This is a genomic window from Nonomuraea corallina (assembly GCF_027620315.1).
GTDB classification, from domain to species: Bacteria; Actinomycetota; Actinomycetes; order Streptosporangiales; family Streptosporangiaceae; genus Nonomuraea; species Nonomuraea corallina.
The window spans coordinates 1-42,352 of the sequence record NZ_JAPNNL010000044.1 but is presented as its reverse complement, the minus strand read 5'-3'; the positions used below and the strand labels follow the sequence as shown (position 1 = coordinate 42,352).

The 42,352-nt window shown below is 71.9% G+C and carries 38 protein-coding genes and 1 pseudogene; 26 read left to right on the top strand and 13 right to left on the bottom strand.

Annotated features, from left to right (window positions below; all coding sequences use genetic code 11):
* Nucleotides 1-150: Tm-1-like ATP-binding domain-containing protein (locus OUY22_RS37005; RefSeq protein WP_270155341.1), on the bottom strand; the 150-nt coding region annotated here is incomplete at its 3' end.
* A gap of 36 nt (nucleotides 151-186) precedes the next feature.
* Between OUY22_RS37005 and OUY22_RS13955 the strand changes: the two genes are divergently transcribed.
* From OUY22_RS13955 to OUY22_RS13935, 5 genes are all read left to right on the top strand, one after another.
* Nucleotides 187-1,473: an NAD(P)/FAD-dependent oxidoreductase gene (locus OUY22_RS13955; protein ID WP_270155340.1), complete on the top strand. Its 1,287-nt coding sequence runs from the start codon at nucleotides 187-189 to the stop codon at nucleotides 1,471-1,473.
* An 87-nt stretch (nucleotides 1,474-1,560) separates the two neighbouring features.
* Nucleotides 1,561-2,349 (top strand): DUF3152 domain-containing protein, encoded by a 789-nt coding sequence (locus OUY22_RS13950; RefSeq protein WP_270155339.1) that lies wholly within the window; start codon nucleotides 1,561-1,563, stop codon nucleotides 2,347-2,349.
* 10 nt (nucleotides 2,350-2,359) lie between these two features.
* A complete protein-coding gene (locus OUY22_RS13945; protein ID WP_270155338.1) occupies nucleotides 2,360-3,793 on the top strand; it encodes a carboxylesterase/lipase family protein in 1,434 nt (477 codons plus the stop codon).
* Between the two features lie 84 nt (nucleotides 3,794-3,877).
* Nucleotides 3,878-5,020 (top strand): MBL fold metallo-hydrolase, encoded by a 1,143-nt coding sequence (locus tag OUY22_RS13940; protein ID WP_270155337.1) that lies wholly within the window; start codon nucleotides 3,878-3,880, stop codon nucleotides 5,018-5,020.
* Complete coding sequence (locus tag OUY22_RS13935) at nucleotides 5,017-5,934, top strand: pirin family protein (protein ID WP_270155336.1); 918 nt, start codon at nucleotides 5,017-5,019, stop codon at nucleotides 5,932-5,934. Before OUY22_RS13940 ends, OUY22_RS13935 begins: the two co-directional genes overlap by 4 nt.
* Nucleotides 5,935-6,030: 96 nt before the next feature.
* On the opposite strand, the gene OUY22_RS13930 is transcribed toward OUY22_RS13935, so the two are convergent.
* A complete protein-coding gene (locus tag OUY22_RS13930) occupies nucleotides 6,031-7,041 on the bottom strand; it encodes a coiled-coil domain-containing protein (RefSeq protein WP_270155334.1) in 1,011 nt (336 codons plus the stop codon).
* A 200-nt stretch (nucleotides 7,042-7,241) separates the two neighbouring features.
* On the opposite strand from OUY22_RS13930, the gene OUY22_RS13925 reads away from it, so the two are divergent.
* The 6 genes from OUY22_RS13925 to OUY22_RS13900 all read left to right on the top strand — a co-directional run bounded on the left by OUY22_RS13925 (nucleotide 7,242) and on the right by OUY22_RS13900 (nucleotide 12,527).
* On the top strand, nucleotides 7,242-8,063 hold the full coding sequence (locus OUY22_RS13925; RefSeq protein ID WP_270155333.1) for a class I SAM-dependent methyltransferase: 822 nt from the start codon (nucleotides 7,242-7,244) through the stop codon (nucleotides 8,061-8,063).
* Entirely contained in the window at nucleotides 8,060-8,713 is a 654-nt protein-coding gene (locus OUY22_RS13920) for a TetR/AcrR family transcriptional regulator (protein WP_270155332.1), read from the top strand. Before OUY22_RS13925 ends, OUY22_RS13920 begins: the two co-directional genes overlap by 4 nt.
* Before the next feature lie 70 nt (nucleotides 8,714-8,783).
* The gene (locus tag OUY22_RS13915) at nucleotides 8,784-8,972 is read left to right on the top strand and encodes a hypothetical protein (RefSeq protein WP_270155330.1); all 189 of its coding nucleotides are present in this window, start codon (nucleotides 8,784-8,786) and stop codon (nucleotides 8,970-8,972) included.
* Between the two features lie 32 nt (nucleotides 8,973-9,004).
* Nucleotides 9,005-9,823 (top strand): MBL fold metallo-hydrolase, encoded by an 819-nt coding sequence (locus tag OUY22_RS13910; RefSeq protein ID WP_270155329.1) that lies wholly within the window; start codon nucleotides 9,005-9,007, stop codon nucleotides 9,821-9,823.
* Between the two features lie 620 nt (nucleotides 9,824-10,443).
* A complete protein-coding gene (locus tag OUY22_RS13905; RefSeq protein WP_270155328.1) occupies nucleotides 10,444-12,219 on the top strand; it encodes a hypothetical protein in 1,776 nt (591 codons plus the stop codon).
* A gap of 32 nt (nucleotides 12,220-12,251) precedes the next feature.
* Nucleotides 12,252-12,527: a hypothetical protein gene (locus tag OUY22_RS13900; RefSeq protein ID WP_270155327.1), complete on the top strand. Its 276-nt coding sequence runs from the start codon at nucleotides 12,252-12,254 to the stop codon at nucleotides 12,525-12,527.
* Between the two features lie 8 nt (nucleotides 12,528-12,535).
* On the opposite strand, the gene OUY22_RS13895 is transcribed toward OUY22_RS13900, so the two are convergent.
* Nucleotides 12,536-13,024 (bottom strand): hypothetical protein, encoded by a 489-nt coding sequence (locus tag OUY22_RS13895; RefSeq protein WP_270155326.1) that lies wholly within the window; start codon nucleotides 13,022-13,024, stop codon nucleotides 12,536-12,538.
* A gap of 150 nt (nucleotides 13,025-13,174) precedes the next feature.
* Here OUY22_RS13895 and OUY22_RS13890 point away from each other — a divergent pair, with 150 nt between their 5' ends.
* Both OUY22_RS13890 and OUY22_RS13885 read left to right on the top strand, forming a co-directional pair.
* Nucleotides 13,175-13,624 (top strand): hypothetical protein, encoded by a 450-nt coding sequence (locus tag OUY22_RS13890; protein ID WP_270155325.1) that lies wholly within the window; start codon nucleotides 13,175-13,177, stop codon nucleotides 13,622-13,624.
* 952 nt (nucleotides 13,625-14,576) lie between these two features.
* Nucleotides 14,577-14,663 (top strand): annotated as a pseudogene (locus OUY22_RS13885) (transposase); the annotation flags it as partial.
* Between the two features lie 30 nt (nucleotides 14,664-14,693).
* On the opposite strand, the gene OUY22_RS13880 reads toward OUY22_RS13885, so the two are convergent.
* Both OUY22_RS13880 and OUY22_RS13875 read right to left on the bottom strand, forming a co-directional pair.
* A complete protein-coding gene (locus tag OUY22_RS13880; protein WP_270155324.1) occupies nucleotides 14,694-15,596 on the bottom strand; it encodes a hypothetical protein in 903 nt (300 codons plus the stop codon).
* A 1-nt stretch (nucleotide 15,597) separates the two neighbouring features.
* Nucleotides 15,598-16,365, bottom strand: coding sequence for a bestrophin-like domain (locus OUY22_RS13875; protein ID WP_270155323.1), 768 nt, complete (start codon nucleotides 16,363-16,365; stop codon nucleotides 15,598-15,600).
* A 171-nt stretch (nucleotides 16,366-16,536) separates the two neighbouring features.
* On the opposite strand from OUY22_RS13875, the gene OUY22_RS13870 reads away from it, so the two are divergent.
* Nucleotides 16,537-16,875 carry a hypothetical protein gene (locus tag OUY22_RS13870; protein ID WP_270155322.1) on the top strand — a complete coding sequence of 113 codons (339 nt, stop codon included), beginning with the start codon at nucleotides 16,537-16,539 and terminating at the stop codon, nucleotides 16,873-16,875.
* Between the two features lie 4 nt (nucleotides 16,876-16,879).
* Here OUY22_RS13870 and OUY22_RS13865 read toward each other — a convergent pair whose 3' ends face one another.
* Nucleotides 16,880-17,488, bottom strand: a complete 609-nt coding sequence (locus tag OUY22_RS13865) for an Lrp/AsnC family transcriptional regulator (protein WP_270155321.1) — start codon at nucleotides 17,486-17,488, stop codon at nucleotides 16,880-16,882.
* Nucleotides 17,489-17,624: 136 nt separating this feature from the next.
* Here OUY22_RS13865 and OUY22_RS13860 point away from each other — a divergent pair, with 136 nt between their 5' ends.
* The 6 genes from OUY22_RS13860 to OUY22_RS13835 are packed head-to-tail and all read left to right on the top strand — an operon-like array spanning nucleotide 17,625 to nucleotide 23,856.
* Entirely contained in the window at nucleotides 17,625-19,199 is a 1,575-nt protein-coding gene (locus OUY22_RS13860; RefSeq protein ID WP_270155320.1) for an ABC transporter substrate-binding protein, read from the top strand.
* A gap of 2 nt (nucleotides 19,200-19,201) precedes the next feature.
* Entirely contained in the window at nucleotides 19,202-20,287 is a 1,086-nt protein-coding gene (locus OUY22_RS13855) for an ABC transporter permease (RefSeq protein ID WP_270155319.1), read from the top strand.
* The gene (locus OUY22_RS13850) at nucleotides 20,284-21,159 is read left to right on the top strand and encodes an ABC transporter permease (protein WP_270155318.1); all 876 of its coding nucleotides are present in this window, start codon (nucleotides 20,284-20,286) and stop codon (nucleotides 21,157-21,159) included. Before OUY22_RS13855 ends, OUY22_RS13850 begins: the two co-directional genes overlap by 4 nt.
* Complete coding sequence (locus tag OUY22_RS13845) at nucleotides 21,156-21,929, top strand: ABC transporter ATP-binding protein (protein WP_270155317.1); 774 nt, start codon at nucleotides 21,156-21,158, stop codon at nucleotides 21,927-21,929. Before OUY22_RS13850 ends, OUY22_RS13845 begins: the two co-directional genes overlap by 4 nt.
* Nucleotides 21,926-22,837 (top strand): ABC transporter ATP-binding protein, encoded by a 912-nt coding sequence (locus OUY22_RS13840; protein ID WP_270155316.1) that lies wholly within the window; start codon nucleotides 21,926-21,928, stop codon nucleotides 22,835-22,837. Before OUY22_RS13845 ends, OUY22_RS13840 begins: the two co-directional genes overlap by 4 nt.
* A complete protein-coding gene (locus OUY22_RS13835; RefSeq protein WP_270155315.1) occupies nucleotides 22,834-23,856 on the top strand; it encodes a M24 family metallopeptidase in 1,023 nt (340 codons plus the stop codon). Before OUY22_RS13840 ends, OUY22_RS13835 begins: the two co-directional genes overlap by 4 nt.
* An 84-nt stretch (nucleotides 23,857-23,940) precedes the next feature.
* Here OUY22_RS13835 and OUY22_RS13830 read toward each other — a convergent pair whose 3' ends face one another.
* Nucleotides 23,941-25,794 carry an extracellular catalytic domain type 1 short-chain-length polyhydroxyalkanoate depolymerase gene (locus tag OUY22_RS13830; protein ID WP_270155314.1) on the bottom strand — a complete coding sequence of 618 codons (1,854 nt, stop codon included), beginning with the start codon at nucleotides 25,792-25,794 and terminating at the stop codon, nucleotides 23,941-23,943.
* 150 nt (nucleotides 25,795-25,944) lie between these two features.
* On the opposite strand from OUY22_RS13830, the gene OUY22_RS13825 reads away from it, so the two are divergent.
* From OUY22_RS13825 to tuf, 4 genes are all read left to right on the top strand, one after another.
* Nucleotides 25,945-26,502 carry a MarR family winged helix-turn-helix transcriptional regulator gene (locus OUY22_RS13825; protein WP_270155313.1) on the top strand — a complete coding sequence of 186 codons (558 nt, stop codon included), beginning with the start codon at nucleotides 25,945-25,947 and terminating at the stop codon, nucleotides 26,500-26,502.
* A gap of 66 nt (nucleotides 26,503-26,568) precedes the next feature.
* Nucleotides 26,569-27,669 carry an o-succinylbenzoate synthase gene (gene menC / locus OUY22_RS13820; protein WP_270155312.1) on the top strand — a complete coding sequence of 367 codons (1,101 nt, stop codon included), beginning with the start codon at nucleotides 26,569-26,571 and terminating at the stop codon, nucleotides 27,667-27,669.
* Between the two features lie 479 nt (nucleotides 27,670-28,148).
* Nucleotides 28,149-28,805, top strand: a complete 657-nt coding sequence (locus OUY22_RS13815) for a hypothetical protein (protein ID WP_270155311.1) — start codon at nucleotides 28,149-28,151, stop codon at nucleotides 28,803-28,805.
* Nucleotides 28,806-29,206: 401 nt separating this feature from the next.
* Nucleotides 29,207-30,373 carry an elongation factor Tu gene (gene tuf, locus OUY22_RS13810; RefSeq protein WP_270155310.1) on the top strand — a complete coding sequence of 389 codons (1,167 nt, stop codon included), beginning with the start codon at nucleotides 29,207-29,209 and terminating at the stop codon, nucleotides 30,371-30,373.
* Between the two features lie 52 nt (nucleotides 30,374-30,425).
* On the opposite strand, the gene OUY22_RS13805 is transcribed toward tuf, so the two are convergent.
* Complete coding sequence (locus OUY22_RS13805; protein WP_270155309.1) at nucleotides 30,426-31,439, bottom strand: helix-turn-helix domain-containing protein; 1,014 nt, start codon at nucleotides 31,437-31,439, stop codon at nucleotides 30,426-30,428.
* 281 nt (nucleotides 31,440-31,720) lie between these two features.
* On the opposite strand from OUY22_RS13805, the gene OUY22_RS13800 reads away from it, so the two are divergent.
* The gene (locus OUY22_RS13800; RefSeq protein WP_270155308.1) at nucleotides 31,721-32,068 is read left to right on the top strand and encodes a hypothetical protein; all 348 of its coding nucleotides are present in this window, start codon (nucleotides 31,721-31,723) and stop codon (nucleotides 32,066-32,068) included.
* 94 nt (nucleotides 32,069-32,162) lie between these two features.
* Here the strand turns inward: OUY22_RS13800 and OUY22_RS13795 are convergent, their stop codons facing one another.
* On the bottom strand, nucleotides 32,163-35,012 hold the full coding sequence (locus tag OUY22_RS13795; RefSeq protein WP_270155307.1) for a glycoside hydrolase family 2 TIM barrel-domain containing protein: 2,850 nt from the start codon (nucleotides 35,010-35,012) through the stop codon (nucleotides 32,163-32,165).
* A 75-nt stretch (nucleotides 35,013-35,087) separates the two neighbouring features.
* On the opposite strand from OUY22_RS13795, the gene OUY22_RS13790 reads away from it, so the two are divergent.
* Entirely contained in the window at nucleotides 35,088-35,636 is a 549-nt protein-coding gene (locus OUY22_RS13790) for a dihydrofolate reductase family protein (protein ID WP_270155306.1), read from the top strand.
* Here the strand turns inward: OUY22_RS13790 and OUY22_RS13785 are convergent.
* The 4 genes from OUY22_RS13785 to OUY22_RS13770 form a co-directional block, all read right to left on the bottom strand.
* Nucleotides 35,620-36,948, bottom strand: coding sequence for a M20 metallopeptidase family protein (locus tag OUY22_RS13785; RefSeq protein ID WP_270155305.1), 1,329 nt, complete (start codon nucleotides 36,946-36,948; stop codon nucleotides 35,620-35,622). The two genes, OUY22_RS13790 and OUY22_RS13785, sit on opposite strands and share 17 nt — an antisense overlap.
* A complete protein-coding gene (locus tag OUY22_RS13780; protein WP_270155303.1) occupies nucleotides 36,945-37,127 on the bottom strand; it encodes a hypothetical protein in 183 nt (60 codons plus the stop codon). The genes OUY22_RS13785 and OUY22_RS13780 overlap by 4 nt, the downstream gene beginning before the upstream one ends.
* Nucleotides 37,128-37,281: 154 nt before the next feature.
* A complete protein-coding gene (locus OUY22_RS13775) occupies nucleotides 37,282-40,668 on the bottom strand; it encodes a phosphodiester glycosidase family protein (RefSeq protein WP_270155302.1) in 3,387 nt (1,128 codons plus the stop codon).
* 62 nt (nucleotides 40,669-40,730) lie between these two features.
* Nucleotides 40,731-42,352: hypothetical protein (locus tag OUY22_RS13770; protein WP_270155301.1), on the bottom strand; the 1,622-nt coding region annotated here is incomplete at its 5' end.

The window sequence follows — 42,352 nt, the reverse complement described above, 5'->3', positions numbered from 1 at the left end:
GTTGGGGTGGTCGACGGGGTACGACACGCCCGGGGCGGCGACGCCCGCGTCGATCATCAGGACGTCCTGGCCGAGCTCGATCAGCCGGTCACGCAGCCATCCGTATTCCTCGCCCTTGGTGTCGAGCGTGCCGACGAGTACGACTGTCATGCCCCCGACAGTAACGCGGCTGGGATCATGGGGGGCATGCGTGTTGCGGTCATCGGGAGCGGCATCGTCGGGGCCGCCGCGGCTCACTGGCTGAGTGGGCGCGGCGTGTCCGTGACGGTGGTGGACGGGGAGTACGCGGGGCAGGCGACCCAGGCGGGCGCCGGGATCGTGTGCCCGTGGGTCGACCATCCCGACGACGACGCCTGGTACCGGCTGACCCGCGAGGGCACCCGCTACTACCCGGAGCTGGTGTCGGCGCTGGGCGAGAGCATGGGGTACACGCGGGTGGGCGCGCTGCTCGTGGCCGAGGACCCGGCCGACCTGGAGCCGGTGCGCGCCCTGCTGGCGCGGCGGTACGCCGAGGCGCCGGACATGGGGGAGGTCGTGGACGTGGCCGCGCCGTCCACGCTGTTCCCGCCGCTGGCCGAGGACCTGAGCGCGCTGCTGGTGCCGGGCGCGGCGCGGGTGGACGGGCTGGCGGTGCGCTCCGCGCTCCTGCGCGCGGCGGTCCGGCACGGCGCCGAGCTCCGTACGGGGACGGCGACGCTCACCGGGGACGGCGGCGTGCTGCTCCGCGCCGCCCGCGCGTCGGACGCGCGCGGCCGGGCCCCGGCGGCGCCGGAGGTCCCGTACGACCGGAACTCCTGGCGGCAGGGCGCCCCCGCCGGTTCGGCGTACCGGGCGGACGGCGAGGTCCTGGCGGAGACCGGTTCGGCGGACGGTTCGGCGGACGTGGCGGAGGCGGCGGTGGCCGGCGGCGAGGCCGGGCAGGAGCAGCAGGTCGGGGGCGACGACGGGGTGCCGCTCCACGCGGACGCGGTGATCGTGGCCGCGGGGGCATGGACCGGGGAGGTGTGCCGGGGGCTCGGCGTCGAGCTGCCGGTGTTCCCCCGGCGCGGTCAGATCGTGCACGCCACGCTGGACGGCGTGGACACCTCGCGCTGGCCGATGGTGCTGCCGCACGTCGGTCCCTACCTGCTCGGGTTCCCGGGTTCGCGGGTGGTGGTGGGGGCGACGATCGAGGACGTGGGGTTCGCGCCGTGGGTCACCATGGGCGGGCTGGACGAGGTGCTGCAGGCGGGCCTGCGGGTGGCGCCCGGCCTGTTCGGGGCGACGGTGACCGAGACGCGGGTGGGGCTGCGGCCGGTGTACGCGCAGGGCTCGCCGCTGATCGGGACGCTGACCGACCGGGTGGTCGTGGCGACGGGGCTGGGCGCGTACGGCCTGACGGCGGGGCCGTTCGCCGGGCGGGTGGCGGCCGGGCTGGCGCTGGGCGAGGAGCCGCCGATCGACGTCGACGCCTACCGCCCGCCGCCGCGCTGACCGTCTCCGGGGTCGCGACCCGGTACAGCGGTGACGAAATGGGTACGTTCTGTGACCTCCCCGCCATGAGTTCGCGGGGAGGCGTCGGTGCGCGCGTCGGTGATGGTGCCGGTTCTGCTCGTCCTGGTGACGGCGTGCTCCGGGTCGGTCCCGGCCGGCCCGTCGCCGGCTCCCCCGGCGACGAGCCGCCCCCTCCCAGGCGTGCCGCCGGACCCGGGCCTGCCCACGGACCCCGGACTGCCCTCAGACCCCGGCCTGCCCACGGACCCCGGCCTGCCGCCTGATCCGGGTGTGCCGCCCGGTCCTCAGACGAGCCTGCCGGTGCCGAGCGCGCCGCCGAGCGTCCCGCAGCGGGCTTCGGGACGGTACGCGGTCGTGCCCGGCGGGGCTCCGCCGGGGCCGGGGCGCGGCCGGGTGATCCGCTACCTGGTGGAGGTGGAGTGGGGGCTGCCGTTCGAGCCGCGGGCGTTCGCGGCCGAGGTGCATCGGACGCTCAACGACCGGCGCGGGTGGGGCCGGTTCCGGCGGGTGGACCGGCCGCCGGTGCGGTTGCGGGTCGCGCTGTCCAGCCCGCTGCTCACCGACCGCGTGTGCCGGCCGCTGCGCACCGGCGGCGACCTGTCCTGCTGGAACGGCTCCCGGACGGTCGTCAACGCGCGCCGCTGGGCCGAGGGCGTCCCCCAGTACCGCGGCGACCTGGCCGCCTACCGCTCGTACGTGATCAGCCACGAGGTGGGCCACGCGCTCGGCCACCGGCACGCCGGCTGCCCGGGGCGGGGCCGCCCGGCGCCGGTCATGATGCAGCAGTCAAAGGCGCTGCGCGGCTGCCGGCCGAACCCGTGGCCGCGCCCGGAGGAGGGCCGCCAGGCGCGTTAGGCTGAAGGACATGCCGACGATCAGCACCGGTCAGGTCAGCGGGTCCGAGCGCGACGGCGTCGCCGTCTTCACCGGCATCCCGTACGCGAAGAGCCCGTTCGGCCCGCTCAGGTTCGCCGCCCCCGAACCGGCCGGCCGGTGGGACGGCACCTTCGAGGCGACCCGGTTCGGGCCGCGCCCGCCGCAGCCGACGATGCTCCCCGGCCAGCCGGTCTGGGATCCCGCCGCCGGGCTCGACGTCCTGACGGTGAACGTGTGGACGCCCGACCCCGGCGGTTCCGGCCTGCCGGTCATGGTCTGGCTGTACGGGGGCGCCTACTGGATGGGCTCGGCCGACTGGCCCGAGTACGACGGCACCCTGCTGGCCCGCGACGGCGTCGTGGTGGTGACGCTCAACTACCGGGTGGGCATGGAGGGGTTCGGCCAGGTGCCGGGCGCCCCGGCGAACCGGGGGCTGCTCGACCAGGTGGCGGCGCTGCGCTGGGTGCGCGACAACATCGCGGCGTTCGGCGGCGACCCGGGCAACGTGACGGTCTTCGGCGAGTCGGCGGGGGCCGGGTCGGTGGCGTGCCTGATGGCGATGCCGTCGGCCGCCGGCCTGTTCCGCCGGGCCATCGCGCAGAGCGTCCCCGGGGTGTTCCTCTCCCCCGCGCTGGCCGCCCGGGTCACCGACGCGATCATGGCCAGGGCCGGCGGCGGCTCCCCGCACGACGTGCCGCCGGAGTTGATGGTGAGCGCGGCGTCGGAGTTCGCGCGGGAGGAGCTGACCGGCCGCCACGACCGGTGGGGGCTGCTGGGCAGCGCCGCGATCCCGTTCGCGCCGGTGGTGGACGGCGAGGTGCTGCCCGAGCTGCCTTGGCAGGCGCTGCGCGGCGGCGCGGCGCGCGACGTGGAGCTGATCAGCGGCTACAACCGCGACGAGTACCGCACCTTCCACGCGATGAACGGCGGACGGACGGTCGACCTGCCGGGGGCGCTGGAGCGGCTGGCCCCGCCGGGCGCCGGGGCGGCGTACCGGGAGGCGGCGCCGGGCGGCGACGAGGAGGCCTACCTGCTGCTCATGTCCGACTGGCTGTTCCGGATGCCGAGCACGCTGCTGGCCGAGGCGCACCGGGGCCCGGCCTGGCTCTACGAGCTGACCTGGGCGCCCACCCCGTTCCTGGGCGCCTGCCACGGGCTGGACGTGCCGCTGGTGTTCGGCACGACCGACGGCGAGATGGCCGCCATGATGATCGGCGACGCGCCGCACCGGGAGCGGATGTCGGAGCAGTTCCGCACCGCGTGGGTGCGCTTCGCCGCGACCGGCGACCCGGGCTGGCCCCGGTACGAGCCCGGGTCGGCGACGACCCACCTGTTCGACGTCGAACCGGCCGACGTGGACGATCCGCAGGCGGTCTCCCGGGCGCTGTGGGCCGGGCAGGCCGGCGGCGCGCTGCTCGACTGACCCGCGACGGGGTCCGCGGCCGGGAACATCGGGGACCTCCCGCCGGGTTTCTCGGTGGGGAGGACTTTCCAGGGGAGGGTGAGCATGGCGGGATTGCGGACGTTACGGCGTGTCCTGACGGGTGGCTCCGTCCTCGCGGCCGCGGCCTGGGCCCTGCGCGGGGTCCCCGCCGAGCTGGGGGCGCGGCCCTTGACCTCGGGGCCCGGCCGGGCGGAGCGGATGCGGCGCTCGCCGCGCTTTCGCGACGGCGTCTTCTTCAACCCCATGCCGGAGCCGGTCACGCTCATGACCGCGCCGCCCGTCGGCGTGCTGGCCGAGCTGTTCAGGGACAGGCACCTGCGCCGCCCGCCCGGCCCGGTCCCGGTCCGGGTGCCGCCGTCGGACCCGCCCCCCGCCTCCGGGCTGCGCGCGATCTGGTACGGGCACGCGTCCACGCTGGTGGAGATCGAGGGCAGGCGGGTGCTGTTCGACCCGGTGTGGAGCCGCCGGCCCTCACCCTCGCAGCTCGTCGGGCCGGTGCGGCACCACCCGGTCCCGGTGCCGCTCGCCGGGCTGCCGCGGGTCGACGCCGTGGTGATCTCCCACGACCACTACGACCATCTCGACCAGGCCACGGTGCGCGCGCTCACCCGCTCCCAGGAGGCGCCGTTTCTGGTGCCGCTGGGCATCGGCGCCCATCTGGAACGCTGGGGCGTGCCCGCTCACCGCGTCGTCGAGCTCGACTGGGACGAGGAGGCGGAGGTGGCCGGGCTGCGGTTCACGGCCACGGCCGCCCGCCACTTCTCCGGCCGGGCGTTCACCCGCAACGAGACGCTGTGGGGTTCGTGGGCGGTGGCCGGCGCCACCAAGCGGGTCTTCTACGCGGGCGACTCCGGCTACTTCGAGGGCTACCGGGGCATCGGCGCGGCCCACGGCCCGTTCGACCTGACGATCATGCCGATCGGCGCGTACAGCCCGTCCTGGCCGGACGTCCACATGACGCCGGAGGAGGCGGTCAACGCCACCCTCGACCTGGGCGGGAAGCTGATGCTGCCGGTCCACTGGGCGACGTTCACCCTCGCCACCCACCCGTGGGCGGAGCCGGTCGACCGGCTGTGGCGTGAGGCCAAGGCCCGTGACGTGCCGTTCGTGGTGCCCCGGCCGGGCCAGGCCGTGGACACCGCCGCCGTCCCCGCCCCCGACGGCTGGTGGGAAATGCTGGGCGCGCCTCGTACAGTCGGAACGTGAGCAACCTGGAAGCCGACCCGCGCGCCATCCTCTGCGGCGGCGAAGACGGCGGCGAGGACGGCGAGATTCTGGAAGGACGCGCGGTGCCGCTGGGCGGCCCGCGCGCCATGACCGTCACCCGCACCCTCCCCCACGTGCGCCGGCGCATGATCGGCGCGTGGTGCTTCGTCGACGCCTACGGCCCCGAGCAGGCGGAGATGCGGGTCGCGCCGCACCCGCACACCGGCCTGCAGACCGTGAGCTGGCTGGTGACCGGCGAGGTGCTGCACCGCGACAGCCTGGGCAGCCTGCAGGCGATCCGGCCCGGCAGCCTCAACCTGATGACGGCCGGGCGCGGCATCTCCCACTCCGAGGAGTCCCGGGCGGGCGTGCTGCACGGGGTGCAACTGTGGGTGGCGCTGCCCGGCGAGCACCGGCGGGTCGCCCCGGACTTCGAGCATCACGCGACGCTGCCGGTGCTGACCGGGCCCGGCTTCGCGGCCACGGTGTTCCTGGGCGCGCTGGGCGGGGTGCGCTCGCCCGCGACCGCCTACAGCCCGATCGCGGGCGCGGAGATCGCGATCGACGGGGACGCCGAGCTGCCGCTCGACCCCGCGTACGAGCACGGGCTGCTGCTGCTCGACGGGGACGTCGCCCCGCTGCGGCCGGGCCCGCTGCGCTACGTGCCGCCCGGCCGTGACCGCGTGCGGGTGCGCGGGAACGGGCGGGTGCTGCTCGTCGGCGGCGAGCCGTTCGCCGAGGAGATCGTGATGTGGTGGAACTTCGTCGGCCGCGACCACGACGAGATCGCCGGATTCCGCAAGGAGTGGATGGAGGGCGAGGGGTTCGGCGTGGTCCACGGCTACGACGGCGCGCCGCTGCCCGCCCCGGCGCTGCCCGCCACCCGGCTCAAGGCGCGCGGCCGGGTCCGGTAGGAGTCCCGGCCGTCTTCGCCCGCACGGTTCTCCGGCTTTCCTGCGCACCGTGTTCCCGGGGCCGCACCGCCGCCGGAGGGCGTCAGGGGCGCGCGCTCAGTAGACCGAGACGTGGGGATGGTCGTAGTGGTTGGCCGTCGTACCGCCGCGATCGGTCATCATGCGCCAGGCTCCCGTCCTGACGTGCCAGATCCGCTGCCGGTAGATGACGTACATGATGCCGAGCCGCCGGCCGTTCTTGATCACCCAGGCGGCGATCTCGTGGCCTCGCTGCACCTCCGCCGGGGACGGGAAGGCGCCGCCCCGGCTCAGCATGAAGTCGCAGGCGCGGCCCAGCGGATGCTCCCCGCCGTCCTGGATGGGCCGGTAGCAGCCGATCCCCGGCCCCCTCCCGAAGCGCTTCTCGATGAGGTCCCTGACCAGGCGCATGCGCGGGGTGATGTTGTCCGGCCCGTCGGGGAGCTGCGGCACGAACGTGCCGTCGGCGCGGCGGCCGGGCGCGTGGTGCAACTGGTCGATCTTGTCCCTGATCTTCTCGATCGTCTGCTCGGCCTTCTCGCGCCGGTCCTCAAGCTCCCTCACGCCGGCGGCCAGCTCGTCCGCGCGGGCCTCGGCCTCCTCCTTGGCCTGCCGGTGGCCGTCCCGGACCTGGGCGAAGCCCGACAGCGTGGCCTCCTGCTCGTCGACGAGGTGCCGGGTGAGCGCCAGCCGGCGGATCAGCGCGTCGCGGTCCTCGGCACCGGTGAACAGCGACATGCTCTCGGAGCCGCCGTACATGTACTGGCCGACGGCCATGGCGCGCAGCTCGGTGGCGTGCCGGTCGAACACCGCCTGGGACTCGGCCAGCTTCTCGCGGGCGGCCTTCTCGGCCTGCTCCGCCCGCTGCTGCTCGCGGCGGCCGTGGTAGTAGTCCTCGATGAGCTTGTCGGACTCCTTGCGCAGGTCCGCCAGCTCCTTCTCCAGCCGCTTGACCGTGGGCTTCGGGTCCGCGAGCGCGGGCGGCGCCAGGGCCGCGGTCAGCGCGGCGCAGAGGACCGTCGTGAGCGCTGTGGTGCCGAGAGCTCGGAGGGGGGCGCGCCGCCTACCGGCGGGGAACGCAACCGCCACGCTTCTCCTTTGCCGCTTGCCGCAGGACGCGCGTCACCGGTCCCGAAACGCACGACCGGGGGCGTGCCCACTATCGAGCCACGATAGTAGGGGATCTTTGGTCCACCTGAAGCCATTCATGATTTATCCGCATAAGGGCTGTGGTGGCAGGATATGTTGTGAATACGTGTTCATGAACGTTCGTTCATCCAGGAGGGGCCATGACGATCGTCAACACGCACCAGGCCGAGGCGTGGAACGGCTACGAGGGCGAGCACTGGGCCAGCCACCACGACCGCTACGACGCCATGAACGGCGCCTACAACGAGCACCTGCTGCGGTTCGTGCGCCCGGACGACCGGGTGCTCGACCTCGGCTGCGGCACCGGGCAGGTCACCCGGCTGGCGGCCCGGCGGGGCCGGGCGGCCACCGGGATCGACCTGTCGGCGCCCATGCTCGCCAGGGCGCGCGAGCTGGCCGCCGCGGAAGGGGTCGCCAACGTGACCTTCACCAGGGGCGACGCGCAGGTGCACGCTTTCGGCGCAGGCGCGTACGAGCTGGCCGTCAGCAGGTTCGGCGTCATGTTCTTCGCCGATCCGGTGGCCGCCTTCCGCAACGTCGGCAGCGCGCTGACGCCGGGCGGGCGGGTGGCGTTCCTCAGCCTGCGCACGATCCCCGAGCTGAACACGGTGATCGGCGCCATGGCGGAGCACCTGCCGCCGCCGCCCGAGTCCCCCGACGGCACCTCCCCCGGCTCCCTCGGCGACCCGGCCCGCGTCGAGGAGGTGTTCACCGCCGCGGGGTTCGGCGAGGTGACGGTGACGCCGGTGGAGGCCGACCAGGTGTGGGGGCGCGACGCGGCTGACGCCGCCGCGTTCCTCGCCGCCTGGGGACCGATCCGCTACCGGCTCTCCCTCGTCGCGGACCCCGCCGCCGTCGAGCGCGCCACCGCCGCGCTCGAACCCGCCCTTCGCCCGTACGAGCGCGCGGGCGCGGTGCGGCTGCGCGGCCTGGCCAACCTGATCACCGCGGTACGGCCGTGAGCCCGCGCAGGGCGGCCGCGGTCCCCGGGAGCGAGACGCTGCCCGGCCACCTCATCGCGGCGGCCGAACGGCTCATCGCCCGGGACGGTGCCGCCGGGCTGACCGTGCGGGCCATCGCCAAGGAGGCACGGGTGGCCGACGGGGTGCTCTACAACCACTTCGCCGACAAGGAGGAGCTGATCGCGCGGGCGCTGCTGGCGCACGTCCGCACGGTCGAGCGCGGCCTGCCCCCGCTGCCTCGCGGCCCCGGCGAAGGCGATCTGGAGACCAACCTGCGGGCGTACGTCGACTACGGGGTGGCCCTGCACCTGGCGATCCTGCCCGCCTTCGCCGGCCTCCTGGGCCGGCCCGACATCCTGGCCCGCTTCGCCGCGCTCGGCGGCGGCCCCACACTCCCCGGCGCCCACGCCGGCGGACCGGACGGCGGGTTGCGCGGGCAGCTGGCGCGCTACCTGCGGGCCGAGCAGGCTGCCGGGAGGGTCGCGGCGCAGGCCGATCCCGAGGCAGCGGCCACCATGGTGGTCGGGGCCTGTCATGAGCTGGTCCTGCCTCATCTGCTCGCCGGCGCCCCAGCCGGCGAGCTCCGGGTTCCGCCTGATTTCGCCGGGCGCGTGGTCACCACGTGTCTCCACGGGCTCACTCCTCGTTGACGCGCCGACGTGTTTGGCTCTTCCCATCGGTGGCAGGTGGTGACTTACCGCACGAAAGGTGACAAATCTCATGGTGAAGCCACAGCAGCCGGAGCTTCGCAGGTCCGGCAAAGGGGCCACCGACACCGACTCGGCCCAGGCCATCCCCGAGAAGCGGCGCGGCTCGGGCGGTCACGCCCACGGCACGGACAAGGGCCGCAAGGGCGGAGGAAAAGGCGGCGGCGTCCCTCCGGGCCAGCAGCCCCCGCACCCTTCCTGATTTGACCGATCCGCCGTACGAGAGAGGACGTCATGCCCGCCACCGGCCGGGGGAGCCTGCTGTTCATCGGGAACGCCACCACGCTGATCCGCTACAACGGGTTCAACCTGCTCACCGACCCGAACTTCCTGCACCGGGGCCAGCGCGCCTACCTCGGCTACGGGCTGACCTCCAAGCGGCTCACCGAGCCGGCGCTGAGCATCGACGAACTGCCGCCGCTCGACGCGGTGGTGCTGTCACACCTGCACGGCGACCACTGGGACCGTGTGACCCGCCGACACCTCGACCGGGACACGCAGATCGTGACCACCCGGCACGCGGCGTCGCGGCTCAGCCGGCAAGGGTTCAGCCGGACGGTGGGCGTGAGCACGTGGCAGCAGCACGAACTGCGCGGCCCCGGCGGCTCGGTGACGATCACCGCACTGCCGGCCCGTCACGCGCGCGGCCCGGTCGAGAGGCTGCTGCCGCCGGTCATGGGCAGCATGCTGGAGTTCTACGATCCGGACGGACTGCCGGACCTGAGGCTGCTCATCAGCGGCGACACCATCATGGACCGGCACCTGGACGCGATCCCGCGCCGCTTCCCCGACATCGACCTCGCCGTCATCCACCTCGGCGGCACCAAGCTGCTCGGCATGACGGTCACGATGGACGGCGAGCAGGGCGCACGCTACGCCGAACTGGTCGACGCCGCCTCCATGCTGCCGGTCCACTTCGACGACTACGCGGCGTTCGCCTCGCCGCTGAGCGACTTCAAGGACGAGACGGAACGCTGGGGACTGGCCGACCGTGTGATCTACCTGGAGCGCGGCCAGAGCTGCGACCTGACCGGACGCCACTCCAGCATCTGACCCTTCGCACCGGGGCCGTCGTGGAGATGCACGGCTACGGCGCCTCCGTCATCGGCCGGCTGACTACGGGGCCGGCGCGATCGGCTCCGACGTGCCGGCCGGGCGGTCCTGCGGCGCTCGTGGCTCACTCGATCAGATGCTCGGCCGCGGTATGGGCGGCGGCCGAGTCGCCCGCGTCGGTCACGGCCTCGCGCTGATCGGCAGTTCTGGGGCGACGCGCCGATCAAGTCGTGGATGCGAGCCGCGTTCTGGCTGGTGTCGCGCGGCGCCACCCCTGTGGGTCTCTTCGTACGCTCCGGCTATCCGACCGACCGCCCTGCGGACTTCGCCACGTATCCGGCAGGGCTGCAGGCGAGCCTGTGCGGGCCCGGCCAGATGGCGGCGCTTGATTTGGGGATATACGGGGATGATCTTGAGGGCGTTTCCCCATGTCGCGTCGCACATCCTGAGTGTCCGGGCGAGCGGAACCGGTCTTGCTCCGAGAGCCGTGACAGACACCGTTGCGGTCCATACGAGGACTTTCCGTACTCATGCCGATATGACCTGGCCGCACCACTTTCGACGAGGACGCCGTTACGCTTGGTGCCGCCGCCTTGTAACCACGCCTACGGGAGGGTTGCATGGAGTTCGTCGGCCTCAACCCCGAACGGGTGGGCCTCCTGATCAAGCAGATGGAGTCCGGCAAAAACGTGCTTGGTCAGACGCGTCCCGGCCTTGAGACGGACATCGCTGACGCCGGTCCCGACTGGGCCGGGGGCCAGGGCGTCACCGCCATGCATCGAGCTTGGCACTTCTTTCACGACGCCCAACGGGATCTGAAGTGGCGGATCGACACCATCTCTCGTATGCACAACGGCCCATCCGGCAACGGCCAGTGGCTGACCGCTCAGTTCAGCTTCGCCAGCGAGGCCGCGGCAACGCAGGCGGGCAAGGACGCAGCGGCAGCCATCATGCAGCCTCTGTCGGACCCGGCCACGGCCGACCTCCCCCAGACCTGGCAGAAGGTCGAAGCGGCCATGAGAGCCGCCAAGGACAAGATCCACGATCCGGCCTTCGCCGCAGCGCTCATCAGCGCGATCGGTCCGGCCGGTCTGGACGACCTGTTCCGCCGCTGGCGAGACGCCAACGCGGTCGGCCGCAAGCGAGGTGTGCCACCCGAAGAGCTCAAGCGCGGCACGTCCACATTCGGGGTGCTCGCGAACGCTCTCGCGAACGCGGACACCGCCGGCAGGCTGGATGACAGATCACGCAAGGCCCTGGTTGACGCTGTCGAACTCGACGCCCTGACCGCCCTTACGGCTCTGGCGAAGCAATCGACAACGCTCCTCAACCAAGTGGCGAAGCGCGTCCTCAACACGCCGCGAAGTGGCGCACCGCCCGATTTTTCTGATGCCGACTGGAACCTCCAGGCGCTGATCAACGCATACGCCGCCAACCCGGAAGCGCTACAGCAACTTCTCGCCGAGGACAAGACCGCGGCGGCTGCACTCTTGCATCCCAATCGCGTCAAGCTCAACGGTCTGCCGCCCGAGTTCGAGAAGCAACTCGCCGGGGTTCTCGACAAGGCGCTGAGGCCTTCCACGGGCGACAGCGGCACGCGCGCGCGAGCCTGGTTCAATCTCGTGAACGGGCTGGGATACGACGGTAGCCACGGAACCGGCGGTCACTTCGATGCTCTGAGGAACTCGCCGATCAACCAAGTGCTCGCCCGAAACGTCCTGCCCTACATCTCGCAACTCGGTCTCGTCCATGCCAGGGAGGCATCGGTCAACCTGGATAAGCATCTGACACCGCAACCGCCCTGGGACAAGCTTCGTCCCGACGTCGCATCACGATTTATCGGTGCGATCATGCAGGACTCCGCAGCGAGGAAGATTCTCCTGGACGAATTACCGAAGTACGGGTGGGGGTTGGATATCGGCCGCTTCCATCCATTCAGCGACCGAGCTACCGAGCGTGCCGAGTACACCCGCCTCAGCGCGCGACTGGGCGGAGTGAGCAGTCTCCTACTCGGCGGCTTGAGCTACGCACGGCTGAGCAGGAAAGAGTACGCCGAGTGGGCCGCCAGTATCGCGTTACTGCCTGTCTCGTACGCCGTCAACGCCTGGGGAGACATGGCCGACGCAGCGGCGGCGACCGCGCGGGATGTCGGACTCGACGCTGCGAAAGAAGCCGTGGCTGAGCGTATCGCTGAGTTTCTCGCCGGCGATGGTCCACAAGACGTGAAAGAGCTTGCCAAGCTGCTGGTCAATCAGCAGGTGCTGATCGTCGCCGCCTCACTGGAGTTACACGATCAACCGCTTCTCACGGCCGAGGACCGGGAACGGATCTTCCGCGAGTTCTACGGATCTCTTGCCGACCCTCTCATCAAAGCGCTTGATGAGTACGGGGGCTGATCATGAGTACTCCCCTACCTACCAAGCAAGAGTTGTTACGTGAGGCGATGGCCAAGGCGGCTCTGGCGGATCGCATGGAGCGGTACGCCAGGCAACTCGCCATCGTGTTCGAGGGGGTGCCGACCAACCAAGAAGCGAGCAACCTGACCTGGAAGGGCCCGGCCGCTGACGATTTCACCGCTCGCGCGAATCGGCTCAAGCAGGAAACTCGCGAACTGGAGCAGGCATGCGTGGCGACCGCCCGCAACCTCCGCCGGAGAGCCGATCAGCTTCGAGAGGCGGCAGCCAACAGCCCTGATGCATGGTGACCTAGACTTTATCCTGACGACTCGTAGCACGCGGTCTTTCCGACGATTCGAATATTCGGCTTCTGCGCGAGCTGAACTGTCACAACGTACGTCACGTCGGTCGCCGGATCACGTGCCACGGCCACAGCAAGGTTCTGATCGCGCAGGTCAAGGTCGTCGACGAACTCGTCGTAACCCATCAACGCCAACCTGTTCTGTATGAGACCTGCCGCGTTGAAGGCCGCATGCCGACCCACGATGTCGCCCTCGGCCCGGAAGAACCGTTGTACCTCGCCGGGCACACATGACCCCGTCTGGTCTTTCTCTGCTCGCTCAGTAACCTTCGCTTCACCGACCTGTTTGAGTTCATAGGATGCGAGAAGTTCGTCGCCATCGCGGACGAGCTGCTGGACAGCCGCTTCTAACGTCGGTTTCTCAGGGTCCGGCGTACACGCCGTCACCGCGGCGAGACAGGCCAACACAGCAGCAACTCCAAGTAGTCCCGCGCCTCGATACACGTCCGGACCATACCTCTCACCGCACCCGGATTCACCTAATTCACCAACAACGGCATTGCATGGCTATTCGTGCCCGGCGATCAACCCACGTTTGGGAAGCTGAGCACGTACGACCATGCCGGTAGCGGAACTCTCAGCGGGGCACGGCGCATGTACAAGCTCGAACTGGTCAACCTCGCAGATGAGTCACTCCTGCCCTGCGTCGTGACCCCACGGGCCCTCGAAGATGACGAGATCTGCGAGCTTCGCTTCGACCGGCAGAACGCTCCGCCTCTGGTGTTCCGCTCGCCCGTGGACTTCGAGGACCCGCTGACGGAGTTGAGGCAGGAACTTGAGCGCCAGGGCCTGCTCTTGCTGTGCAACAGATTCCGCCGGAACGCGTTCGTTTCCTCGATGGCCCGCCAGATGAGCACAGGCCTGTCCTGCTACCTGGTGACCCCCGGACGGCCCGTCGACCCCGGAAATCTCGTCGACTCCCTCGGCCCAGCCCCGAGGGAGGCCGTAGTCCTCGCCAAGGAAGGGGCGAGGTACATCGAGGAATGGATCGCCGGCTTCGACGATGACGACGATGACGACGATGACGATGACTATTGGCCGTAGATTCGATGGCACAGCTGGTTACGCACACGGAACGCAGGGCGGGAAGCCGGGAACAACTCGTCGCACCGCGCGGCGATCAGAGAGGCCAAAGTCTTCCTGACGCGACGAGGCGCGTCCTTGCTCTCAGTCGCTTTATCCCGGCCCGCGGATGTGGAGGGCTGCCTACGCGGTTCGGCCCGGACCACGCGATGCCTCAGAGAATGCGCCACGCCTGAGGATTCTGCCCGTGCGCGCTTCGCGCTCTTCACAGCCGCAGCCTCGGGCTCGGCTCGGTCGAGGCTGACGCAATGACCGTAGGCGCTGGCGACGGGGGGATCGATACGACCGGCTTCCCTGCCGGACTCACCTGCTGTGTTGATTCCGTCGCCCCTTTCAACTCCTCGGGGAGCCGCCGTCACCCCAGGCATTCGACCAGACGCCGAGCACGACGCAGGCCAGGAACCCTGCGGCAGCGCACGGGGACGCCGATCCGCAGGTCGGCCTTCGACCTGCGGAACATGCCGTCACGCGTCAGTAGCGCAACGTGACAGCGGTGCTACTGGATACCGGCGTGGCGTCCTTCTAGCCTGCTTCACCCCTCAAGATCGCGGTCCAGAGCTCTTCGGTTCGACGCCACGTCTCCCACTCGCTTTCAACGACGACCAGGCGGCCGATCGAACGTTCGTGACGGCGCACGAAGGCAAAGTCGCCGGCGACGCAGAGCTCGAAGACGACCGGCAGACAGTCGCAGGTGTAGGCACGCACACGGACACGAGCGGCGCGAGAAGCACCGGGGTGCCAGTGGACCGGGGTCAGATTGGGGCACTCCTTGGCGGGGTGGACGCTGTGATAGGCCCCAATCTCGGGCGCGGAGCGCCCGACAACCCGCTCAGGCCGTCTCCTGCCCTGCTGCGCGGACAAAAGAGGCTAAGGGCCGAGTCCCTGACCCGCACGCAAACGCAGGTTCAGGGACGACCTGCGGGATATTTTCGAGGCGATCTTGTATGGGGACCGGACGGGGATCGCCTGGAAGTACCTGCCGCACGACTTCCCGCCACACCCCAGGCTCACCGTCGTGGCGGAGTGCCGGTCACCTGAGGACGCCGAAGGCTACGGCCGTCGCGGCGGCGATCGCTGTCGTCAGCACCACCATCAGCAGGATGGTCCCGAGCGGGCTGGGCCGTGGTGGCGTCACGGGGCGCTCGGCGACGATCATCCGGGAGGTGGGGCTCGGCTCGGCCTCGGCTGGGGTCGGGGTGGGTGCCGCGGCGGGCGTGGCGGGCGTGGCGGCCAGTGGCGCGCGCCGGGGGTTCTCGTGGGCGGGGGTGGTCACGGGGCCGGGCTGCCGGCGGACACCGCACCGGCCGACGTGGACGTGGGCGCGAGGAGGATCGACGCACACGGCGTCGTCGTACACTCGCACGTCCGGCACCGACACAACGGGCCGGGGCCGCCTCTTCCCCTTCACCTCGCCCGGCCCGACGGACACCCCCGGCAGCCGCACCCGAGCCTCGCCGACCAGGGATCGCGCCCCCCTGGCCGGTCTCCCGGCGATCCGCTCGGCCCGCCTCCCCAACCGCCCCGCGTCGGGCACCACGGCTCGGCGTCCGGCACGCCCAGCGCTCCCACCGGCCCACCGCCCGAGCCGCGCACCCAGCTCGACGTCCCCCGGCAGATCCCCACGGGGTCCCGCTGCTTGGGACGGTGTGTCCGCTGCCCGGGCGAACCCGAAGGCGCGGGGGGTCCGGCCGCCCGGCCCAGCGCGCCGGTGTTCCAGCGCCGCGGCCACCAGCCTGATGCCCGGAACCCGCCGCACGGACGCCTGCCCGTGCGGCCGCGCCACGACCGGCGGCCCGGCGGATCCGGCCGGTGACCCGGGGGCCGCGCCGAGGGCCGGTGGAGCGGGCTCCTGGGCGGCCGGGTGGGCAGGCCGGCAGGCCGGCAGCGTCAGCAGGGTGATCGCCAAGAGCAGCGGAGGCAGGAGGCGGGGCATGTCAGACGCCTCCGGTGATGCGGGCGAACTCGTGCAACGCCGTGGTGTAGGCGTCCGGGGTCACCGCCAGAGGGCCGTCGAAGGCGCGGGTGATGTCCCAGGTCAGGTAGACGCCGAGGCCCAGCAGGGCGGCCATCGCCACCAGCGGCACCAGCGTCGTCCCGCGTGGCCGGGCCCCCGCGAGGAACGGCAGGAGGATCACCGCCATCCCGGTCAGGACGGTGAGGGCCAGGAGCCCGGACGGCGGGGTGGCGGCGGCGTCGGCGGCGCGCTGGGCGCGGGCCGCGCCGATGGCGCCGAGCTGGCCGAGGAGGGCGGCGCGGGCCTCCCGCTGTTCCTCGTCCCCTGACGCCAGCTCGGTGATCCGGGAACGCAGCTCGTCGAGCCGGACGCCGCCCATCGGGTCGAGGCGGCCGCGGGCCATCAGCGGCCACTCGTCCTCCACGACGAACGTCACGTACTCGCGCAGGCCGGTGCGGACCGGGCCCACCATGACGGACGGCAGGCCGGCGGCGGCCCAGTAGGCGTCGACCACGGCGCGGCTCTCGGCCTGGGTGTTGCGCCTGGCCGCGTCGGCGGTGGTCCACGGGACGACGACGGCGATCGCGAAGACCAGGAGGAACAGCGCCGACACCATGGCCCCGGCGTGCCCGGCCGTCAGCCCGCCGGGGCCGCGGTCGTCCGTGCCCTTGCCCGCCAGCCGGAACATGAGGGCGGCGGCCCCGACGAGGCCCACCGCCGCCAGGACCGCTAGCACGTACGCCACCATTGACGATCTCCTCGTTACTGGCAGTGAGTTGACCATCACCCTAAGCGATGTTCCGGCGATAGCCAAGGAATCGCCGGGTCCGGCTGGACGGATCGCCGCCCGGCCGCCCGGCGGCGCGCGATCCGTCCAGCCGGGTGACGGCCGTCGCCGGGCAGGCCTCACGATGGGCGCGTGAACCTACTCAACGGCCGCAGATTCGTGATGGTGAGCTCGACGGCGAGCAAGGTGGACCCTGAAGGGCCTACGGAGTTCGAGTACTGGGAGGAGGACGGCGTGGTGTGGGGCAGCTACACGGGCGACACCGTGACCGTCGGCCGCTTCGTCGGCACCCGGAAGGACGACCGGATCTCGATCTCGTACGTGCACGCGCTGGTGGCGGGCGGCGTGGCGGCCGGGCGCAGTGACAGCCGGATGGAGAAGGAGCCGGACGGCAGGCTGCGCCTGGTGGAGGAGTTCATGTTCGCGGGCGACGACACGCCGCACGTGAGCGTGTGCACCGAGGTCGTCTGAGCCCTCATCCGTCCTCGCGCAGCGCCGCCCTGCCCTCGGCGGCCTGGACGAAGCGCATCTTGCCCAGCGGCACGTCCCCCGGGTTCTCGGGGACCGGCCGCCGGGCGGGGCGCGCCTTCTCCCGGTCGCTCGGCAGCACGTAGGGCCGTTTGAGCACCTCGTCCAGGATGAACACGGTCTCGGTGGCCTTCACCGCCGGGATGTTGGCCAGCCGGCCGGTCACCATGGCGTGCACCCCGGCCACGTCGGCCATCCTGACCAGGATCATCGCGTCGTGCTGCCCGGTGGTGATCGCGCAGTACTCGACCTCCGGCATGCGCGCCAACTCGGCCCTGAACTGCTTCCACATCTGCTGCCGCACGGTCACGAAGATGAGCGCGGTGATGCCCAGCCCGGTCTTGACCGAGTCCACCTCGGCGGTGAAGCGCCTGATGGCGCCCTCGGCGCGGAGCGCCTCGAAGCGCGTGTAGGCGTTCGCCCGGGAGATGCCCACGCGTTCGGCGAGTGCGGCGACCGAGATCCTGCCGTTCTCGCGCAGCACCTCAAGGATCTTCAGGTGGGTGGCGTCCAGTTCCAGACCGATGCCGATCCGTCCAGGTTGGCTACTACCCACACCGTCATTTCTGGAAATTTCAGTCATTGTTACCTCTCATCTATGTATATCCGTCTCACTGCCCGCACGGAACCAAGACAGATTGCCGCACAATCCTGGGCGTTCCTGTTCGAATCGTCCACTTGGAGGACATCACATGGCGACCCGCTCGCAGACGGCGGCAGTACTGCTCGCCGGTGCGCTCGCCCTCGCCGCCTGCGGAAGCGGCGGAGAGCAGGCTTCCGCCCCCCAGAGCGGCGGCAAGACCCTGGTCATCGACACGTCCTTCGACCTGAAGACGGCCGACCCCGGGCGTACGTACGAGCCGACCGGTCTCATCGTGGGCAAGGCCACGTACGAGACGTTGCTCACGTTCGAGGGCTCTGACGTGACCAAGCCGGTCCCGGCCCTCGCCGAGTCGTACGAGCTGTCCGAGGACGGCAAGGTGCTGACGCTCAAGCTCAAGCAGGGGGTCACCTTCGCCGACGGCTCCCCCATCACGGCCGACGACGTGGTGTTCTCGCTCACCCGCGTCCGGGACATGAAGGGCACGCCGTCGTTCCTGCTGGACGGCGTGGAGATCGCCAAGACCGACGACACGACGGTCACGATGACCTCGGAGAAGGCCAACGCGGCGCTGCCGTACATCCTGCCGAACCCCGCGCTCGGCATCCTCAACAGCGACGTGGTCAAGGAGAACGGCGGCACCGCCGACGCGCAGGACAAGGCCGAGCAGTACCTGAACGGCAACTCGGCGGGCTCCGGCCCGTACCAGATCGAGTCGTTCAACGTGAGCAGCCAGGTCGTGCTGAAGGCGAACGCGAAGTACCACGGCGACAAGCCCGCGTACGACAAGGTCGTCATCCGCAACGTCGAGTCGGCCACCCAGAAGCTCAACGTGCAGCGCGGCGACAGCCAGATGGCGCTGAACCTGTCCGGCGACCAGGTGACGAACATGCCGGACACCCTCCAGGTGAAGAAGACCGCCTCGGCGAACGTCTTCTTCCTGCTCGCCAACCAGAACCCGGAGATCAGCGACGTGACGACGAACGCCAAGTTCGTCGAGGCGGTGCGCAAGGGCGTCGACTACGCGGGCCTGCTGGAGCTGGCCGGCGAGGGCTCGACCAGGGCGCCGGGCGTGATCCCGTCCCAGATCCTCGGCGCGCTCCCGGTCGCGGACGCGGTCGAGCGGGACGTCGAGGGCGCCAAGGCGGCGCTGGCCGAGAGCGGGCTGTCCAACCCGACGGTCAAGCTGGAGTTCCCGACCGAGCTGACCGTGAACGGCCTGTCGTTCCAGCCGCTGGCCGAGCGCGTCCAGGCCAACCTCAAGGAGGTCGGCATCACGGTGGACCTCCAGCCCGCCCCCGTGACGACGGCGCTGGACAACTACCGCAACGGCAAGGAGGAGATGGGCCTGTGGTACTGGGGTCCTGACTACCCGGACCCGAACGACTACCTGGCGTTCCTGCCCGGCCAGACCGTCGGCGAGCGCGCCGGCTGGAAGACCGGGGCGGCCAAGGAGCTGGAGGAGCTCGGCGCGAAGGCGGCGACCGCCATCGGTGACGACGCCCGCACGCAGGCCTACCACGAGGTGCAGCGCGAGCTGAACAAGGTCGGGCCGTTCATCCCGCTCATCCAGCCGAGCCAGAACATCGTCGCGGCCGCCTCGGTGACCGGCGTCGAGTACCACCCGGTGTGGCAGGTGGACGTCGCCGACCTGGGCGCCGAGTAGAGGTGTCCGGCGACGCGGTGAAGGGCGTGGCGGCCGTGGCGCCGCCGCGCCCCCGGCGGCAGGCGCTGCCGCCGCTGGCCCGGTTCCTGATCCGCCGGGTGCTGGTGGCCGTCCTCCTCGCCTGGGGGGTCACGGTCGTCACGTTCGTGCTGACGAACCTCGTACCGGGTGACCCCGTGGCGGCGAACCTGGGCCAGCGGGCGATGAGCGACCCGGAGATCGTGGCGCAGTGGCGGGCCGAGCACGGCCTGGACAAGCCGCTGTGGGAGCAGTACGGCATGTACCTGCAGGGGCTGGTCCAGGGTGATCTGGGCGACAGCCAGCAGAGCCACCGGCCGGTGAGCCAGGACCTGGCCGAGGCGGTGCCGGCCACGCTGGAGCTGGCCGGCGCGGCGATCCTGGTCTCGCTGGTGCTCGGCGTGGCGTTCGGCGTGATCGCCGCGCTGCGCCGCGACCGCCTCTCCGACCACCTGCTGCGGCTGGTGAGCCTGGTCGGCATCTCGGTGCCGACGTTCTGGCTGGCGCTGGTGGCGTTCTACGTGTTCTTCTACCGGCTGCGGCTCACGCCGGGCAGCGGCCGGGTGGACCCGGCGCTCGGCGCGCCTCCCCCGGTGACCGGCCTGCACACGGTGGACGCGCTGCTGGCCGGCCAGTGGGACGTGTTCGGTTCCGCCGTCGGCCACCTGATCACGCCCGCCCTGGTGCTGGCGCTCTACACGATCGGGTTGCTGACCCGGTTCACCCGGTCGGCGGTGCTGGAGGTGCTGGGCCAGGACTACGTGCGCGCGGCCCGCGCCAAGGGCCTGCCGGAACGGGTGGTCCTGTTCAGGTACGTGCTGCGCTCGGCGCTGGTGCCGGTCATCACGGTGGCGGGCCTGGCGTTCGGCAGCCTGCTGTCCGGCACGGTGCTGGTGGAGTCCATCTTCGCCTGGCCGGGCATCGGCCAGTACGCCTTCAAGAGCGCGACCACGCTCGACCTGCCCGCGGTGATGGGCGTCGGCCTGGTGGTGGGCGTGGTGTACCTGGTCATCAACCTGATCGTGGACGTCCTGTACGGCGTGATCGACCCCCGAGTGAGGTTGCGATGAGGCGGGACCCCCTGGCCCGCAAGGGGCTGACGGCCCGGCTGCCGCAGGCCTGGCGGCAGCCGCTCGCCGTGTCCGGCGTGGTGATCGCGGTGGCCTGGCTGGTGATCGCGGTGGCGGCGCCCTGGCTGGCCCCGCACGACCCGCTCGCGCAGGAGCTGCCCCGGCTGGCCCCGCCGGGGCCCGATCACTGGTTCGGCACGGACCAGCTCGGGCGGGACGTGCTGTCCCGGGTCATGCACGGGGCGCGGGTGTCGATCCCGCTGACCCTGGCGCTGGTGGCGTTGTCGTTGCTGATCGGCGGTCTCCTCGGCGCCTGCGCCGGATATTTCGGCCGATGGGTGGACGAGACAATCATGCGGCTGGCGGACCTGGTGTTCGCGTTCCCGACGGTGATCCTCGCCATGGTGGTCGCCGCGGCGCTGGGCGCCAGCCTCACCAACGCGGTGCTGGCCGTCCTGGTGGTGGCCTGGCCCGCGTACGCGCGGGTCACGCGCGGGCTGGTGCTGGGCGTGCGGGAGCGGGAGTTCGTGCTGAGCGGGCGGCTGCTGGGCTTCTCCGCCTGGCGCTCGCTGCGCGTGGACGTGCTGCCGAACGTGACCGGTCCCATCCTGGTGCTGGCCACGCTCGACATCGGCACCGCGCTGCTGCTGCTGTCCGGCCTGTCGTTCCTGGGCCTGGGCGCCAAGCCGCCGTCGCCCGAATGGGGCGCGATGGTGTCGTCGGGCGTGGAGGTGTTCGACAGCTGGTGGGTCGCCACCTTCCCCGGCCTGGCGATCCTGACCGTGGTGCTGGCGTTCAACTTCCTCGGCGACACGCTCCGCGACGCCCTGGACCCCCGTACCGCCCGTGCGATCAAGGAGCGTGCGCTGTGACACTGGCGATCACGGACCTGAAGGTGACGATCGGCGGGAAGGACGTGCTGCGCGGCGTGGACCTGACGCTGGCGCGCGGCCGGGTGCACGGGCTGGCCGGCGAGAGCGGCTCGGGCAAGACCATGACCGGGCTGGCCGTGCTCGGGCTGCTGCCGCACGGCTCGCGCGTCACCGGCGGCATCACGCTGGAAGGGCGCGAGCTGCTCACCCTGCCGCCCAAGGAGCTGAACAAGGTGCGCGGCGGCGAGGTCGCCATGGTCTTCCAGGACCCGGCCACCAGCCTGCACCCGATGCTGACGGTGGGCAGGCAGCTCACCGAGCACATGCGCCACCACCTCGGCCTCGGCAGGGCCGAGTCCCGGGACCGGGCGATCGAGCTGCTGCGCAAGGTACGCATCCCGGGCGCGGCGGAGGCCTACCGGCGCTACCCGCACCAGTTCTCCGGCGGCATGCGGCAGCGCATCGCGATCGCGGTGGCGCTGGCCTGCTCGCCCAGGGTGCTCATCGCGGACGAGCCGACGACCGCGCTGGACGTGACCGTGCAGGCGGGGGTGCTGCGGCTGCTGCGCGGCCTCTGTGACGAACTCGGCCTGGCGGTGCTGCTGGTCACCCACGACCTGGGGGTGATGTCGGCGGTCGCCGACGAGGTGAGCGTCATGAAGGACGGCCTGGTCGTGGAGAGCGGGCCGCGCGCGCGGGTGCTGCGCGAGCCGGAACATCCGTACACGCGCACGCTGCTGGCGTCCCTGCCCGACGCGGAGGTCTCATGAGGAGCCTGCTGAAGATCGACGATCTGGTCGTGGAGCACCGCACCCCCGGCCGGCCCGTGGTCAGGGCGGTCGCCGGGGCCAGCCTGGAGGTCAACGCGGGCGAGGTGGTGGGTCTGGTCGGCGAGTCCGGCTGCGGCAAGTCCACGCTGGCCCGCGCCGTGTGCGGGCTGAACCGGGCCGCCTCGGGGTCGATCGCCTTCGAGGGGACGCCGGTGACGCCGCTCGGCCTGCGCCGCAGGACGATGACCGGGGTCCAGATGGTGTTCCAGGACCCGTACGCGTCGCTGAACCCGCGCCGCCGGGTCGGCGACCAGATCGCCGACGGGCTGCGGGTGGCGGGCGACACCGCGAGCAGCCCGGCCGACCTGCTGGAACGGGTGGGCCTGCCGCGTGACTTCGCCTCCCGGCACCCGCACGAGTTCTCCGGCGGGCAGCGGCAGCGGATCGCCATCGCGCGGGCGCTGGCGGCCCGGCCGCGGCTGCTCATCGGCGACGAGCCGATCTCCGCGCTGGACGCCTCCGCGCAGTCGCAGGTGGCCACGCTCATGCGGGACCTGGCGGTCGGTTCGGGGGCCGGGCTGCTGTTCATCAGCCATGACCTGTCGGTGGTGCGGCTGATCGCCGACCGGATCGCCGTCATGTACCTGGGGCGGATCGTCGAGGTGGGCGACACCGCCGAGGTGTGGGCCGACCCCCGTCACCCGTACACGCGGGCCCTGCTGGGCGCGATCCCCAGGCCGGACGGGATGGGGGTGCTGCCGGCCGAGCTGCCGGGCGACGTGCCCGACCCGGCCGAGCCGCCGCCGGGCTGCCGGTTCCACCCGCGGTGCCCGCTGGTGATGGACGTGTGCCGGGTCAAGGAGCCGGAGTTCGGGCCGGTCGCCTGCTGGCTGCACGAGCCGTCATGACGCCGCCTCCCCCGCCGGGCCCATGGGCGTCCGGTCCGGAGGCGGCCGTCCCCGGCAGGCTCGGCGCCGTACGTGAGCGGATGGCGGCGGCGGGCATCGACGCGGTCGTGCTGCGGCCCTCGCCGGACTTCCGCTTCCTCGGCGGGCGCGGCGGCGGCTTCCTCGTGGTGACGGCCGACGCGGCCGTCGAGACCGCCGACCCGCGCTCCTGCCTGCCGCCGGGGGTGCGGCGGGTGGGGGTGGACCCCGAGATGAGGGTGCGGGAGCTGTTCGGGCTGGCCGTGGAGGCGGAGCTGGTCCCGGCCGCGCAGGTGTTCGCGCCGTTGCGGCTGCGCAAGGAGCCGTACGAGGTCGCGCTGGTCGAGCGCGCGGCGCTGGCCGCCGAGTCGGTGCTCGGCCAGGCCCGGGAGCTGTCCTGGTTCGGCGCCACCGAACGGGCCATGGCGACCCGGCTGCGGGTGCTGGCGCTGGAGTCGGGGTGCGAGGAGGTGCTGTCGGCGCGGGTGGCGGCCGGGCCCGGCACCGCCGAGCCGGGGAGCGCGCCGTCCGGCCGGGTGATCAATCCGGGGGACGCGCTGGTGGTGTCGCTGAGCGGGCGCTGGGACGGCTACTGCGCCGAGGTGGCCCGGGTGTACGCCGTCGCCGAGCCGCCGGAGGACTTCGACGCCGTGTACTCGGTCCTGGTGGCGGCGCACCACGCCGGGATGGCCGCGGCACGGCACCCCGCCACGGCCTCGGCGGTCGCGTCGGCGGTGGCACAGGCCATCGACGACAGCGGCTACGGCCGGTACGCGGCCCCGGCCGCGGGCCGGGGCGTGGGGCTCGGCGCCGACGAGGCGCCGCGGCTGCGCGCGGACGACGACACGCCGCTGGAACCGGGCACGGTGTTCTGCCTGGAGCCCGCGATCTACGTCCCGGACCTGTTCGGCGCGCGCCTGGGCGACATGGTGACCTGCACGGACGCCGGCCCGCACCCGCTGACCGCCGCCCCCTCGGTCCTCCCCGTCCTCGAACGCTGACCGCAGGACCGCTCCGCCTGTGTACGCTCCGCCTGTGTAGCCTCACGGCCCCGTCCCGCCTGCGCGGGGCGGGGCCGTGGACGGTCAGGCGCAGGTGTAGCCGGAGGGCACGGCGGTGTCGCCGCTGGGCCTGGAGACCTGGAAGCCGAAGCTGGTGGTGCCGGCTCCCGGGGCGAGCGTGCCGTTGTGGCTGACGCTCCTGGCCGTGACGGTCTGCCCGCTGGTGGTGACGGTGGCGTTCCACGAGCCGGTCAGCGTGTGCCCGGCCGGGAGCGTGAACGTGACCGTCCAGCTGGTGATCGTCGAGGTGCTGGTGTTGGTGACGGTCAGCGGCTGGATCACGTAGCCGCCGCCCCACTGGGACTGCACGGTCGGCGTCGCGGTGCAGGCGCCGGTCGTGCCGCCCTGGGTGGTGACCTGGACGGTGTTGGAGACCGCCGAGAGGTTCCCGGCGGCGTCGCGGGCCCGGACCTGGTAGCGGTAGGTGGTGTTCGCGGTCAGGCCGGTGTCGGTGTACGAGGTCGTGGCCGAGGTGCCGACCTGGGCGAAGGCGCCGCCCGTCGCGCCAGGTGCGCGCAGGATGTCGTAGCCGGTCACCCCGGTGTCGTCGGTCGAGGCCGTCCAGGACAGGCTGGTGCCGGTCGCGGTGGTCCCGGTGGCGGCGAGGCCGGCGGGGGCGGTGGGCGGGGTGGTGTCGCCTCCGGTGCCGGTCGTGGTGAAGGTGACCGGGGCGGAGTTGCCGGACAGGTTGCCGGCGCCGTCACGGGCCCGGACGTACACCTGGTACTGGGTGCCGGCGGTCAGCCCGGTCAGGGTGATGGAGTTGGTGGCGGACTGGCCGAGCTGCGGGTCGGTGGCGCCCTGCTCGCGGTAGACGTTGTAGCCGGCCAGGCCGGAGCCGCCGGAGTCGGTGGAGGCGGTCCAGGTGAGCGTGGCGCCGGTGGCGGTGACGTTGGAGACGGCCGGGGTGCCCGGCGTGGTCGGCGGCGTGGTGTCGGCCGAGCTGGTGGTCAGGCCGAAGAACTGGATGGCGTACAGGGCCATGCCGCCCTGCGGCAGATTGTGCCCGGCGCCCTGGATGCTGTACGCCTCGACCTGCACGGTGCCGGACGAGTCGGCGTAGCGGCTGCGGTTCCAGTTGGCCTGCGGGGTGTCGGTGCTGGTCGGGGTCTGGCTCAGCCCGAACACGTTGGTCCACTGCTCGACCGACTCGCGCAGCAGCGAGTAGGGCACGAGGGTGTCACCGGTGCCGTGCCACAGCTGTATCCGCGGCCGGGGGCCGGTGTAGCCGGGGTACGCCTGCCGGACCGCGTCGCCCCACTGCTGGGGCGTCCGGTCCATGCTGCCCCCGGTGCACCTGCTGCTTCCCGGCGGGTAGTCGGCGGCGCCGGCGAAGCAGTTGAAGGGCACGCCCATGAAGGAGGCGCCCGCCTTGAACACGTCCGGGTAGACGGCGAGCATGTGCTGCGTCATCATGCCGCCGGACGAGCTTCCGGTGGCGTAGACGCGGTTCGGATCGCCGCTGTAGGTGCGCTCGGCGTAGTCGATCATCGAGATGATGGACACCGGGTCGCTGCCGCCCCCGCGCCGCTTGGCCGCGTCCGACCAGGTGTCGAAGCAGTTGCCGAATCCCGCCGACTGGGTGGCGGTCGGGTAGATGACGATGAAGCCGTGACGATCCGCCAATGAGGCGAACTCACTGCCCTGGTAGAACCCGGGGCCGGTGCCGCCGCAGCCGTGCATCGCCACCACGATCGCCGGCGAGGCCGGGCGCGAGTCCGGCACGTAGATGTGCATCCGCATGTTGCCCGGGTTGTTGCCGAAGCCGGTCACTTCCACCAGGGCGGCGGCGAGAGCCGGTGATCCGAGTACCACGGCCATGACGGCTAAGAGCGCCGTGGCACATGCACCGGCCACCACCGTGGTCAGTCGTCTCATGCCTCCTCCTCTCGACATCCGCCGCGTGCCTCCCGTTCGGCGCGCCGCTTATGGACGTCGGTTGCTGGAAAATAAAAGGAGTCAAGAGCCACCGTCAATGCGCGGCGGTGCGGGAGCCGGCCGGTTCAGATGGCCGGGAGGACGTTTCCCATGGTTATCAAGTACCTTGCTATCAAGGTCATTGATATCAGTTCGAGAAAATTACATGGCGGCCGATCCGCCGAGGCGCGATATCGTCGCCTGGTGACCGATGCGTGCACCCCCGCCGATGCGCTGGACGCGCCACCCCACGTGAGCTATCTGGTGTTCCGGCTGGAACGCCGCATCCGCGCCTGCCTGGACGAGGCGCTCGCCCGGCACGGCATGACGACCACCGAGTACATGGCGCTCAGCGAGCTGCGGCTGCGCGACGCCCCGTCCTCTGCCGATCTGGCCCGGATCGCCTTCGTCACCCCGCAGGCGATGAACCTGGTCATCCGCGACCTCGAACAGCGCGGTCTGATCAGCCGTCATCCGCACCCCGACGGCGGCCGGGCGCTGCGCACCCGCCTCACCGCCAAAGGCCTGAACACCCTGCGGCGATGCGATTCCTCCCTCGACGCCATCGAGTCCGTCATGCTCGCCGAGATCGACGAGCCCGCACTCAAGACCCTCGCGGAAACGCTCACGGTCTGCGCCCGGGCGCTCCGCCCGGGCATGCGGGTCTGAACCATTCGGCCGGAATTCCGGCCGGCGGACTTCTCCGTCCTTTTTTCCGTACGAAAGAGAGAGCATGTGAAGATCACTGGAGTGGAGCTGCGCCGGGTCGCGATGCCGCTGGTGTCCCCGTTCCGCACCTCGTTCGGCACCGAGACGGCCCGCGACGTGCTGCTGGTGCGCGTGGTGACGCCCGACGCGGAGGGCTGGGGCGAGTGCGTGGCCATGGCGGAGCCGCTCTACTCCTCCGAGTACGCGGACGGCGCGGCCGAGGTGATCCGCCGCTTCCTGCTGCCTCGGCTGCCCGCGAACGTGGACGCCCAGTCGGCGGGCCGGGCGATGGAGCCGGTCAAGGGACACCGGATGGCCAAGGCCGCGCTGGAGACGGCCGTGCTGGACGCCCAGTTGCGGGCGTCGGGCGAGTCGTTCGGCCGGTTCCTCGGGGCCGCCCGCGACCGGGTGCCGTGCGGGGTGTCGGTGGGCATCATGGACGCGATCCCGCGGCTGCTCGACGCGGTCGAGGGCTACCTGGCCGAGGGGTACGTGCGCGTCAAGCTGAAGATCGAGCCCGGCTGGGACGTCGAGCCGGTGCGCGCGGTGCGCGAGCGCTTCGGCGACGACGTGCTGCTCCAGGTGGACGCCAACGCCGCCTACACCCTGGCCGACGCCCGCCACCTGGCCCGCCTCGACGACTTCGGCCTGCTACTCATCGAGCAGCCGCTGGCCAACGACGACTTCGTCCAGCACGCCAGGCTCGCCCGCCAGCTCCGCACCCCGGTCTGCCTGGACGAGTCCATCGAGTCGGCCGAGCACGCCGCCGCGGCCATCGCGCTCGGTTCCTGCTCCATCGTCAACATCAAGCCCGGCCGGCTGGGCGGCTACCTGGAGGCGCGCCGCGTGCACGACCTGTGCCGGGCGAACGGGATCGCGGTGTGGTGCGGCGGCATGCTGGAGACGGGCCTCGGCCGGGCCGCGAACGTGGCGCTGGCGGCCCTGCCCGGCTTCACCCTGCCGGGCGACACCTCGGCCTCGCGCCGCTACTTCGCCACCGACCTCACCGAGCCCTTCGAGCTGTCGGACGGCCACCTGGCGGTGCCCGCCGGGCCCGGCCTCGGCGTGGACCCGATCCCGGACATCCTGGAGGAGGTCACCACGGCCAAGGAGTGGATCCCGCTCTGACGCACGGTCCTCGCGATCTAAGCGCTACGCACCCCACCACCTCGGACTGCGGTTCACGGGGGGCGAACCCCGGCCCCCACACACCGCCCACGCGTCAGCCGAGTGCTCTCCTGAGCAGTAACCCACCTTCGGTAGAACGTACACGGCCGGGTTACTGTCTAGTTTCCTAGACGCTTATCTGTCTACTAAATTAGACTGCGCCGCCATGGTTCAGGGAATGAAGACCGCCACCGAGGTGGAGAGGTGCCTGCGATCCGCAGCCCGTCGTACCGAAGTTCCGTACATCGTTGACGAGGTTCCAGGCCGGAACGGCCGGCGACGAGGTAAGGGATCCCACAAAATGGTCGGCTTGTACGACGAGGAAGGGGAACTGCTGGCGTGGACGACGATCCCGCAACACCCTGGCGACCTCGCTCCCAGGTGACACGGGAGATCGAGGCGACCTTCGAGCCGTACCTGGGGAAGGGATGGATGGACAAATGAAGCCCGTCTACGAGGTGCGGGTCTGGCATGAGGACGACTGGTGGCTGGCGCGAGTCACAGCCGCCGGCGACGGCGCCGATCCCGCTCCGCTCAACGCACTCACGCAGGCACGGGCCCTGACCAGGATCGAGTCGATGGCTCGCGACCTCATCGCGACGATCCTTGATGCGGAGCAGAGCACGTTCGATATCGAGACGACGTATGCCCTGCCTGAAGACGTAGGCGAGTTGCTGTGCGAGGCCAAGGGCGCGCGTGCATGGCTGGACGCCGCGCAGGATCTGTGGCAGGAGCGATCCACCGTCGCAGCTCGCGCCTTGACCGCGAAAGGATACTCGCTCCGGGAGACGGCGACATTGCTCGGTCTGTCGCACCAGCGTGTGGACCAGTTGCTGCGCGGCGGCGACGATCTCGGACGAAGCAACGTGGTGGCCATAGAGGTGAGAGCTCGCGGGGAAACGGGTTCCGTTGCCGGCCTGACGCGACTCCAGGCCCTTCAGGATGTGGACGTGGTGCTGGTCTTCCGCGCCTCCCCGGCGACGGGAGGACCAGAGGCCCTGGTCAAGGACGTGACGCGGAAGAACAACCTTCAGGAGCAGCTGCGGGCCGCCGTCAATGAGTGGTTCTCCCGCATGCACCAGCCCGGACGACCGTAAGACCTTCCGCCGGGCAGTCGATCTCATCGAGAGGTCGCCGCAACCGTCCAATTGATCGCGGCCCCATGCGTCCAGCCGTCCCCGGTGACCGTGACCTCGCCCGCCAGGCATTCGCGGGAAGTCCAGCGATGTCGCCATGCGATGCAGGTAGGCGAGGGCACTCGCCCCGCGCTCCCGTACGAGGGAATAATCCGTTGCTCCCGGGTGCTGAGCGCAGCACTATGGTCACCATGATCCGGCACGCGCTTCCGACGACGCCCGCACCGGCGGGCGCGTTCCGGCGTGCCTGCGACGGCCTGGAGCGCTGACCTCTTCCCGTTCGTCCCGAGTGTGACCCGGCGGGGAGAGGTCGACGGCCCTGTACGGGTCACCACGAGTCCGGGTTCCGCAAGGAAGGGATCATGGCCAAGCAGGCCTATGTGCGCAACAAGCCGCACCTCAACATCGGCACGATGGGTCACGTCGACCACGGCAAGACCACGCTGACCGCCGCCATCACCAAGGTGCTCGCGGAGCGGGGCCAGGCCACGTACACGCCGTTCGAGCGGATCGACCGCACCCCGGAGGAGCACTCCAGGGGGATCACGATCAACATCTCGCACGTCGAGTACGAGACCGCCACCCGTCACTACGCCCACGTCGACATGCCCGGCCACGCCGACTACGTGAAGAACATGATCACGGGGGCGGCGCAGCTGGACGGCGCCATCCTGGTGGTGTCGGCGCGTGACGGCATCATGCCGCAGACCAGGGAGCACGTGCTGCTCGCCCGCCGGGTGGGCGTCGAGCACCTGGTCGTCGCGGTCAACAAGGCCGACGGCGCCGACCCGGAGCTCACCGACCTGGTCGAGCTGGAGCTGCAGGACCTGCTCGGCGAGCACGGCTTCGCCGGCTCGCCGATGGTGCGGGTGTCCGGGCTGCGGGCGCTGGAGGGCGACCCGGCCTGGACGGCGTCGATCGACGAGCTGCTCCGTACGGTCGACGACCACATCCCGGTCCCGGTCCGGTACGTGGACGCGCCGTTCCTCATGCCCGTGGAGAACGTCATGTCCATCACCGGCCGGGGCACGGTCGTCACCGGCGCCATCGAGCGCGGCGCGGTCCGCGTCGGCGACACCGTCACGGCCGTCGGCCTGGGCGGCGAGCTGTCCGCCGTCGTGACCGGCGTCGAGACGTTCGGCCGCACGATGGAACGCGGCGAGGCGGGCGACAACGCCGCCCTCCTGCTCCGCGGCGTCCAGCGGCACCAGGTCAGGCGCGGCATGGTGCTGGCGGCCCCGGGCAGCCAGCGGGCGCACCGGGCGTTCACGGCCCGGGTGTACCTGCTGACGGCGGAGGAGGGCGGCCGGCGGCGGCCGATCGCCTCGGGTTACCGGCCGCAGTTCTACCTGCGCACGACGGACGTGCCGGGTGAGCTGCTGCTGACCGAGCCCGCCCAGCCGGGGGACACGATCGAGGTCTCGATCGTCCTCGGCAAGCCGGTCGCCCTGGAGCCAGGGCTCGGCTTCGCCATCCGTGAAGGCGGTCTGACCGTGGGCGCCGGGACGGTGCTCGCGGTCGAGGACTGACCTGTGGCTGCCGGGATTCCTGTCCGGGATCCCGGCAGCCGCTCGATGGGCGTCACCCCTGTTGGGACTGGCTGTGTCGGAGCTGACGCCGGTAGCTCGCCGGAGGGGTGCCGTAGGTCCTGCGGAAGAGCCGGTTGAAGTGCGCTTCGTTGGTGAAACCCCAGCAGGCGGCGATGACCCTGATAGGACGACCGTCCATCAGGGGGTCGGCCAGTGCGCGGTGACAGCGTTCGAGCCGCCGCTGCTGGATCCAGCCGGTGATGGTGTGACCCTCCCTCTGGAAGAGCCGCTGCAGGTGGCGTAACGAAACGTGGTGGGCGGCGGCGACGTCGGCCGCCGAGAGCTCCAAGTCGTCCAGACGTCGCTCGACGAACGCCTGGACACGAAGAACGAGCACCGCGCCGGGATCCATCACGAAAGGCGAGGGGTCGGTCTCCATCTCGTGGGCGAGCACGGACGTGAGGAGATCGACGACAACACCCGACAGCCGCTCGGTGTCGGCCCGGGTCATCCACGCGGCCTGGGCCAGGATCTGCTGAAGCAGTCCGCTGAACAGTGCGGCGACGCTCTCACGCCCTGAGATTCGCCTGGCGAGCAACCGCCGCACGGTGGGACCGGGCAGGGCCAGGGCGTCGTGGGGCACGTGCAGGATCAGCCCATCGGACATCTCGCCTTGGGTGCGGCTCGACGCGCGGCGCTCGCCAGGAAAGCTCCATGCCAGGAAAGGACGGGACGCGTCGTAGAGCGTCAGGTCTGCCGGGGCCAGCGCCGTCTCCTGGTCCTCCTGGACGATTCCGGATCGGCCGCGCAGGAGGAGCGCCACCTGGTAGGCGTCGGCGTTGGCGCGTCGGATCCTGTGAGCATTCCTGCGCGCCTCGAACCCGGAGCACCTGACTCTCGACAGCCGCAGCGCGCCCAGATCGACGGTGCTCATCTCCGCCCAGAAGTCGTCGACGTATTCGCTGAACGCGTCCACCGACACCACCGACTCGGCGACGGCCTGCCACCAGAAAGCGAACCTGTCCCTGACAGGGACGTCGTCGAGTCGAACCACTGTCACAGCCATCTGTCGCCCCCGCTGACATCCCCTGGATCAGCCCGCCAGGCCATTTTCATCCTCGAATGCATGGCGCCGGAGGTCAAGTGAGTTGACGCGCAGCGGCAAACCCGCTCACCCCGGAGGTGTCAAACTTCTGGAACGGTTCGGCGCTCGCCGGGAGCGTTCAGTTCACAGGGGGATCCATGAGACGAATATCAACTGTCCTCGCAACCTGCTTCAGCCTGGTACTCCTTCTCCCCGCACCCGTCCTGGCCCGGTCCGCCCAAGGAGCGGGACCGGCGCAGGCAATGGAAGGCGGCGGTTGCCGGGCGGCGTACAACTCCAACGGCTTCAAGAACACCTATCCCTGCATATCCGTGTCGGGCGGCTATTTCAGAGCCGACTCCTACACCGCGGGATTACCGGCCGGCTGCTCCTATTACATCGTCTATCTCATCGAGTGGGACCGGCTCGCTCCGGCCACCGGCGGCCGGGTCGCGAACTTCTCGTCGCATCAACCCTGTAACAGGGTGCACTCCGACATCGTTCTCTACCGGGACTACAACACGCTGTGGACGTATCTCTCAAGGATCACGGTGTACAACAGCAGCCATGCGAAGATCGGGACCCTGGACAGCCCGCGGGTCTGGACCTAGGCACGGAGGTTCAACCGTCGGCGGACAGAAGCCTGGTGGAGGTCAGGCCGGCCAGGGCGGCCGCGCCCAGAGCCCGGCGTCGACCGTGAGGGGGTCACGACGGCTCGAAGCGGAGGCGGAAGGTGGCCGGGCGGGCGTGCAGCTCGTACGCCGGCAGGGTGCCGGGGCCGCAGGCGGCCGTGCCGATGCCGTGCTGGGCCAGGTCCAGGGTGAGGTGGAGGCGGCCGTCCGGGACCAGGTCGGGGCGGTGGGCGGCGGCGTCCAGGGCGGCCGTGCTCCAGGGGCGGGCCGTCAGGCCGAACACGGGATCGCCGGTGATCCGGACCCCGGCCAGTTCGGCCCAGCGGACGGCGGCGCGGTGGCCGTTCTCCTGGGGGTGGACGTACGGCGTCTGCATCTCCTCGACCGTGGCGGCCCACCGGCCGATCCTGGTGGCCAGGCCGGTGTCCGGGTACGCCTCCCCCGGCCCGAGGCCGTACCAGGTGACCGGCCCGGGGGCGGCGGGGAGGGTCAGGGCGAGGCCGAGGCGCGGGATCGGCTCGGTCCAGTCGCCTTCGGGGACGAGGTCGACCCGGAGGTCGAGGGCGTCGCCCGAGGCGGTCCAGGTCCAGGTGGCGCGGATGCCGAGGTCGGTGGCGGCGGGCGCGGTCCGGGTGCGGACGGTGAGCGTATCGCCGGGCTCGACCGCGTCGACGCGGTGGGTGAGGCGGTGCAGGCCGAGCAGCCGCCAGCGGAACTCGGCCCCGCTGTAGCGGTCGTTGTCGATCGGCGCGCGCCACAGCTCCAGCCGGGGACCGTCGGCGTCGAGGCCGAACAGCCGGGTGAGACGGCCGGTCACCGGGTCGAACACGGCCCCGCCGACCTGGATCTCCCCTCCATCAAGCGGCACGGGGGCTTCCCGGCCCGGCCTCCCGGCAGAAGCCTTCGCCGGCGCTTCCCGTACGGCGGGCGGGAAAGTCCGGCGCGGGCTGACGCGGAGGTCTTCGCGGCCCGGGTACGGGACGTCGATCGGGACCTGGGCCCAGGCCACTTCGTGCCCGGCGTCCGCCCACGGCTCGTCGCGGGCCAGGACGGCGCGGACGGTGAGCCACCGCTCGCCCTCCCCCGCCGGTAAGGCGGGCAGCTTGACCTCGCCGCCGCCGGCGGGGACCTCCAGCGGGAAGGACGCCACCGGCTCGCCCTCCGCCTCGACCTGCCCGGAGAAGGACAGGCTTGACAGGTCGTGGAAGGCGTCCTTGCTCCGGACCGTCACCGAGGTCCCGGAGAAGGTGAACGCGACCGGTTCGAACACCTTCTTCAGGTCGAGCAGCCCCGGGGACGGCGTCCGGTCGGGGAAGACGAGGCCGTCGACGACGAAGTTGCCGTCGTGGACCGGCTCGCCGTAGTCGCCGCCGTAGGCGTAGCCGAGAGACGGGTGCGCGAGGCCGTGGTCGATCCACTCCCAGACGAACCCGCCGGCCAGCCTCGGGTAGCGCTCGAACAGCTCCTGGTACTCGGCCAGCCCGCCGGGGCCGTTGCCCATCGCGTGCGCGTACTCGCACTGCAGGAACGGCATGGCCCGCCGCCTGGCGTCCAGCTCCGGGTCGTCGAGCGGGTCCTCGGCGCCCCGGCCGATCGCCTCGACCTCGGCGTGGGAGGCGTACATGCGGGAGTACACGTCCGTGTGCTCGCACGACCGGTCGCCCTCGTAGTGGAGGGGCCGGGACGGGTCGCGCTCGCGCGCCCACTCCGCCATGACGCCGAGGTTGCGGCCGACGCCCGCCTCGTTGCCGAGCGACCACATGATGACGCTCGGGTGGTTCTTGTCGCGCTCCACCATGCGGCGCATCCGGTCGAGGCATGCCTCCTCCCAGCGCGGGTCGTCGCTGGGGTTGTTCCGCCAGCCGACCTGGCCGAAGCCGTGCGTCTCCAGGTCGCACTCGTCGATCACCCACAGCCCCAGCTCGTCGCAGAGGTCGAGGAAGGCGGGGTGCGGCGGGTAGTGGCTGGTGCGGACGGCGTTGACGTTGTGCCGCTTCATCAGCAGCACGTCCTCGCGCATGGTCGCGTACGTCACCGCCCGGCCGGACAAGGGGTGGAACTCGTGCCGGTTGACCCCCTTGAGCAGCAGCGGCCGCCCGTTGGCGAGCAGCACCCCGTCCTCGATGGCGACGGTGCGGAAGCCGACGCGCAGCCGGACGGTCTCCCCCGGCGCGCGCAGCACCGCCTCGTACAGCCGCGGCGTCCCGGCGCTCCACGGCTCGGCGGCCACGGTCACGCGCTCACCCGGCCGCAGCCCGGTGACGCCCAGCTCGGGCAGGTCGAGGGCGCCGGTCCCGTCGAAGCTCAGGGTGCCGCGCCCGTCCTCGTACGAGGCGTGCACGAACACGTCGGCGGCCGAGCGGGTGAGGGTCACGTCGCGGAAGATGCCCGGGAGCCACCACATGTCCTGGTCTTCCAGGTAGCTGGCGGCCGACCACTGGTGGACGCGCACGGCCAGCACGTTGCGCCCCGGCTTGAGCCACGGGCCGGCGTCGAACTCGGCGGGCAGCCGGCTGCCGGTGGTGAAGCCCAGCTCGTGCCCGTTCAGCCAGACCTTGGCGTACGACTCGACGCCGTCGAAGCGGAGCCTGCCGCCGTTCCAGCCCTCCGGCAGGTCGAAGGCGCGGCGGTAGTCGCCCGTCGGGTTCTCGGTGGGCACGTGCGGGGGGTCGACCGGGAAGGGATACGACACATTGGTGTAGGCGGGGGCGCCGTGTCCGTGCAGCGGCCAGTGGGCGGGCACCGGCAGCTCGGCCCAGGCCGCGTCGTCGTAGCGGGGGTCGGCGAAGTCCTCGGGGACGGTCGCCACCGGCGACAGGCGGAACCGCCAGGCGCCGTTGAGGTCGAGCGAGGGGGCGTCGGAGCTCAGGGCCGCGCGGGGTTCGAGACGGCCGGAACCGGGGGTGAGACGTTCGCATTCCATCGCCTGCCGAGCCTAGAGGTTCGGCCCGGTTTCGTCAGCGATGACTTTCGCGCTCCGGCCGGGTCGGCATGGGGCATGAGCGATGTGGTGCTGAACATGACGGTGTCGGTCGACGGGTTCGCCACCGGTCCTGGCGAGGACCTGGAACGGCTGCACCAGTGGATCTTCAGCGAGGGCGCGGCGGACGCGGAGATCATGGCGGAGTTCGCCGCCGAGCCGGGCGCCTACGTGATGGGGATGGGCATGTTCCGCTCCGGCCTGGAGCCGTGGGGTGACGCGCCGCCGTTCCCGCACCCGGTGTTCGTGCTCTCCCACACCGAACGGGAGCCGCTGGTCAAGCCGCCGGCCACGTTCACGTTCGTCACCGGCGGCATCGAGGACGCGGTCGCGCGGGCGAGGGCGGCGGCCGGGCAGCGGGACGTGTGGGTGGTCGGCGGCGCGGACGTGTGCCGGCAGGCGCTGGCCGCCGGGCTGGTCGGCGAGCTGCGGCTGCACGTCGCGCACGTGCTGCTCGGCGGCGGGCTGCCGCTGTTCGGCGAGCTGTCCCGGCTGGTGGAGCTGGAGGAGACCGCGACGGTGACGACGCCGGGGATGACGCATCTCCGGTTCAGGGTCCTGCGCTGAGTCCGTCGCACGACGCGGCGAGATAGCCCGCCAGGAGGCTCTCGGCCACCTCGTCCACGGCCTCGTCGCCGGGCAGGAACTCGGGGCTGTGCAGCCCGGCCCGCGTGTCGACGCCGACGAACATCATCAGCGACGGCATGAGCTCGCCGTACTGGGCGAAGTCATCGCCGCCGCACGAGCGCAGGTCGTCGCTGACCGCGCGCCCGTTCGCGCGCAGCAGCTCGCCGGTACGCATCGCGAGCGCGGCGTCGTTGACCAGCACCGGCTCCCCCGGCAGCACCTGGACCTCGGCCTCGCAGCCGTGGGCCCGCGCCACGTCGCCGACCAGGCCGGCGAACTGGGCGTGCAGCGTCTCGCGCCACGACGGCGACAGGGTGCGCAGCGTGCCCCGGGCGACGGCCTCGCCGGGGATGGCGTTGGGCGCGGTGCCGGCGTGCACGCTGCCGAACGTCACCACGGTCGGCACCATCGGGTCGGCGACCCGGCTGACGAGCTGCTGGGCGGCCACGATCACCTGGGCCATGGCGACGACCGGGTCGCGGGCCAGGTGCGGGTAGGCGGCGTGCCCGTCCACGCCCTTGAGCGTCACCCGGAACTCGTCGGCGGAGGCGTTGACCGCTCCGGGCGTGCACGCGGTCACTCCCGCCGCCAGCACGGGCTGCACGTGGGCTCCGATCATGGCGCGGACGTCGTTGCTGCTCAGGGCGCCGGACCGGACGACGTCGGCGGCGCCCGACGGGTGACTCTCCTCGCGCGGCTGCAGCACGACCATGAGCGGACCCGGCGGCTCGTGATCGGCTACGGACTCGTACCCGGCCGCGGGGGCCGCGTCGCGCGCCGCGAGCACGGCCGTGACCCTGGCGACCGCGCGGGCCAGCGCCACGACGGCGGCGAGGTGGACGTCGTGGCCGCAGGCGTGCATGGCGCCGTTGACGGCCGCCCACGGCACGCCGGTGCGCTCGGCCAGGGGCAGCGCGTCCAGCTCGCCGCGCACGCCGACGGCGGGGCCGGGGCCGCCGATCCTGACCAGCGCGCCGGTGCCGGCCACGTGCTCGATCGGGCCGTCCGGCAGCGCCCGCAGCACCCGCTCCAGCGTGGGGCCCTCCTGGCCGGAGACCCGGGGGTCGGCGTGCAGCTCGCGCCGCAGCTCCCGGGCGGCGGGCAGCTCGGCCCGCAGCGCCTCCCGCAGCAGCACGTCCCGATGGTCGGAACGCAGGTCGGGATGGCGGTCGGCAGGGCGGTCGGCAGGGCGGTCGCGCGGCTCGTCCGGGCCGTGGTCCTGGTAGTGCGAGAAGTGGTGCGAGGTCGTCACGCGGCCACCCCGAGCCCGTGGACGCGGCGTGCGCCGTCCCGGCCGATCAGGGTCGCGCCCCACCCGCCGGAGGAGTGTGTCAGCTTGGTGCCCGGAGGGCTCGCGGCCACCATCGCGGCGACCGGGGGCAGTCCCCCCGTCATCCGGTCGAACCCGGGCAGCACGGCCTCAGCAGGCATCGGCCCCCCAGCCCGGCGTCACCTCAACGCCCATCACGTACGTGTTACTCCTTCGCGGACGACGGCCCCCATGCGGATCCTGTGCCCGCGAGCGGGCCCGGCGAACGTGAGGACGGACACACCCGCGTGCCCGCCCTCACGAGAGGGCGCCGGATCAGGCGGCGGCCCTGGCGGCGACCGCCACGGCGGCCTGCCGGGTGACGCCGTTGACGGTCACCGCGACCGTCACCCGGCCCTCGCGCAACGCGGTGAGCGTCCCGGTCCCGGGGTCGAGCACGGCGACGTGATGGCGCCTGGCCCCGGCGCGCGGCCCGATGTGCAGGTTGGGCGAGCCGGACCAGCGCGCCGACACCGGATAGGCGACGGGCACGTCGCGGGCGCCCTGCCGGACCGTGGCGGTGACGGTGGCCGGGCTGCCGGCCGCCACCGTGGCCGGGGCGGTCAGCGTCAGCTCGTCGACGTGCGGGCGGAGCTGGGCGCCGATCCATTCCGGGGCGTCGGCGAACCAGTTGCGCCTGACGTGCTCGGCCTCCTTCTCGGTGACGGGGTCGACGCCCCACAGGGACCAGCCGGTGAAGCCGCCGTCGCCGGCCGGGGTGGCGGGGTTCTTGGCGGAGTTGCCGTTGATGACGTAGGGGACGGCGTCCACCCGGGAGGCGTGGAAGGTGCCGACGTGCGCGCCGATGAACGCCGCGCCCTTGCCGGTGTCCCGCTGGAAGTCGGCCAGCCAGCCTTCGACCAGCGCGGCTTCCTTGCGGTCGCCGAGCTGGCTGCCCTTGCCGGGGGTCGGGTCGCGCGGCGGCACGTGGAACAGCACGGCTACCGAGCCGACCGAGCGGTCGCCGGCGGCCCGGTCCAGTTCGGTACGGAGCAGTTCGATCTGCTCGAAGCCGCCGCCGCGCAGGTTGAGGCGGGAGGTGTCGAGCGTGATGAAGCGGGTGCCCTTGTGGTCGAAGGTCCGGTACGTGTCGCCGAAGACGGCCCTGAAGTTGTCGATCTTGCCCCCCATCACCTCGTGGTTACCCGGGATGTAGTGATATTTCAGGTCATCGCCGAGTTCTTCGTCGAGAATCCGCTTGGCCAGCGCGAAGTCCTCCGGCGACGCCTCGTCCACCAGGTCGCCGTTGACGACCAGGAAGTCCGGGTCCGCGGCCTTGATCTCGCGCAGCGTGCGCCGCGCGCCCCGCACCAGGTCGCTGTCGGGGTCCCGGGCGACGAATTGCGCGTCGGACATGACCGCGAACCGCCACGGCAGGTCCGCCACGTCGGGCCTGACCACCGGGTCGGCGACCTTCTCCGGCTGCGGCGACTCGATCGACGGCGCCACCTTGGCGACCAGCCCGTCGACCAGGATCTCGTTGGTGTAGGAGGCGTCCGCCCTGGTCTCGGCCACGTAGAAGCGCCGCAGCTGGAGCGGGTAGCTGACGCCCGGCGGCACCGCGAACTCGACGAACCGCCAGCCGGTCCACGTCAGGTACGGGCCACGCAGGATCTGCGCCTGCCCGAGCGCGTCGTAGAACTCCAGGCTGGGCCATTCCCCCTTGCCGGTGGAGTGGATCCACATGCCGAACGCCTGCGGCTGCCCGCCGACCACGAGCTGCCCGGGCGGGTTGGCGTAGGCGGCGCGGGTCGCCGTCGACTGGGTGAAGTCGTACGAGAGCTTGAGCCCGCCTCCGTTCTGGCCCGGCGCGGCCGACAGCGAGCCGGTGGCCCGCGCGGCGGCGAACGTCCACGAGGCGGCGTCCTCGAAGTCGGCGACCGGCCGGTCCTCGAAGCCGACCGTCACCGGCAGGGCGGTGACGATCTTGCCGACTCTGGCGGTGACCAGGCCGGAGCCGGTGTCCTTCCTGGCCTTGACGGTGAAGGAGCCGTGCTCGTTCGCGGTGACGTCGAGCAGGGCGCGGTCGTAGTCGAGGGTCAGGTCGGACGGCTCGATGGGGGCGGTGTTGCCGTTGCGGTCGTAGCCGACGACGCCGAACGTCGCGGTGTCGTCCGCGCCGGACAGGCCCACCCGGTCGCTGGTGACGCCGAGCCGCTTGAGCGGCTGGAGCACGGTCAGCTCCAGGGCGCCTTCGGCCTTGCCGCGGGAGGCGGTGACGGTGGTGACGCCGGGCACCAGGGCGTGGAAGGTCCCGCCTCTGACCAGGCCGTGCACGGCCGGCGTGCTCCGCCACACCGGCGTCCCGGCCGCGGGCCCGTACGTCTCGTCGTACCCGGCGGCGGTCAGCCGGCGGGTGAGCCCGGGGAAGACGCGCTCGGGGCGCCCGCCGCCGACGGGGGCCGCGCCGGGAGCGCGGGCGGGGTCGACGGCCGTCTCCACCCAGAAGCCCTTGAGCTCGCCGCTGCCCTCGGCGGCGTACAGCGCCAGGCCGTTGGGGACGTGCCGCTCGCCGCCGTCGGACGGGCTGTTCTCGATCTGCGGCTCGGCCTGACCCGGCTCGCGGGCGAGCATGGTGGAGGAGCCGCCGCCGTCGAGGTTGAGCGCGTCGGCCGCGCCCAGCTCGACCATCATCGCGGCCAGCTCGTCGAGCGTGACGCCGCGGCTGTCGGCCTGGCGGCCGTCGACGGTGAGCAGGATCATCTTCTTGCCGTCGGCGGAGAAGCCGACCGCGGTCCTGGGGTGGGCGGACTGGTCGGTGGAGTGCTGCGCCCGGCCGTCCTTGACCAGCACCCAGTTCCCGCCGACCGCGGCCTTGACGTCCTTGCCGTCGGAGGCCTTCGGCCGGTACGCGATCTCCACCTTGTCGCCTGCCCTGAGCCCGGCCAGCGCGGCGGCGCCCGCGTCGCGGCCGAGCAGGATCGAGGTGCCGGCGGGGATCGGGCCGTCGCCGGCCGCCTGGCGGACCGCGGCGACCACGCCGTCCTTCAGCTCGACCTCGGTGACGGCGGAGGCGCCCTCGACGGCGCGGGCCCGGGTGTAGGAGCCCCAGAGCGGGGTGAACAGGCCGACGCCGTCCCTCTGGACGCGCTGGTTGAACTGGGTGAGCGTGACCGGGGAGCCGCTTTCGGGGGTGGCGGTGCCCTCGAAGTGCATCTTGAGCACCCGGCCGACGCCGTCGCCGCTGATCGCGACCGCGTTGTCGTGACCGGCCATCGGCGACTGGACGAGTTCGCCGGTCTGGACGCCGATGCCCTGGGCGGCGCCGGAGTTGTTGATGTCGAAGAAGTCGCCGTTGACCGCCGCGACGGCCCGTGAGCGCCGGGCGGGCCCCGACAGCGGCTCGGTCTTCGACACCTCGCCGGAGAAGACGTAGTCGGCGCTGGTCCCGCCGCCGAGCTCGGCGGTGAGCGCGTCGGCGCGCAGCCAGCCCAGCGGGTCCAGCCGGTCGAAGGAGGTGAGGGTGATGCCCGGGGCGACCGGCCTGGTCTTCTTCGCGGTGTCGAGCCGGTCGCCGGTCGCCGATGCGGCGACCAGCGTCGAGGGGGGCGGGTAGGACGACGCCGCGGGCGCGTCCTCTACGGGGGGTACGGGGTCGGCCTGTGCGGGCGCGGCCGACGTGAGCACGAGCGCCACGACGGCGAGGGAACGGAGGGTCTGCACGACCGAATGCAATCGCTCGTGCATATAATTTTCAAGACCTTGGGGTGAACTAAAAGAAAATTTCAGATCTTGGCGGGTATCGGACTCTCGTCGGGCGCACCCTCCTCCAGCGGCGCGCTGTTGATCCCCGCGTACAGGACCAGCGGCACGGCCACCGCCACCACCATGGAGAGCACGGCGGTGCCCGAGTCGTTGACCAGCATGCCGACCACACCGCTGACCAGCGTGCCGATCAGCCCGGCCTTCAGCATGGGGGTGCGCTCGAACGCCAGCGGCACCACCCCGGCGCTGATCTTGCCGGGACGCATGATCGCGAAGATGAGGAACGCCAGACCGGTGATCACGATCGGCATGAGGTTGGGCGAGAGCATGGTGTTGAGCATGGCCCCCAGCTTGCGCAGGATCATCGGCATGAACGTCCCCTCCAGCACCATGCCGACGAACCGCCCCAGATGGGTCTGCGACGCCGCCGGCCGCAGGTAGTCGAGCACCGCGAGCGCCGACACGGTCACCCCGCCGAGCACGCAGAACCCGGCGAACCTCAGCACCGACACCCGCTTGCCCGCCACCAGCAGCGCCGTGACCGCGATGCCCGGCACGAAAGCGATCACGCCGCCGAAGTCGCTGCCGACGCCCGGCCAGCCCGCCAGCAGCATCGCGGTCACGCCCGTCACGGACACCAGGAGCACCGCGGCCCGCCGCCGCCCGGCGCGCACCAGGTGGTCGGCGACCAGCGCCGTCGTCATCAGCACGGCGGTGGCCAGCAGCGCGAACGGGATGTTGGCCAGCCCGTAGTAGCGCCCGCCCACCACGGCCGTGTAGCCCATGAGGCTGTTGAGCTGCAGGTTGGTGCCGGTCAGCAGGTCGGCCACCATGACCAGACCGATGATCGCGCCCACCGCCGCCGGCGGGCCCACCGGGCTGCGCCGCCACGGCCCCAGCAGGGCGACCGCCGTGATGGCCGAGGCGATCGCCACCACCCCGGTGATCACCAGCGCGATCGGGTACGGGCCGTGCCCCCAGGGCAGCACGTTCACCAGGTACGTCGACACGGGCACGGCGGCCAGCCCGAGCGCGATCACGCCGAGGGCTCCGGCCTTCTTGCGGCGCGACAGCACGTAGTAGGCGATCGCGTAGAAGGTCACCGTGATGACGGCGAACCCGGTGAAGAACAGGCCCGTGGTGTTGCGGATGCCGGTGGCCATCGTGTCGGCCCTGCGCAGGTCGGCGACGGCCGCCTCCAGCGGCAGCCGCTCCCCCGCCTCCCAGGGCAGCCCGATCACGGTCGGCGGGACCGGGATGCCGGCCGCGGTGAGCACCGTCGGCGTGGTGTCGGTGACGATGACGATGTCATCGCGCCGGGTCGAGGCCGTGCCCAGCAGCGCGCCGGACGCCTCGGCCCGCTTCCACATGGCCACCCGCAGGTGCGGCACCGACCCGTGGTCGCCGATGCCGCTCAGCACCACCTGGGTCCCGGCGGGCAGCTTCGCCAGCACGGCCCCCACCTGCGCGTCGGCGGCCCGTACCGCCTCGCGCCGCTGCTCGGGACCGAGCGCCTCGGGCACGGCCGGCAGCCTGCCCTCCGCCAGGTAAGGGCGGATCAGCTCGTCCACGTCCACGGCCAGCACCCGGCAGCGCGACCAGTCGGCCAGCGCGGCCGGCTCCGGCGCGTACACGTCCACCC

What these genes read in the sequence shown, in the direction of transcription:
- OUY22_RS13955 (WP_270155340.1), top strand. Translation starts at nt 187, where the DNA reads ATGCGTGTTGCGGTCATCGGGAGCGGCATCGTCGGGGCCGCCGCGGCT.
- OUY22_RS13945 (WP_270155338.1), top strand. Translation starts at nt 2,360, where the DNA reads ATGCCGACGATCAGCACCGGTCAGGTCAGCGGGTCCGAGCGCGACGGC.
- OUY22_RS13940 (WP_270155337.1), top strand. Translation starts at nt 3,878, where the DNA reads ATGGCGGGATTGCGGACGTTACGGCGTGTCCTGACGGGTGGCTCCGTC.
- OUY22_RS13925 (WP_270155333.1), top strand. Translation starts at nt 7,242, where the DNA reads ATGACGATCGTCAACACGCACCAGGCCGAGGCGTGGAACGGCTACGAG.
- OUY22_RS13915 (WP_270155330.1), top strand. Translation starts at nt 8,784, where the DNA reads ATGGTGAAGCCACAGCAGCCGGAGCTTCGCAGGTCCGGCAAAGGGGCC.
- OUY22_RS13910 (WP_270155329.1), top strand. Translation starts at nt 9,005, where the DNA reads ATGCCCGCCACCGGCCGGGGGAGCCTGCTGTTCATCGGGAACGCCACC.
- OUY22_RS13905 (WP_270155328.1), top strand. Translation starts at nt 10,444, where the DNA reads ATGGAGTTCGTCGGCCTCAACCCCGAACGGGTGGGCCTCCTGATCAAG.
- OUY22_RS13890 (WP_270155325.1), top strand. Translation starts at nt 13,175, where the DNA reads ATGTACAAGCTCGAACTGGTCAACCTCGCAGATGAGTCACTCCTGCCC.
- OUY22_RS13880 (WP_270155324.1), bottom strand. Translation starts at nt 15,596, where the DNA reads ATGCCCCGCCTCCTGCCTCCGCTGCTCTTGGCGATCACCCTGCTGACG.
- OUY22_RS13875 (WP_270155323.1), bottom strand. Translation starts at nt 16,365, where the DNA reads ATGGTGGCGTACGTGCTAGCGGTCCTGGCGGCGGTGGGCCTCGTCGGG.
- OUY22_RS13860 (WP_270155320.1), top strand. Translation starts at nt 17,625, where the DNA reads ATGGCGACCCGCTCGCAGACGGCGGCAGTACTGCTCGCCGGTGCGCTC.
- OUY22_RS13850 (WP_270155318.1), top strand. Translation starts at nt 20,284, where the DNA reads ATGAGGCGGGACCCCCTGGCCCGCAAGGGGCTGACGGCCCGGCTGCCG.
- OUY22_RS13840 (WP_270155316.1), top strand. Translation starts at nt 21,926, where the DNA reads ATGAGGAGCCTGCTGAAGATCGACGATCTGGTCGTGGAGCACCGCACC.
- OUY22_RS13835 (WP_270155315.1), top strand. Translation starts at nt 22,834, where the DNA reads ATGACGCCGCCTCCCCCGCCGGGCCCATGGGCGTCCGGTCCGGAGGCG.
- OUY22_RS13830 (WP_270155314.1), bottom strand. Translation starts at nt 25,794, where the DNA reads ATGAGACGACTGACCACGGTGGTGGCCGGTGCATGTGCCACGGCGCTC.
- OUY22_RS13825 (WP_270155313.1), top strand. Translation starts at nt 25,945, where the DNA reads ATGGTTATCAAGTACCTTGCTATCAAGGTCATTGATATCAGTTCGAGA.
- OUY22_RS13815 (WP_270155311.1), top strand. Translation starts at nt 28,149, where the DNA reads ATGAAGCCCGTCTACGAGGTGCGGGTCTGGCATGAGGACGACTGGTGG.
- tuf (WP_270155310.1), top strand. Translation starts at nt 29,207, where the DNA reads ATGGCCAAGCAGGCCTATGTGCGCAACAAGCCGCACCTCAACATCGGC.
- OUY22_RS13805 (WP_270155309.1), bottom strand. Translation starts at nt 31,439, where the DNA reads ATGGCTGTGACAGTGGTTCGACTCGACGACGTCCCTGTCAGGGACAGG.
- OUY22_RS13800 (WP_270155308.1), top strand. Translation starts at nt 31,721, where the DNA reads ATGGAAGGCGGCGGTTGCCGGGCGGCGTACAACTCCAACGGCTTCAAG.
- OUY22_RS13795 (WP_270155307.1), bottom strand. Translation starts at nt 35,012, where the DNA reads ATGGAATGCGAACGTCTCACCCCCGGTTCCGGCCGTCTCGAACCCCGC.
- OUY22_RS13790 (WP_270155306.1), top strand. Translation starts at nt 35,088, where the DNA reads ATGAGCGATGTGGTGCTGAACATGACGGTGTCGGTCGACGGGTTCGCC.
- OUY22_RS13780 (WP_270155303.1), bottom strand. Translation starts at nt 37,127, where the DNA reads ATGCCTGCTGAGGCCGTGCTGCCCGGGTTCGACCGGATGACGGGGGGA.